Here is a 55,967-nt window from a genome sequence, read left to right as displayed (position 1 = left end):
GGGCAGGTGCTGTCGCTGCACACGCAGTTCCGGGAGAGCGCCAACATGGTGCGCGACCTGGACCGGGCGCTGGTGGTCGGCTCCCTCGCCGTCGTGATCGGCGGCTCGGCCCTGGGCGTGCTCATCGGCGGGCAGATCTCGCGCCGGCTGCGCAAGGCCGCCGCGGCCGCGCAGCGGGTGGCGCACGGGGATCCCGAGGTGCGGGTACGGGACGCGGTCGGTGGCGTCGTACGGGACGAGACGGACGACCTCGCGCGGGCCGTGGACGCCATGGCCGACGCCCTCCAGCAGCGGCTGGAGGCCGAGCGGCGGGTCACCGCGGACATCGCGCACGAGCTGCGGACGCCCGTGACGGGCCTGCTGACGGCGGCGGAACTGCTGCCTCCGGGGCGGCCGACCGAGCTGGTGCGGGACCGGGCGCAGGCGATGCGCGCGCTGGTCGAGGACGTGCTGGAGGTGGCCCGGCTGGACAGCGCGTCCGAGCGGGCGGAGCTCCAGGAGGTGGCGCTGGGCGAGTTCGTGAGCCGGCGCGTGACGGCGCTGATGCCGGAGGCCTCCGTACGGATCGTCGCGGACGAGATCGTCAGCACCGACCCGCGCCGCCTGGAGCGGATCCTGGGGAACCTGCTGGCCAATGCCGCGCGGTACGGGCGGCCGCCGGTCCAGGTCGACGTCGAGGGCCGGGTCGTACGGATCCGGGACCACGGGCCGGGCTTCCCGGAGGCGCTGCTGCGCGAGGGGCCGAGCCGGTTCCGGACCGGGTCGACGGACCGCGCGGGCGTGGGGCACGGGCTGGGGCTGACCATCGCGGAGGGGCAGGCGCGGGTGCTGGGCGCCCGGCTGACCTTCCGCAACGTGGCCGCCCCGGGCGGATCGGAGCGCGAGGGCGCGGCGGCGGGCGCGGTGGCGGTGCTGTGGCTGCCGGAGCACGCGCCGACGGCGACGGGAAGCTTCCCGGTGATCAAGCTGCCGCAGGGTTAGCCCCCTAGAGGACCCTCTGGGTCACGGTCGAGTCAGTACCGGGCGGTACGGGCCGGGGGGTCGTGACTTAGCATCCGTGGCATGACCGACGGCACGAATCCTCAGAGCAACCCGCAGCCCGAGCCCGCCCCGGGGAGTGGTGGCTACGGGTTCCCGCCGGGACCGCCCGCCCAGGGCGGCTACGGCTTCCCGCCCGGCCCGCCGGCGCAGGGCGGCTACGGCTTCCCGCCCGGGGCGCCCGCGCAGGGCGGCGGTGGCTACGGCTACCCGCAGCAGCCCGGGCAGCCGAACCCGTACCAGCAGGGCCCGCACCAGCCGGACCCGTACGCGCAGGACCCGGCGGCGCAGCAGGCCCCGTGGTCCCCGGCCCAGTCGGCGGTGCCCGGCATACCGGGCGGCGATCAGCCGGACTGGGAGGCCATGGCCGACCGCTCCGCGGCCGAGCGGCGCAAGAAGCGGATGTGGATGCTGGGCGGCGGGGTGACCGTACTGGCGCTGCTGGCCGGTGGCGGAACGTTCTTCCTGCTCAGCGGCGACAACGGGAAGCAGGGCGGAGGGGACGACAACCCGTCCGCGTCCGCCTCACCGTCCGGGCCGTCCGGCTCGAAGTCGCCGGCGCCGTACTCCCCCACCGTGGAGGGCGACGCGACGCTGCTGCGCGACAGCAACGGCAAGATCGGCATCCGGCTGGGCCCCGACACGCAGATCGCGCCGGTGGGCAAGCGGTTCCAGATCATCTCGAAGGGGACGGCGAACGCGTACGCGCAGGCCTCCGAGCAGGCGGTGGACGTGTCGAAGAGCTTCACCGTCACGGCCCGCGTCTACAACTCCGCCACCAAGGGCGGGCGGATCGCCGTGAGCCAGGGTGACGGGGAGTCGTTCTCGTTCGAGCTGGGTCTCGACGAGGTGAACGGCAAGCAGGCCTGGATCTTCCGGGTGCAGACGGGCGACAAGGGCGCCGCGGCGACCGCGCGGACCGTCGCCGCCGAGGGGCTGCCCATGGTCAAGACCCCCACGACACTGATGGCCACGTACGACGCGGAGAAGAAGACGATCGCCCTCTACGTGGAGGGCAAGAAGGCCGGCGAGATGGTGGTGCCGGGCATCTGGCAGGCCCCCGGACCGCTCCAGCTGGGTCGGTCCAAGCACCACAACATCTGGGTCAACGCGTGGCAGGGGGCCATGCACAACATCCGGATCTACGACTCGGCGTTCTCGCAGGAGCAGGTCACCGCCTACGAGGAGGGCAAGCTCGGCGCGGCGACGAAGCCGTCGCACTCGTGGCTGCTGACCTGAGGGGCCGGCCGGCCGGACGGGTCAGATGGTGACGCCGGCGTTGCGCAGGAAGGCCACCGGGTTGACGGCCGAGCCGTAGTTCGGGGTCGTCCGGATCTCGAAGTGCAGGTGCGGGCCGCTGGAGTTTCCGGTGTTGCCGGACAGGGCCACGTTCTGGTTCACGGCGACCTTCTGGCCGATCCGGACCTTGATCTTCGAGAGGTGCGCGTACTGCGAGTACGTGTTGTTCGCGTGCTTGATCACGATGGCGTTGCCGTACGCGGGGCCGTCGCCGCCGCCGTTGGGGCCCGCCTTGACGACGGTGCCGGCGGCCGCGGCCTTGACCGGGGTGCCGACCGGGACGGCGAAGTCCTGGCCGGAGTGCTTGTGGGACCACATGCTGCCGCCCTTGCCGAAGGTCGCGGACAGCGTGTACTTCGCGAGCGGCTTGCCCCAGAGGCCGGTCTTCGCGGCGGCCTTGGCGCCGGTGGTCTGCGTCGTGTCGGCGAACGCGGCGGTCGTCCCGGCCCCGAGAGCCAGCACCGCACCGAGAGCGGTGGCGCCGACGGCGATACGGGTACGACGGGTGCTGACGCGCTTCGCGGACATGAATGAGACCTCCGGGGCCGGGAACAAGGACGGGATCGGGCATCAAGCGACCCGGCACGCTCTGAGCGGTGTGCCGGGCTTGCCCACCCTTGGTAACCCGCGCCCCCCGACATCCCCAAACCTCCCGATTACTACCGGAGGCCGTAGGTACGGCCGGGACTGTCCGTCCTGTTGACCCCGCCACTACTGGGCCGGCGGTAGGGCAAATCGGACCTTTGGATCTACGAAAGTTCCTAGTAGGTCCGATTTGCCCTGTGCGGCTTGTCACCGGCCCGGGACCATTGGATCTCCCCTTCGGGACCGAAGACCTGCAACCGACGACCGCCCGCAACTACGCTCCAGCGTCGTGGACGCATCGGTTGCGGGAATCCGGCTGGCCTCGGGGGTCCTGACGCCCCTCCTCAAGAAGCTCTTCCAGGGGGAGGGCGCGGGCGCGGGCCTGGTGGACCGGCCGGTCCGGCTCTCGTCCTACGTGGCGTGGCGCGAGAAACGCGGCCTCGGCGCCGCCGACCTGCGGGTCCTCGCCGACCACCTGGTGCGCGAGGCCTTACGGGCCCCGGGCGAGCGCCCGCTCCCGCCCGGCGAGGAGGCGGGCGTGGCGGCCGCCCTCGCCGCCACCCTGCACGCGCTGGGCGACCTCGCCCTCTCGGACGTGGAGGCGGTGCGCCTCGGGCCACGGGCCTTCGCCCGGGAGCTCCTGGCCGCCGGCCCGCACCCCGGGCTCTCACGGGACGCCGGACTGTTCCACGCACGCCTGGTCGACCTGGCCTGCCTGCACATCCTGAACTTCTTCACCCAGCGCTCCACCTTCGTGGCCGCGACCCTCGTGGAGCAGAGCCGGCTGCACGCCGAGACCATCGCCAAGGTGGACGAGCTCCTCACCCGGATCCCCCGCCAGGACGGCCGGGACGCGGCCTTCGAGGACCGCTACCTGGCCTACGTGGCCCGGCGCCACAGCGCCCTGACCATCTTCGGCCTGGACCTGGCCCCGGGCTCCTCCCGCTGGCCGCTGGACGCGGCGTACGTATCGCTGGAGGCCGACCGGGCCGCGCCGGACGAGCCGGGCGCGAGCATCGCCCGCCGCACCCTGCCCGCCGACGCACTCCTCACCGAGCACCACCGGATCCTGCTGCGCGGCGAAGCCGGATCCGGGAAGACCACCCTCATCCAGTGGCTGGCCGTCTCCACCGCGCGCGGCCCCGGGAAGGGCCTCGTCCCGTACGTCCTGCCCCTGCGCGCCCTCACCCGCCACGGCGAGCGGCTGCCCTCCCCGCGCGAGTTCCTGGCCGGCTCCCCGCTGGCCGGGGAGGCCCCCGAAGGCTGGGAGGCCCGCGTCCTGCGCGACGGCCGCGCCCTGCTCCTGGTCGACGGCATCGACGAGATCCCGGCGGCCGAGCGGGACCGGGCCCGCGACTGGCTGGCCGACCTGATCACCGCCTACCCGGACAACCGCTGGCTGGTCACCTCCCGGCCCTCGGCGGTCCGGCAGGACTGGCTGGGTACGGAGGGCTTCGAGGAGGTGCTCCTCACCCCCATGACCCGGGACCATGTCCGCGCTTTCGTCACCCGCTGGCACGCGGCCGCCGGACCGCTCGACCCGGCCCTGGAGACCCGGCTGCTGGACTCCGTACGCACCAAGCCGGACCTGGCCCGGCTGGCCACCAATCCGCTGCTGTGCGGGCTCATCTGCGCCCTGCACCGCGAACGGCGCGGGTTCCTGCCCTCGGGCCGCAAGGAGCTCTACACGGCCGCCCTGTCGATGCTGCTGCACCGCCGGGACCGCGAGCGGGGCCTGCGCCTGCCGGAGCTGGCCGAGGAACCGCAGCTCCAGCTGCTCCAGCGGCTCGCGTACTGGCTGATCCGCAACGGCCGCACCGAGCTGGACCGGACCCGGGCCGAGGCCCTGATCGCGCACGCGCTGCCCGCCGTACCCGCCGTCCACGTCCTGGGCGGGGCCCCGGCGGTGTTCCGGCACTTCCTGGAGCGCACCGGGCTGCTGCGGGCGCCCACGGCGGACACCGTCGAGTTCGTCCACCGCACCTTCCAGGACTTCCTGGGCGCCCGGGCCGCCCTGGACGAGGGCGGCCTCGGCGAGCTGGCCGCCCACGCGGACGAAGACCAATGGGAGGACGTCATCCGCATGGCGGTGGCCCAGGGCCGCCCCCGCGACCGCGCCGAGATCATCCGGGAGCTGCTGGCCCGCGGCTCGCACCGGTCGGTCCTGCTCGCCCTGGCCTCCCTGGAGTACGCGGCCGAGCTGGACCCCGTACTGCGCGCCGAGGTGGAGCGGCGGGCGGGCGGGCTGATCCCGCCCACCAGCGTGGGCACGGCGCGCGAGCTGGGGCGGATCGGGCCGCTGGTCCTGGAACTGCTCCCGCCGCCCGAGGAGGCCCCCGACGGCGCTGCGGCCCTCTACACCGTCCAGGCCGCGGGCGGGGTGCTGTCGGAGCGCGCGATCCCCTTCCTCGCCCGCTACTGCGACCACCCCTCCTACGAGGTCCGCGCGGAGCTGGCCAGGCTCTGGCCGCGCTTCGAGACCCGCCGGTACGCCGCGGAGGTCATCTCCCTGCTCCCCGCCGGCCAGAACGTCACCGTCGTCTCGGACGCCGAGCTGGCCGCCCTGGCCGACTTCTCGCCCCGGCGGGACCTGAACGTGGTCGGCGAGGTGACGGGCGAGGCCCTCACCGCGTACCTCCGGGCGGTCAGGGCCGAGTACCTGACCGTGCGCGGCAACGGTCTGCTCACCGACCTCGACTTCCTGAAGGGCCAGGACGCCCTGGTCTCCATCGAGATCTCGCACTGCTCCGGGCTCCGGGATCTGGGCGGGCTGAGAGGACTGCCGGTCCGGTCGGCCGTGCTCGACCTGCGCGGCGACGCCCTGCCCATCGCCCCCGTCCTCGCCGGCTGGACCTCCCTGCGGCATCTCGTGCTCCGCGGCAGGCACGCCGGCTGGTCGCTGGACGGTTTCGCTCCCCGCGTGAAGCTGAACAGCGTCAATCTCTACTCGGTGACGCCCGAGAACGCCGGACCCGTCGGCCTGTCCCGCCACCGCGGGCTGCGGTCCGTCTCCCTCGGGGAGTGCTGGGCCCCGCGCCACCCGGGCGAGTGGCAGGAGCTCGCCCTGCTGACGGAGCTGGCCGAACTGGCCGTACCGGGCTCGGCCCTCGATTGCGCCCCCGACGGCCTGAGCATGCCTTCGGTGGAGGAGCTGCACGTGCCCCGGAGCATGATCGGTGGCCTGGACATCGCCCGCCGGTTGCCCGCGATCTTCCCCAACCTGCGCACCCTGAGCCTGGCCGGGGAGTACGACGAGCGAGCCGTCCGCGCCGTGCTGCCCTCGCACGTCAGCGTGTCCCATACGTGAAAGGGGGCGGTCCCGTACGTGAAAAAGGGGCGGCCCCGGGACTTCTCGGTCCCGGGGCCGCCCCTTCGTACTGCTGCCTACCCGAAGGGCTAGGCGCCCTTCGACAGGTCCGGGCCGGAGCCCGTGGCCTCGATCGGGGGGAGGTCCGGCAGAGCCGACTTCTCCTCGCCGCGGAAGGTGAACTTGGCGTCGTCGCCCTCACCCTCCTTGCCGACGACCACGATCTGACCGGGACGCAGCTCGCCGAAGAGGATCTTCTCCGACAGCAGGTCCTCGATCTCGCGCTGGATGGTCCGGCGCAGCGGCCGGGCACCCATGATCGGGTCGTAGCCGCGCTTGGCGAGCAGGAGCTTCGCGTCGCCGCTCAGCTCGATGCCCATGTCGCGGTCCTTCAGGCGCTCGTCGACCTTCGCGATCATCAGGTCGACGATCTGGATGATGTCTTCCTCGGTGAGCTGGTGGAAGACGACCGTGTCGTCGACACGGTTGAGGAACTCGGGCCGGAAGTGCTGCTTGAGCTCTTCGTTGACCTTCGCCTTCATCCGCTCGTAGCCGGTCTTGGTGTCGCCCTGGGCCGCGAAGCCCAGGTTGAAGCCCTTCGAGATGTCCCGGGTACCCAGGTTGGTCGTCATGATGATGACCGTGTTCTTGAAGTCCACGACCCGGCCCTGGGAGTCGGTCAGGCGACCGTCCTCCAGGATCTGGAGAAGGGAATTGAAGATATCCGGGTGGGCCTTCTCGACCTCGTCGAAGAGGACGACGGAGAACGGCTTCCGGCGCACCTTCTCGGTGAGCTGGCCGCCCTCTTCGTAGCCCACGTAGCCGGGGGGCGAACCGAAGAGACGGGAAACCGTGTGCTTCTCGCTGAACTCCGACATGTCGAGGGAGATCAGCGCGTCCTCGTCGCCGAAGAGGAATTCGGCGAGGGTCTTGGAGAGCTCGGTCTTACCGACACCGGACGGACCGGCGAAGATGAACGAGCCACCCGGGCGCTTCGGGTCCTTCAGACCCGCACGGGTACGGCGGATCGCCTGCGAGAGCGCCTTGATGGCGTCCTTCTGGCCGATGACCCGACGGTGGAGCTCGTCCTCCATGCGGAGCAGTCGCGAGGACTCCTCCTCGGTGAGCTTGAAGACGGGAATGCCGGTCGCGGTCGCGAGGACCTCGGCGATGAGCTCGCCGTCGACCTCGGCGACGACGTCCATGTCGCCGGCCTTCCATTCCTTCTCGCGCTTGGACTTCGCCGCCAGCAGCTGCTTCTCCTTGTCACGGAGAGACGCCGCCTTCTCGAAGTCCTGGGAGTCGATGGCCGACTCCTTGTCGCGGCGCACGCCCGCGATCTTCTCGTCGAACTCGCGGAGGTCCGGCGGCGCGGTCATCCGGCGGATGCGCATCCGGGAGCCGGCCTCGTCGATCAGGTCGATCGCCTTGTCCGGGAGGAAGCGGTCCGAGATGTACCGGTCGGCCAGCGTCGCCGCCTGGACGAGGGCCTCGTCCGTGATGGAGACGCGGTGGTGGGCCTCGTAACGGTCGCGCAGGCCCTTGAGGATCTCGATCGTGTGGGGGAGGGAAGGCTCCGCCACCTGGATCGGCTGGAAGCGGCGCTCGAGGGCCGCGTCCTTCTCGAGGTGCTTGCGGTACTCGTCCAGCGTCGTGGCACCGATGGTCTGGAGCTCACCACGGGCCAGCATGGGCTTGAGGATGCTGGCGGCGTCGATCGCGCCCTCGGCGGCGCCCGCACCCACGAGGGTGTGGAGCTCGTCGATGAACAGGATGATGTCGCCGCGGGTGCGGATCTCCTTGAGCACCTTCTTCAGGCGCTCCTCGAAGTCACCGCGGTAGCGGGAACCGGCGACCAGGGCGCCGAGGTCAAGCGTGTAGAGGTGCTTGTCCTTGAGGGTCTCGGGGACCTCGCCCTTGACGATCGCCTGGGCCAGGCCCTCGACGACGGCGGTCTTGCCGACGCCGGGCTCGCCGATGAGGACCGGGTTGTTCTTGGTACGGCGGGACAGCACCTGCATGACCCGCTCGATCTCCTTCTCGCGCCCGATGACCGGGTCGAGCTTGGATTCGCGGGCCGCCTGGGTGAGGTTGCGGCCGAACTGGTCCAGGACGAGCGAGGTCGAGGGCGTGCCCTCGGCCGGGCCGCCGGCCGTGGCCGACTCCTTGCCTCCGCCGGTGTAGCCGGAGAGCAGCTGGATGACCTGCTGCCGGACTCGGTTGAGATCGGCGCCCAGCTTCACGAGGACCTGGGCGGCGACGCCCTCGCCCTCGCGGATCAGGCCGAGCAGGATGTGCTCGGTGCCGATGTAGTTGTGGCCGAGCTGGAGGGCCTCTCGGAGCGAAAGCTCCAGGACCTTCTTCGCCCGCGGGGTGAAGGGGATGTGGCCGGACGGGGCCTGCTGCCCCTGACCGATGATCTCCTCAACCTGCTGGCGAACAGCCTCGAGCGAAATCCCGAGGCTCTCCAGGGCCTTAGCGGCGACACCCTCACCCTCGTGGATCAAGCCCAGGAGGATGTGCTCGGTGCCGATGTAGTTGTGGTTGAGCATCCGGGCTTCTTCCTGAGCCAGGACGACAACCCGCCGCGCGCGGTCGGTGAACCTCTCGAACATCGTTTATCGCTCCTCAGAGCGGTCGGGCAGTTCGGGGTCGGTCCCCGCCCTGTCCTTCCGCATGCTAGTCCCGCGGGGCGGGACAGCTCATTCCAACTGCCGACATCCGTCCACGGCTCACCCCCACATCTGCGAGGAAAACCGGCTTGAAGAGCCGACTACTGCTCCAACCCGATGGTGCGAGACGATGTTCCCGCAGGCCAGGCAGATACCCGTCATGCGTGTACGCCGATGGCGAACGGAAGCCGGTCAAATCAGCGTGTCGCCCCGATCCACTAGGAATGTCTTACCCGTAAGGACGGACACTCCATGCCGGTGACGCCGGTTCCCTCCGCTAAGGGCGAACACAGTTCCGTCCCGAATGTGGGACTGCACCCCTGCGGATGTTTACGTTCCGCATTGATGCGGGTGCCGTGTGTCACGTAGACCGTAACCCGGAGCCGTTCGGGGAGTTGCTCCGGACATGGTCCTCAGCACCGTCGGCGCGCCCACCGTCCCGCTGCCCCGCGTCCCGGCCGAGGAGGCCGCGTACGCCTCCTGGTACCAGCGGGTGCTCGGCTGGACCGTCACCGGAGGCCCGCCCGGCCAGCTCGCCACGGGGTCCCGGTTCGACGTACTGGAGCTGCCGTCCGACGCGGGTGCGGCGCTGCTGGACCGGCCCGTCGCCACCGGGCCGGTGGCCCTCATGGGGCGCCGGATGCGGTTCCTGGTGGCCGCGGGGAGCGCGGAGGAGCTGGACGGGCTGCTCGACTGGCTGGAGTGGGGCGGGGTCGCCCTGGATCTCGCCGCCTTGGGTGCGGGTGGCCGGATCACCGCTCCCACGCCCCCTGGACAGGCCCCGGACCCTCGGGGAGCCGCCGTGTGGCTGCGACCCCCCGAGCAGGGGTGTGAGGCACTGCTGCCCGCCCTGCCGGGCCTCGGGGAGGGCACCGGGCCCGCCCGTCGACCCGATCTCGTACGACTGGTGGCCGCCGCGGCGACGGAATGCCACCGCGCCCGCCTTCGGCGCCGTACGGTCCGGTCCGGTCAGCCCTTGGCCTTCTCGTAGGCCTCGCGGATCTCGGCCGGGACGCGGCCGCGGTCGTTCACGTTGTAACCGTTCTCCTTCGCCCACGCGCGGATCTCCGCGGTGTCCGGGTTACCGGCCGTCGCGGCGGCGCGGCCCTTGGCGCGGGCCGCGGTGGCGCGCCCACCGGTGCGGCGGCCGCCCTTGGTGTACGGGTCGAGCAGACCGCGGAGCTTTTCAGCGTTGGCGGTGGTGAGGTCGATCTCGTAGGTCTTGCCGTCCAGAGCGAACGTCACCGTCTCGTCCGCCTCGACGCCGTCGAGGTCGTCGACAAGAAGGACCTGAACCTTCTGTGCCACCGGGATTTCCTTTCATCGAAAAGCAGTACGCGGAAAGGAAACCGCTTTTGCCTGGAAAACACAAACCCCCCGGGGAGAGGTTCGAGACCGCAACAGGGCGGGAAACGTGCGCGATTCGGACATAGGCCACAGGCGGGCGGAGCGCCGGGAAAGCCGCGGTGATCGTTCAGAGGTGCAGAAGCATCCGACTGTTACCCAAGGTGTTCGGCTTCACTCGTTCGAGACCGAGGAACTCGGCGACACCCTCGTCATAGGAACGCAGGAGCTCCATGTAGACATCGGTCTCCACCGGGGTCTCGCCGATCTCGACGAAGCCGTGCTTCGCGAAGAAGTCCACTTCGAAGGTGAGGCAGAAAACCCGGCTCACCCCGAGCTCGCGGGCGGTCCGCAACAACTGCTCCAGCACCTGATGGCCGACGCCCGCGCCCTTCAAGTCGCGGTCGACGGCGAGAGTGCGCACTTCGGCGAGGTCTTCCCACATCACGTGGAGAGCTCCGCAGCCGACGACCTGGCCGTCGGAGTCGCGTTCCGCGACCCAGAACTCCTGGATGTCCTCGTAAAGGACGACCGGGGCTTTGTCGAGCAGGATCCGCTGCTGCACGTACTGGTCGAGCAGGCGCCGCAGCGCGGGAACATCACCTGTGCGGGCACGGCGGATCGTCACTGTTTCTGCATGCGCAGCGGAAAACTCTCCCATGGCCCCGGACGTTATCGCCCCGGTACGTCCGGACGCTCGGCGGAGTCCCCTTCGGCCTCGGCCGGCGCGGGGGCTTCGGCCGCGGCCCCGGCGGCCGACTCGGCGGCGGACTCGGCGGCCTCGTCGTCGTGCTGGACGATCCGAACGGCGTCCCGGAGGGCTTCCCGCTGTTCCGCCGACATCATGCCGAAGAAGGCGACGAGGGCGGCCGCGGGGTTGTCGCTCGTCGACCAGGCATCGTTCATCAGTGCGGCCGAGTAGGCGGCGCGGGTGGAGACCGCCGTATATCGATAGGCGCGGCCTTCCGCTTCCCGGCGGACCCAGCCCTTCTGATGAAGATTGTCCATAACGGTCATGACCGTGGTGTACGCGATGGACCGTTCCTGCTGGAGGTCTTCCAGCACTTCTCGAACGGTGACCGGGCGGTTCCACTGCCACACCCGCGTCATGACTGCGTCTTCGAGTTCTCCCAAGGGGCGAGGCACAACAGCACGATAGTGCGGCTTGTGGGTAATTGCCCGACTATTCGCTCGCCAACGCACAAAAAATCGGACGCGGGGCCCGAAGCCCTGCGCCCGATACCCGAAGAGTTCTACTTCTGAGGCTGGCGGGTGGCCTCGGCCCGGGCGATCACGGCGTCGACCGCCGCGTCCTCCTTGGCCTTGTTGGCGCCGCCCTGGCTCTTCACGATCGTCACGACGAGAGCGATGAAGAACGCGGCCATCACGACGGGGGGCACGAGCGCGGAGACGTAGTCCATGCCCTCAGCGTAGCTACATGGCGGCGCGCTCGGCCGCCGGGGGCGGGGTGGGCTTGCGGCGCGGCGGGAACACCTCGCCGGGCGTCGGGATGGGCCGCCCGGGCTGTTCGGGGCGCGGCGGCTCCTTGGGCTGCTTGGGCTGGGGCGTCGGGCGGCCCGGCTGCTCGTCCCGTCCGCCGGCCAGGGCCAGCAGCCGGGTCCGGGGCGCGGGGGTGGTCGACAGCCTCCTGCGTACGGAGCGCTCCGCGACGGCCTGGGCGCGGTCCAGCAGCGCGGCCGCGACCGGGTTGGCGCGCAGGGCGCGGAGTGCGGCGAGGTCGTCGGGTACGGGCTCGTACCCGGCGGCCAGGGCGTCCTGCAGCAGCTCCAGGTAGCCGGAGAGGCTGCCGGGCAGGGCGCCCCGATAGCGGGCGAGATCCTCGACGAGGAAGGCTCTGAGCCGGGCCGCCTCCTGGACCACGTCGTCCACCGACTGCGCGAGGCGCAGGCAGTCCTGGACCTCCTCGGCCGCGAGGGGGGCCGAGGAGGACTGAAGGGCGTGGGCGAGCGAGCGCCTGAGCACGTGCAGCTCAGCGGCACTGAACGCCATGCCGCCGCGGGATCCGTAGGGCGTGGGCATGGGCCGAAGATACGCGCTAATCGGACAAAATCCCCTGAGGGTGGGCGGTCTCGGCGCGGCGGACCCCTCAGCCGGTCTCTTTGACCGCGCGGAGGAATTCGGCCCAGGCGGCCTGGGTCGTGGCGAGCACGAGGTGCGCGGGGTCGGCGTGGTCGGCGACGCGCACCAGCGTGCCGGGCGCGGCGGAGACGTAGACGCAGGCGTCTCCCTCTCCGCAGAACGAGGACTTCTGCCACGTGGGCTGAGCGGTCATGGTGTCTCCTCCGGGCACGGTCGCCGGTCATTCCGTGGAGGACGGTATCGCCGCAACCGGCCAGGACCGCTGACTTCCGGGTAATTCGGAGTTTCGCACCACTGCCGTCCGGGGTGCGGGGGTGCCGCTGCGCGGAGCCTTTCCCCCACCCCGCCCCTTCCCGAAACTGTGGGCTCCGCCCCCAGTCCCCCCGGCGCCTCGAACTCCCCCAGACTCCGTCCGGGGGGACCCCCAGGCGGGGCTGGATGGTGCCGGGCCGGGCTGGGCTGGGCCGGGCCGGGCTGGGCTGGGCTGGGCTGTAGCGCCTTACAAGCGGGCCGTGAATTCCGATACCGCCGAGATCACGTCCGACGCGGTCCAGGACAGGCCCGGTGTCGTGACCTCGACCTCCGTCATCGACACACCGGGTGCGGGCGTCGGGGACCAGCGGCGGAACAGGACCCGTCCCGTCTCCTCCGCCGTGCGGAGCCCCGCCTCCGTCAGGTGGTCCGCCCCGTACGGCAGCCACACCTGGAACTGGTGCGTGTGCGGCTCCTCCGGGTTGATCCGGAACCAGGGGATCCCGGCCGCGGTGAGCGCCGGGCCCAGCGCGGCCGCCACCCTCCGCGCCTGCGCGACGTACGACGGCAGGCACGGAAGCTCCCGCTCCAGCCCGGCCAGCGCGGCGAGGGCCTGCGGGAACTGGCGGAAGATCTGGCCCCCGTACCGGTGCCGCCAGACCCTGGTCTCCTCCACGAAGTCCCGCGGCCCGGCCAGGGCCGCCCCGCTCAGCCCGCCGAGCGACTTGTAGAGCGAGACGTAGACCGAGTCGGCCAGCGCCGCGATCTCCGTCAGCGGGCGCCCGAAGTGGACCGTGGACTCCCACAGCCGGGCTCCGTCGAAGTGCACCACCGCGTCCCGTTCCCGGGCCGCGTCGACCAGCGCCTCCAGTTCCTCCCACGTGGGCAGCAGGAAGCCCGCGTCCCGAAGGGGCAGCTCCAGCATCAGCGTGCCGAACGGCTCCGCGAGTCCGGAGACCTCCGCGGCCGTCGGCTGGCGGGCCTCCGTCGTCGGGTGGGCCACCCGGAGACCGGAGACCGTCGAGAGCGCGTCCCCCTCCCACCGCTCCGGATGGCTCATCGGGTGCAGCGCCACCACCGGGTTCCCGGTGTGCCCCGCCCAGCACCTCAGCGCGACCTGCTGCGCCATCGTCCCGGTCGGGAAGAACGCCGCGTCCTCGGTGCCCAGCAGCTCCGCGACGCGCCGCTCCAGCACGTCGACGATCCCGTCGCCGTACACGTCGGCGGGCTGGTCCATGTCGTACGGGGCTTCGGCGAGCGGGGCCAGCAGCTCCGCCATCGTCGGTTCGCGCAGGGAGCCGGAGAGTTTCCGCTCCGCCGCCCGCCAGGCCGCCACCTGCCGCTTCTCCCGCTCGGTGTCCTCATTCATGGCCCGAATCATCGCCGACCGGCCAAAGGGCCCAGGGGCTAGCATGGCGGCGTATCGTCCGGTACCCCCCGCGGACTGGAACGGAAGGCCCTCCCCGCGTGAACCCAACACAGCAGCCACGCCCTGCCCGGCTGGCGGTCGGCGTCGTCGGAGCCGGCCGGGTCGGCCCCGCGCTGGCGCGCGCGCTCCAGCAGGCAGGGCACCGGCCCGTCGCCGTCTCCGGCGTCTCCGACGCCTCCGTGCGCCGTGCCGCGCGGATGCTGCCCGACGTGCCCCTCGTCCCGCCGGCGCAGGTGTTCGAACTCGCCGACCTGGTCCTCCTCACGGTGCCGGACGACGCGCTGCCGTCCCTCGTCGAGGGCCTCGCCGAGACGGGTGCGATCCGGCCCGGGCAGCTGCTCGTCCACACCTCCGGGCGGTACGGGACCTCCGTGCTCGACCCGGCGCGCCGCGCGGGCGCGCTGCCGCTGGCCCTGCACCCCGCGATGACCTTCACCGGTACCGAGGTCGACGTGCAGCGCCTGGCCGGCTGCTCCTTCGGCGTCACCGCCCCCCAGGAGCTGCGGCTCGCCGCCGAGGCCCTGGTCATCGAGATGGGCGGGGAGCCCGAGTGGATCGCGGAGCAGAACCGCCCGCTCTACCACGCGGCCCTCGCCCTCAGCGCGAACCACCTGGTCACCCTGGTCGCCCAGTCGATGGAGCTGCTGCAGATGGCCGGGGTCGAGCACCCCGACCGAATGCTCGGCCCCCTGCTCGGCGCCGCCCTCGACAACGCGCTGCGCTCCGGTGACGCCGCCCTGACCGGTCCGGTGGCGCGCGGCGACGCCGGCACGGTCGCCGTGCACGTCTCGGAACTGCGCAAGCACGCGCCCGGCACGGTCGCCGGATACCTGGCCATGGCCCGCACCACCGCCGACCGGGCCCTCGCGCACGGTCTGCTCAAGCCCGAGCTCGCCGAGGACCTGCTCGGCGTCCTCGCGGACAAGGACGGCGACGCCCGATGAGCGAACCCTTGCTGCTGCACACCTCCGAGGAGCTCCACAAGCTCCCGCGGACCGGCTGCCGGGCCGTGGTGATGACCATGGGCGCCCTGCACGAGGGCCACGCCACCCTCATCCGCGCCGCCCGCGAACAGGCCGGCCCCGACGGCCAGGTCGTCGTCACCGTCTTCGTCAACCCCCTGCAGTTCGGGGCGAACGAGGACCTCGACCGCTACCCGCGCACCCTCGACGCCGACCGGCGGATCGCCGAAGAGGCGGGCGCCGACGCGGTGTTCGCCCCCGCCGTCGACGAGGTCTACCCGGGCGGCGACCCGCAGGTGCGGATCAGCGCCGGCCCCATGGGCGGGCGCCTCGAAGGGGCGACCCGCCCCGGCCACTTCGACGGAATGCTGACCGTCGTCGCCAAGCTGCTCCACCTCACCCGCCCCGACCTGGCCCTCTTCGGCCAGAAGGACGCGCAGCAACTGGCCCTGATCCGGCGGATGGTGACCGACCTGAACTTCCCCGTCGAGGTGGTCGGCGTACCGACCGTCCGCGAGGAGGACGGGCTCGCGCTGTCGTCCCGCAACCGCTACCTCTCCCCCGCGGAGCGGCGCACCGCCCTGGCCCTGTCCCGCGCCCTGTTCGCCGGACGCGACCGGCTCGCCGCGCAGGCGGCGCTGCGGGCCCGCGCCGAGGCCAACCCGGCCAGCGACGAGCGCGCCAGCGCGCTGGCGAAGCTCGGCGAGATCCGCGCCTCGGCGGACGCGCACGCCGTGTCGGCGGCCGGGTCCGGGCTGCCGGACGCCGTACGGGCCGCCGCGCAGCACGTCCTGGAGGAGGCGGGCCGGCACGAGCCGCCGCTCCTGCTGGACTATGTGGCGCTGGTGGACCCGCAGGACTTCACCGAGGCCGGCCCCGGGTTCACCGGGCAGGCCGTCCTGGCCGTCGCCGCGAAGGTGGGCACGACCCGGCTGATCGACAACATCCCACTGGAATTCGGAGCACATTCGTGAGCACCCCAGGCAGAGACCCCCGGTCGGGCGGCGCAGGCACCGGCATACGGTTGCACGCACCGGCCCCCGGCTGGTCCGTCGACGCCGACGTCGTGGTCGTCGGCTCCGGCGTCGCCGGGCTGACCGCCGCGCTGCGCTGCGCCGCCGCCGGCCGCCGTACGGTCGTGGTCACCAAGGCACGGCTCGACGACGGCTCCACCCGCTGGGCCCAGGGCGGGATCGCCGCGGCCCTCGGCGAGGGCGACACGCCCGAGCAGCACCTGGAGGACACCCTGGTCGCGGGTGCGGGCCTGTGCGACGAGGAGGCCGTACGGCTGCTCGTCACCGAAGGCCCGGACGCGGTGCGGCGGCTGATGGCCACCGGCGCCGTCTTCGACACCTCCGCGGAGACCGGGGAGATAGAACTGACCCGCGAGGGCGGCCACCACCGGCGCCGGATCGCGCACGCGGGCGGCGACGCCACCGGCGCCGAGATCTCGCGGGCGCTGGTCGAGGCCGTGCATGCCGCGGGCATCGAGACCGTGGAAAACGCGCTCGTACTGGACCTGCTGCAGGACGCGCGGGGGCGGACGGCCGGTGTCACGCTGCACGTCATGGGCGAGGGCCAGCACGACGGCGTCGGCGCCGTCCACGCGCCCGCCGTGATCCTCGCGACCGGCGGTATGGGCCAGGTCTTCTCCGCGACCACCAACCCGTCGGTGTCGACGGGCGACGGGGTGGCGCTCGCACTGCGCGCCGGGGCCGAGGTCTCCGACCTGGAGTTCGTCCAGTTCCACCCGACGGTGCTGTTCCTCGGCCCGGACGCCGAGGGCCAGCAGCCCCTGGTGTCGGAGGCGGTGCGCGGCGAGGGCGCGTACCTCGTCGACGCGGACGGCGTCCGCTTCATGGTGGGCCAGCACGAGCTCGCGGAGCTGGCGCCGCGCGACATCGTCGCCAAGGGCATCATGCGCCGCATGCAGGAGCAGGACGCGCGGCACATGTACCTGGACGCCCGGCACTTCGGCGCCGAGATGTGGGAGCAGCGCTTCCCGACCATCCTGGCCGCCTGCCGCGCGCACGGCATCGACCCGGTGACCGAGCCGATCCCGGTCGCGCCCGCCGCGCACTACGCGTCCGGCGGCGTACGGACCGACCTGCACGGGCGCACCACCGTCCCGGGCCTGTACGCGTGCGGCGAGGTCGCCTGCACCGGTGTGCACGGCGCGAACCGGCTGGCCTCCAACTCCCTGCTGGAGGGCCTGGTCTTCGCCGAGCGGATCGCCGACGACATCACCGCGCAGGCGCGCACCGGCAACGGCCCGGGCATACCCGTCCCCGCGACCGGCCCGCTGCAGCCCGCCGGGGCGCGGTACGAGGTCCAGCGGATCATGACGAACGGCGCGGGCGTGCTGCGCTCGGCCGAGTCGCTGCGTACGGCAGCCGAGGCCCTCGAAGCCCTGTACGCCACCGCCCTGAACAACCTCGAAGCGCACGGCAAGACCGCCGAACCGGGGGTGGACACCTGGGAGGCCACGAATCTGCTGTGCGTGGCCCGGGTGCTGGTCGCGGCCGCGCAGCGGCGCGTGGAGACCCGCGGCTGCCACTGGCGCGAGGACCATCCGGACCGGGACGATGCCGCCTGGCGCCGCCATCTCGTCGTCCGGCTCTCGGCGACCGAGAAGCGCGCCCTGGTCGTCGTCCCCACCGACTCCGCGGACTTCCCGTCCGTGCACGTCCCCCTGAGTACCCAGAGCCTGGAGCAGTGACCGTGAGCACCCCCGAACTTCCCCTGATCGACCAGAACGACGGCGGCTGCGGCGACGACTGCGCCTGCGGCGACGGCGAGGAGAGCGGCCTCGACCCGGCGCTGGCCCAGCTGCTGGCGGACGCGGGTCTGGACCCCGTCGAGGTCGAGGACATCGCCCACATGGCGCTCTCCGAGGACCTGGACGGCGGCGTCGACGTCACCACCGTCGCGACCGTGCCCGAGGACGCGGAGGCGGTGGCCGACTTCGTCGCGCGCGAGGACGGCGTCGTGTCCGGTCTGCGCATCGCCGAGGCCGTGTTCTCCGTGGTCTGCACGGAGGCCTTCGAGGTGGAGCGGCACGCGGAGGACGGCGACACCGTCACGGCCGGGCAGCTGCTGCTGTCCGTACGGTCGCGCACCCGCGACCTGCTCACGGCGGAGCGCAGCGCGCTGAACATCCTGTGCCGCCTGTCGGGCATCGCCACCGCCACCCGCCGCTGGGCGGACGTGCTGGAGGGCACCGGGGCGAAGGTCCGCGACACCCGCAAGACCACCCCGGGCCTGCGCGCGCTGGAGAAGTACGCGGTGCGCTGCGGCGGCGGCGTCAACCACCGCATGTCGCTGTCGGACGCGGCGCTGGTCAAGGACAACCACGTGGTGGCGGCGGGCGGGGTCGCGCAGGCCTTCAAGGCCGTACGGGAGTCCTTCCCGGACGTGCCGATCGAGGTCGAGGTCGACACGATGGAGCAGATCGGCGAGGTGCTGGAGGCCGGCGCCGACCTGATCCTGCTGGACAACTTCTCGGTCGCGCAGACCGCCGAGGCCGTGGCGCTGGTGGCCGGCCGCGCGGTGCTGGAGTCCTCGGGCCGCCTGACCCTGGACACCGCCCGGGCGTACGCGGAGACCGGGGTGGACTACCTGGCCGTCGGCGGGCTGACCCACTCCTCGCCGATCCTGGACATCGGCCTCGATCTGCGCGAGGCGGTGTAACCCGTGCTCCTCACCATCGACGTAGGCAACACCCAGACGGTCCTGGGCCTGTTCGACGGTGACGAGATCGTCGAGCACTGGCGCATCTCGACCGACCCGCGGCGCACGGCGGACGAGCTGGCCGTGCTCATGCAGGGCCTGATGGGCATGCACCCGATGCTCGGCAGCGAGCTGGGCGACGGCATCCACGGCATCGGCATCTGTTCGACGGTGCCGTCGGTGCTGCACGAGCTGCGGGAGGTCACGCGGCGCTACTACGGGGACGTCCCGGCGGTGCTGGTGGAGCCCGGCATCAAGACGGGCGTGCCGATCCTCATGGACAACCCCAAGGAGGTCGGCGCGGACCGCATCATCAACGCGGTCGCGGCGGTCGAGCTCTACGGGGGCCCGGCGATCGTGGTCGACTTCGGTACGGCGACCACCTTCGACGCGGTGTCCGCGAAGGGCGAGTACGTGGGCGGGGTGATCGCCCCGGGCATCGAGATCTCGATGGAGGCCCTCGGCGTACGGGGTGCCCAGCTACGGAAGATCGAGCTGGCCCGCCCGCGCAACGTGATCGGGAAGTCGACGGTCGAGGCGATGCAGTCGGGCGTGCTGTACGGCTTCGCGGGCCAGGTCGACGGGGTCGTCACCCGCATGGCCAAGGAGCTGGCCGGTCCGAACGGCGATCCGGACGACGTCCGCGTGATCGCCACCGGCGGCCTGGCCCCGATGGTCCTCGGCGAGTCCTCGGTGATCGACGACCACGAGCCGTGGCTGACGCTGATCGGCCTGCGGCTGGTGTACGAGCGCAACGCGCCCAACTTCGAGTAGCGGGCGGCGGCTGCGTGCCCCCGGCTCCCCCGCGCACGGGTGGGCGGGCCGGGGGCACGCGCGAGTGCGCGTGCCCCCGGCCGGCGCGCGGACGTCCCGTACCGGGTCAGCTCCGGGCCGTGAGCCTCCGCAGGGCGGCGCGCCACGGGTGACGGCCGGGGCGGCCGTCCAGGACGGCCCGGAACTGCTCGTACGCCCGGGCCGCGCGCACCACGGCGAGATCGTCCCGCCCCGGCGGCGGGGGCATCGGGTCGCCGTGCTGGGACGCCCGGTAGGTGTCGATGAGGTACTGCTCGATCGCACTCATACGTCCACCCTCACCCCGTGACCGCCGAGCCGCACCCTCCAGAATGGGCCTGATGAGCGTCACCATCGACATCGCCGGGCTCCCCGCCGAGCGGATCTCCTTCACGCCCTCGCCGCTCGCGGAGCTCTGCATGGCGCTGCACGCGCTCTCGCAGCCCGCCCACCACCCCGCGCTCACCTCCTGGACCACCGCCACCGCCGCCGCCCTCGACCCGTGCCTCGCGGACCGGCTGCTGGAGGGCGACTTCATGTGGCGGAGCTCCTTCGCCGACATCTTCATGCCCTTCGCGGGGATCTCCGGCGGGACCGGGCTGCCCGGCGCGACCCTGGCCGAGGAGCTCGACGTACTCGACCGGCTGGACGACGAGCGGTTCGTGATGGCCGCCCTGGAGCACTGCTGGCTGGCCCTGTACAACGAGGGCGGCTGGCCCTCCCCGCTCACCGATCCGTCGGCGCGGGCCAAGGCGCTGGAGACGGCCGCCGCCCGCGGCCCGCGCCAGCTGAACTTCTCGCTGCGCCTGCTGGACGACACCGCCGCCGTCCGGGTGTGGATGCGGCGGCTCCTGGAGGACTGCGACGAGGCCTTCTTCGCCGAGACCTGGAAGCGCGTCGAGCCCGGGCAGAGCGCCGACGCCCGGCACAAGACCGAGCTGCTGCGCCGCAAGGGGCTGCCGGCCGCGCTGAAGGAGGTCTCGGGCGCGCTCAGCGTCGACGAGGCCCGCACCACCATCACCGCCGACAAGATGGTCGACGGCTCGACCACCGCCACCGACCCCCGCGTCGGCCCCGGCCTGGTCTTCATACCGACCAGCTTCGGCTGGCCGCACCTGCTGGTGCTGCACGCGCCGGGCTGGCGGCCGGTGGTCCACTATCCGCTCGGCACCCCCGAACTGGCCTCCGCGCCCGGGTCGGTGGAGCTGCTCCAGCGGCGGATGGAGGCCCTCGCCCATCCCATGCGGATGATGCTGTGCCGGAGTCTGGCCAGGGCCCCGTACACGACGAGCGAGCTGGCGACCGTGTACGGGATCACCGCGCCGGAGGTGTCCCGGCATCTGGCCGTACTCAAAAAGGCCGGCCTGATCCATACGCGGCGCCAAGGGCGGTATGCCCAGCATCAGTTGGATCTGTCCGCGGTCGCCCGCATCGGCTCGGACTTCATCGAGGGCATCCTCCGTTAGGCGCAAGGTCGCCGCTATGCGGATTTCATGAACCGGAATCAGTTAAAACTCTGGCCAGAGTGGCTCCTCGCTGCTTAACGTGCGTCCACCGTTCCGCCTGCTCGCACCGTGACGTGGAAGGACCTACATGCCCTCTCGCCGTATAGCCGCAGCAACCGCCGCCCTGGCGGCCGCGGCCCTCGTCTCCCCGCTGCTCCTCGCCGGGCCCGCCGGTGCGACCGGAAGCCCGCAGAGCGACGCCGCACGAGGTGACGCGCTGGCCAGGAAGCTGGTCAAGGACGCGACCGGCAAGGGCGCCTACAACCATCTGAAGGTCTTCCAGTCGATCGCCGACTACAACAACGGCACGCGCGTGGCCGGTTCCAAGGGCCACGAGCAGTCCGCCAAGTACGTCGAGGCCGTGATGCGGGCAGCCGGCTACAAGGTCACGAAGAACGAGTTCGACTTCGTCTACGTCGAGAACATCGCCGAGAAGCTGACGGTGAAAGGCTCGAACGCGCACGACGTCCCGATCCACCTGATGACGTACACGGCGAACTCCCCGGAGGGGGGCGTGACGGCCCAGGTCGCCGTCGCGCCGGTCGACGCGGACGGCACGAACGGCTGCGAGCCCGGCGACTTCGCCGCCGGCGCCTTCACCGGCAAGATCGCCCTGGTCAAGCGCGGCGGCTGCACCTTCGCCGTCAAGCAGGCCAACGCGGCGGCGGCCGGCGCGGTCGGCGCGGTCATCTACAACAACACCGCGGGCGCCCTGAACGGCACCCTCGGCGACCCGAACGCGGGCAAGGTCCCGACCGGCGGCATCACCCAGGCGGACGGCGAGAAGCTCGCCGCCGACGCCGCGGCCGGCCCGGTCGAGGTCACCCTCGACATCCGCCAGTTCCGCGAGAACCGCACGTCGTACAACGTCGTCGCGGAGACCCGCGGCGGGGACGAGAACAACACCGTCTTCCTCGGCGCGCACCTCGACTCGGTCGCGGCGGGCCCGGGCATCAACGACAACGGCTCCGGCTCGGCCGGCATCCTCCAGGTCGCGCAGCGCCTCGCGAGCAGCCAGACGAAGATCAAGAACAAGGTCAAGTTCGCCTGGTGGTCGGCGGAGGAGTTCGGCCTGCTCGGCTCCGAGGCGTATGTCGCCGGGCTGACCGACGCCCAGAAGAAGCAGATCAAGCTCTACCTGAACTTCGACATGATCGCCTCGCCGAACTCCGCGTACTTCGTCTACGACGGCGACGACTCGGACGCGGTGGGCGCGGGCCCCGGCCCGGAGGGCTCCGCCCAGCTGGAGAAGGGGATCAACGACTTCCTCGACTCCAAGAAGATCCCGCACGCGGGCACGGACTTCTCCGGCCGCTCGGACTACGGCCCGTTCATCGAGGTCGGCATCCCGTCCGGCGGTACGTTCACGGGTGCCGAGGGCATCAAGACGCCGGAGGAGGCCGCGAAGTTCGGCGGGCAGGCGGGCGTCGCCTACGACGTGAACTACCACGCCAAGGGTGACGACATCACGAACATCGACCAGAAGGCGCTCGACATCAACGTCGACGTCATCGCGGACGCGGTCGGCCACTACGCCTTCGACCTGGCCCCGCTCTCGAAGCCGGTCGTCTCCGTGCCGACGCCGGGCGGCGGCAGCGGAGGCGGCCTGCACGAGGGCCACGACGAGGTCCTGCGGTAGTCACGCGCAGGCAGCCGAAGGGGCCGGCATCCCGCTCACGGGGTGCCGGCCCCTTCACCGTCTCCCGCTCCCGCGGGCTACGGGGCGCCCCGCGACCACCTCGTGGTGACGTACGCGATCGCCTGGGCGGTCTTGTCCAGCCGGCGGGAGCCGGAGCGGGTGGTCCTGCTCAGTTCCACGTGCAGGAAGCGGGTGCCCTGCTCGGCGGCGAGCCGGCCCTGCTCGTTGGTCCGGCCCGACAGCTTGCAGGTGGCGGACCACGCCCGGCACACCTCGAAGCCCTGCCCGTCCAGCTTTCCGGCGAGCCGTTCGGCGTCCTCGGCCGCCCGGCTCCCCGCGCCGGTGGAGACGACGGAGTCGGTGCCGGGGACGGAGTCGTCGGCGAAGCCGTGCAGTTGGATGCCCGGCAGGCCGCGCCGGGCGAGTTCCGCGATCACGGCGTGGAAGACCGAGTCCGTGCGGTGCGCCATGTCGGCCGGGGCCCCCTCGCCCCCGTCGTCCGCCTCGCCCCCGTCGTCCGCCTCGTCACCGGCTTCGCCCGCGCCGGTGCCCGTGCCCGTCCCCGCCGTACGGTGGGCGCCCGCCATGACCATGACCCCACCGGGGGCGCCGCGCAGCACCCTGGCCCCGAGCCGCTCGGTGCCCTGGTCGGCGACGGGGTGCGGAACCTGGACCGACCAGCGCGGGGGCCCGTCGAGGGCGACGTAGACGCGGCCCCAGCCCCGGGTGGCGGAGCCGGACCGGCCCGCCGCGTCGGAGACCTCCGCGAAGCGGCGTCCTCCGGCCGTGTCGGTGAAGACGTCGAGCCTGTAGTCCACCTCGGCCAGCCGAGTGCGCGCCGTATCGACGTTCCCCTCGAAAAGGGCGGAAACACCCTCGACAATGATCGTTTTCTCGGTCTGCGTGGGCGCACGATAGCCGCCCGTCGTGCCGAGTTCCGCGGCGAAACGGGTGACCCGGCCGAGTAGATCTATGTCCTCCACCACAGGCGACGGAGAGGGAGCGGCTGGAACAGCTCCCTTTTCGACCGAATTGATTGGACCAAAAGCGACGTAAGCCGCCAGCGCCATGATCACGCCGCAAATGATCACACCGGCCGTCACATCTTTTGTGAACTTCACAGTTTTCACTGGCTGAAAATAGCTGAGTGAAAATCGCCCCCGCCCGTCCGGTCTCCGCCGCCCTGACCCGCGCCGTGCTCCTCGTCCTCCCGCTGAGCCTCTCGCTCGCGGGGTGCGGCCTGCTCGGCGGCCCGCAGGAGAAGCCGGGGCCGGCTGCGGGCGACGCGGCGGACGGAAGCGCAAAGAGCGCGGGCCGGTCCTTCACCGTCGCCGCCGCGGGCGACATCCTCATCCACCCGCAGCTGACCGACCAGGCCGCCCGGGACGCCAAGGCGGCCGGACACACGGGGTACGACTTCGACCGGATCATGGCGGGGGTCAAGCCGGTCATCAGCAAGGCCGACCTCGGCATCTGCCACATGGAGCCGGTCCTGGGCCGGCCGGACGGCCCCTTCCAGACCTACCCCGACTTCCTCGTCCCGCCGCAGATCGCCAAAACGATCAAGAACATCGGGTACGACACCTGCTCGACGGCCTCGAACCACACCCTCGACCACGGCCCGGAGGGCGTCTTCCGCACCCTGGACACCCTGGACCGGGAGGGCCTCAAGCACACCGGCTCCGCCCGGAGCAAGGAAGAGGACGACAAGCCCCTGATCCTGGACGTCAACGGCGTCAAGGTCGCCCAGATCTCCTTCGCCTTCGGCTTCAACGGGCGCGAGGTCCCCAAGGACAAGCCCTGGCTGGCCAACCTCATCAGCTTCAAGGCCATCGCCGCGGCCGAGAAGAAGGCCCGCGCGGCCGGCGCCGAAGTCGTGATCCTCTCCATCCACTGGGGCCGCGAGCACCAGCCGAACCCGAGCAACCCGCAGCTGGAACTGGCCCGCCGGATCGCCGAGGAGACCGGGATCAACCTGGTCATCGGCCACCACGCCCACGTCGTACAGCCGATGGAGAAGGTCGACGGCACCTGGGTCGCCTACGGCCTCGGCAACCAGCTCGCCCGCCACGACGTGCCCAGCGGTCTGACCGAGGAGGGCGCCATCGGCTGGTTCGAGTTCAGCGAGAAGAACGGCGCGTGGGACGTCCAGGCCCGCTTCGTGCCCACCTTCACCGACATCCCGCCGGACCCCGAGAGCACCCCGGGGTCGGACCTGCCCGGCACGAACACCCAGCAGGTACGCGACCACCGCCTGGTCGACGTCGTGGAAGCCCTGCAGAACGACAAGAACCTGCTGCCGGAGCAGCGCGCCCGCTACCGCCTGGCCTTCGAGCGCACCCAGGGCACCATGCTCAACCGCGGCGCCGGCAAGGACGGACTGCGACCCCTGCGGGGACTGCCCGGGTGACCCACCGGGCGCACCCGCCCGCGTACGTACGACCTCCCGCTCTCCCGTTCAGCCCAGGAAGGACCCCTCTCCGTGGCCGCATCCCGCAACACGCGGCGACGCAAGGCCGGCCGCAGGGCCGACATGTCACTGCTCGGCGGCATCAGGCCGCCGATCACCGTGCTGTCGGTGCTGCTGCTCGCCCTGGCCGGGTTCACCGCGCTGAGCCTGGGCAGCGTCCGCGAGGACCGGCTGCCCGCCGCCGTGCTCACCTCCCAGCAGCACTTCGCCGAGGACGGCGCGATCGCCCTGCGCGCCTCGCTGGACGAGAGCGTCACCGACCTCGGCCGGGCCGCGGCCCTGTTCTCCACCGGGAAGCCCGTCGCCCCGGACGCCGTGCTCGACAAGATCGGCAGCGTCTACCAGAAGTGGCGCGGCACCGCGGTCGTCGAGATCGGCTCGGGCCGGCTGCTGGCCGCCCGCGGCGAGAACCTCCCCCTGACCGCGATCGACCGCACCCGGCTCTCCGGCGAGGGCGGCCTGGCCCCGCGCATGGTCAAACTGGCCAACGGCGAGACCCGGCTGCTCACCCTCTCCCTGCTGTCCTGGAAGGACCAGCCCCAGCAGTTGCTGGTCGCCTCCAGCAGCCTGCGCTTCCCCGGCATCAGCCTCGGCAACTTCCGGGCCATCGCCGTCGTCGGCTCCGACGGCACGGTGCTCAGCAACGACGGCATCCCCGAGCCCGAGATGGTCCTCACCGACCTCCAGCGCGCCGACGTCAAGCGCGACACCGCGCAGCTCGCCTCCTTCGCCAAGACCGCGGCCCACCGGACCGAGGCCAACCCGCTGACCGCGAAGGAGCCCGGCTCCGGCGGCTTCCTCGGGGTCAGCGGCAGCCTGATGGGAGGCGAATGGGGCGGTGAACGCGCCGCCGCGGGCTACGCGCGCCTCGCCGGACCCGAAGCGGGCGTCGGCACCAGCGCCACCAGCCTGGAGCTGACCGTCGTCGCCATGGTCAACATCGCGCAGAACCCCGCGCGCACCTCCGACGCGTTCGCCGGACTGGTCCTGGCCGGCGCCCTGCTGCTGGTCGGCGCCCTGGTCGTCGCCCTGCTCGTCGGCACCGTGCAGCGCCCGCTGATCACCCTGTTCCTGGAGAGCCGGCGGATGACCCGCGGTGACCTCACCCGCCCGGTGTCCGTCCCCCGCGGGGCCGAGGCGGCCCGGATCGGCAACGCCCTGGAGCGGCTGCGCGGCCAGCTGCTGGACGACGCGGTCCCCGCGCCCGCCACCCCCGGCAGGCGAAAGCGCCGCACGGGCGCCCGTGTACTCCTCGCCCTGTGCGGGGTCCTGCTCCTGGCCTGGTGCGTACCGCTCGGCCTGCTGGTCAACCGGGCCGGCGAGGACGTCGTCGTACCGCAGCAGCTGGTCAACGACCAGCGGGAGCGCACCGACACCCTCAACGACCGGATCCGGCGCGCCCTCAACGAAGGCCAGGCCGACCTGCTGTCCGTCGCCTCGCTGATGGGCGACGACACGACCCCGCAGCACATGACCACCGTCCTGGAGCGCACCGCGCGCGAGCACCTGCGCTACGCGTCCCTGTACGTGCTCGACGGCACCGGCAAGGTACTCGCCCAGGCGGGCGGCACACCGCAGACCGCCGGCGGCAAGGGGCCCCGCAAGGAGCCGATCGCCCTCCACGACGGCGGCAAGGAGCCGGTCGTCGTCGCGACCGCCCAGATCCCGGGCCGGGGCGGCACGGCGATCGTCGGCGAGTTCCGCATCGACTTCCTCAACTCGCTGCTCAAGCGGCCGGGTCTGGGGGAGATCCGGGTGGTCGACTCCCAGCACCGGATCATCGCCTCCAACAGCGGCTACCGCGCCTTCGAGAAGCTCGACGACGAGCGGCTCGACGCCCTCGTCGAGGGCTCCGCCCTCAAGGTCGGCATGTCCCCGCGGCCCGGCAGCATCCTCTACCGCAGCGGCGGCGACCACGTCATCGCGGCCGCGGCCCCGTTCGTGGGCGGCGGCGCCGCCAGGCCCATGGACTGGACCGTGGTCAGCTGGCAGTCCGCCAAGGGCCTGGCCATCCACGAGTACAGCCTGCAGAACCGCACCGTCCTCGCCGGCCTGCTCGGCTTCGCGGTCGGCGCGGCCTGCCTCGGCTGGCTCCAGATCATCGTGGTCGCCCCGCTGCGCGACCTCGCCCGGCGCGCCGAGGCCCTCGCCGACGGCGACCGGCGCACGGTGCTGTACCCGCGCCACCACGACGAGGTGGGTGCCGTGACCCGCAGCCTGGAGATCATCCGCCAGCAGCTCCAGCAGCGGCAGCAGCAGCGCAAGCAGGCCGGCGGACGGCCGTCCGCCCCGGCCGGAAGGAACTGATCCCCCGTGCTCTTCCTCTACTGCGTGCTGCTCGTCTGCTGCGCGATCATGCTCGTCGCGGGCATCGTGGAGCAGCGGCGGCACTTCGCCGGCCTGCACCGGATACCGAACCGGGTGCTGGTCAACGGCATCCGCGGCAAGAGCTCCATCACCCGGCTGTGCGCGGGGGCGCTGCGCGGCGGCGGTCTGACCACGGTCGCCAAGACCACCGGCACGGCGGCCCGGTTCATCCACCCGGACGCCACCGAGGAACCCGTCCACCGCAAGTTCGGCATCGCCAACGTCGTGGAGCAGATCGGCATCGTGCGGCGCGCCGCCGCCTACCGTCCGGACGCGCTCGTCATGGAGTGCATGGCGGTCATGCCCGCGCTCCAGGAGATCAACCAGTCCAAGCTGATCCAGTCGACCATCGGCGTCCTGTGCAACGTCCGCGAGGACCACGTCGCCGAGATGGGCCCGACCCTCGACGACATCGCGCGCTCCCTGTCCCGCTCGATGCCGCACGGCGGGATCTGCGTCACCGCCGAGAAGGAGCGCTTCGACGTCCTCCAGGAGGAGGCCGACGCCCGCGACTGCCGGCTGCTGTACGCCGACCCCGACACGGTCAGCGACGAGGAGCTGCGCGGTTTCAGCTGGTTCACCTTCAAGGAGAACGTCGCCATCGCGCTCACCGTCGCCGAGCTCCTCGGCGTCGACCGGGACACCGCCCTGCGGGGGATGTACGAGGCCCCGCCGGACCCGGGTGTGCTCTCGGTCGAGCGGTACCTGGCCCCCGGCGGGAAGCGGCTGCGGTTCGCCAACGTCTTCGCGGCGAACGACCCCGAGTCGACGCTGATGAACATCAACCAGCTGCTGGACCTGGGTGCGGTGGAACGCCCGCTGAACGTGGTGATCAACTGTCGGCCCGACCGGGTCGAGCGCAACGGCCAGATGGGCTCGATCGTCCCCGATCTGCGGCCGGACAAGGTCTTCGTGATCGGCCACCCGGCCAAGAGCGCCATCGACGCGATCCCGGCCGAATGGCGCGACCGCGCCGTCGACCTGGGCGGCGACCACCGCGACGGCGAGGAGTTCATGCGGGAGCTGCTGGGGCACCTCGGCCCGAGCTCCTCGCTCGTCGCCATCGGCAACATCCACGGGCAGGGCGAGGTGCTGCTGGAGCACCTCGCGGAGCTGCCGACGGACGAGGCGGACGACTCCGAGGACGGGGACCCCGTACGGCAGGAGGAGCCGGCGGGGCAGTTCGCCCGCGCCTTCGACCCGTACGCCGACGCCCCGTACGGCCGCGACCCGTACGCACAGCTCCCGTACGGCGGGGACCCGTACGGTCAGAGCCCCGACGGCCGGACCCCGAACGCGCAGGCCGCGTACGGCCGGGTCCCGTACGGTCAGAGCCCCGACGGCCGGACCCCGAACGCGCAGGCCCCGAACGTCCAGGTCCCGTACGCGCAGGGCCCCAACGGCCGGACCCCGAACGCGCAGGCCCCGTACATCCAGGCCCCGTACGCGCAGGGCCCCGACGGCCAGGTGCCGTACGCGCAGGCCCTGAACGGCGGCGACCCGTACGCGCAGGCCCCGAACGGCCGGGTCCCGTACCCGCAGGGCCCCGACGGCCAGGTGCCGTACGTGCAGGCCCTGAACGGCGGCGACCCGTACGCGCAGGTCCCGACCGGCCGGCTCCCGTACCCGCAGGGCCCCAACGGCGGGGGCCCCCACGGCCACGTCCCGAACGGCCACGTCGCCCACGCTCCGGCCCCGCAGGGGCCGGGTGCGTACGCACAGGCGCCGCGGGCGGCCGCCCCCGACCCGTACGGCATCCGCGCCGCCACACCCGTACCGGCCTGGCCGCAGCCGAAGCCGCAGATCCCCCCGAGCCCCCCGCAGGGGCAATGGCAGAAGCCAGGAGAAACCCGTTGATCCCCGCCGTCCTCACCCCCGAGATCGCCGCGATCGGCATTGCCCTGGGTCTGCTGTTCTCGCTCGTCTGCTACCTCACGACCAACCTCTCCCCCGGCGGAATGATCACCCCCGGCTGGCTGGCGCTGACCCTCCTGGAGGACCTCCAGCGAGCCGCCCTCGTGGTCGGCGTGACCGTCGCCACGTACGTGCTGACGCTGCTCGTGCAGCGCTTCGTGATCCTCTACGGCAAGCGGCTGTTCGCGGCCGTCGTGCTGCTCGGCGTCCTGCTCCAGGCCACCGTGGTGATCGTGCTCCAGATGGAGTTCCCGCTCCTCTACACGAACCAGACCCTCGGCTTCATCGTGCCGGGCCTGATCGGCTACCAGCTGGTGCGCCAGCCGAAGGGGCCCACCCTGCTCGCCACCGGCAGCACCACGCTCATGACGTACGTCGTACTGACCGCCGGCATCCTGCTCGGCGTCATGCCGGCCGCGTAGCCCCGAAGAACCCCGCGCCCGCCCCCAACCGCTCCGGAGCCCCCCGCATGACCGCCAAGTCGAAGAGCCGCACACGTTCCGCGCTGCACGCGGTCACCGTGCTCGCGCTGCTGGCCGGCAGCGCGTACCTCACGTACGCGCTGCGCGTCCAGGAGCAGGCCAAGGCGCCCGCCGTCCAGGTCGTCGCCGACCAGAACATCGCGGCCGGCGCGGGCGAGGCGGGCGCCCAGAAGTGGGAACGCCTCCGGAGCCCCGACCGGTCGGTGCTGCGCGACGGCACCGGGCAGGTGCTGGCCACCTTCACCGACGGCGCCCGCACGGCCACCCTCACCGGGCCGAGCCGCACCTTCACCGAGCCGGCCAACACCACGACCCGGGTCGTCACCGAGAACTGGGTCCGCCTCATGCCGGAGCCGTGGAAGCCGGGCGCGGAGAACGAGCAGTGGTTCAAGGAATGGTTCAAGAAGTACTTCGGGAGCCAGGAGGACGACATCTTCGCGATGGCCTTCCAGTACGGCGACCAGGCCCCGGTGAAGAAGGACGCGCAGGGCGCCTCGTACGCGGGTGACGCCTCCTTCGGCCCGCTCAACCCCGCCGGCTCGGCCGGCAACGACCTGCGCCTGGAGCAGTCGGACTTCTACGACTACCTCGGCACCGCGTACACCTTCCGCGACGGCACCAGGAAGCAGCCCCAGGCCGCCCGGTACCGGTCCATGGACTGCTCCGGTTTCGTCCGCACCGTCTTCGGCTACCGGGCCCGCTACCCGCTCCTGTCCGACGACAAGCCCGGCTCCGGCCTGCCGCGGACCGCGAACGGCATGGCCCGCGCCGCCGTGGGCGCGGACGTCCTGCCCCTCAAGGGGGTCGGCCCGCAGGACCGGCCCGTCTCGATCGACGTGATCCAGCCGGGCGACCTGCTGTTCTTCAAGCTCGACGCGCGCACCAAGGACCGCCTCGACCACACGGGCATCTACCTGGGCACGGACACCGACGGCCACAAGATCTTCATCTCCAGCCGGGAGGAGGCCAACGGCCCGACGATCGGCGACAAGGGCGGTACCTCGCGCCTCGACGGCAACGGCTACTACGCGACGACCCTGCGCAGCGCGAAGCGGCTCTAGGGGGCGGGGGCCAGTCAGCTCCCGCCGTCCCCGGCCCGCGGCCACGGTGGGATGCCGACCGGCTGGACCAGCCAGCCGAAGTCGCCGAGCCCGCCGCGGGCCGTCAGCTCCGCCGCTTCGCCCGCCGAGGCCAGGGCGCGGACGTAGGCCGCCGGGTCGGTCGAGGCCAGGACCAGCGGCGGGCGGGCGCCCGAGACGCCGAGGGCGGTCAGGGCCTCGCGCTGCGTCAGCAGCACCGACCCCGGGCCCGCGCACGCGTCCAGTGCCACGTGGGCGGTGACATCGCAGCTGCCGTCCGGGACCGGCGGAACCTCCCGGCCCGCCCGGAAACCCGTCAGGGTGCCGTACGGGGGCCGCGCCTCCCGGGTATGGGCGTAGTCCACCGCCACCGCCAGACCCCGCTCCAGGCTCGCCACCGCGGCCGCCCAGGCCTCGTCGCGCGCCCGGCCGATCTCCGCGCGGCCGCCGCCCGGCCACCACCGCTCCAGCCAGGCCAGGTCCGCGCCGTCCACCGGGCCGCCGGGGCTCTCCGTACCGTCCGGGGCGACCAGCACGTAACGCCCGTCCTCCGCGACCTCCAGCGGCACGTTGTCCAGCCATTCGTTGGCGAAGAGGAGCCCCGTCGTCCGTTCGGGTGGCGCCGCGACCCAGCGGATCCGCGGGTCGAGCCCCGGGGGCCGCTCCGCCCGCTCCACGGCGTACGGACGCACCCGCGCGGCCACCTCCGCCGGAAGCGCGGCGAGCACCCCGGCCAGCAGTTCCCCGCGCCCGGCACCCACGTCGACCAGGTCCAGCCCCGCCGGGTGCCCGAGCTCGGCGTCCACCCACCGCAGCAGCCGCGCCACGGCTCCCGCGTACAGCCCGGACGCGTGCACCGAGGTGCGGAAGTGCCCGGCGGGACCCGGGCCGCCCGGCCGCACGTAGAACCCGCCGGGCCCGTACAGCGCGGCCTCCATCGCCGCCCGCCACCGCACCGGATTCACGCCTTCCCCCTGAGCTTCACCCTGAGCACCCATCACACAAAGGTTATGGTCACCGTCCACCTTGGGGAGTACGCACCCGGTGCGAGGTTCGCACCTCTGGTTGACTCCAGCACCTATCAGCGTTCCCTACTCTGGGTTACGTGCAGCGCCTCTACGATTTCCTCCGCAGACACCCGACGGGCGTCGACAGCTTCTGGGCTGTCCTCTTCTTCGGGGTCTCGATGGTCAACGTGGTGGCCGAGACCAGCCTCAGCACCACCCTGCGGCTCGCGGCCGTCCCCGCGGTGATCGCCCTGAGCGTCGCCGTGGCACTGCGCCGCAAGTGGACCCAGGCGATGTTCTGGCTCACCCTCGGCGCGGGGCTCTACCAGCTGGCCCTGGGCGTCGTCGCCGGGTTCTACGACTTCGCGATGCTCGTCATCCTGTTCACGGTCGCCGCGAGCGAGGTCCCGCGCTGGGTCTCCCGCACCGCCCTGGGCTGGGGGCTGGCCGCCGCGCCGCTCTACTTCCTGCGGTACGGCGTCGACAAGGGCACCAACGACGTCGACAACGTCCTCTTCACCCTCTTCATGATCGTCCCGTTCGTCCTCGCCTGGGTGATGGGCGACTCCCTGCGCACCCGCCGGGCCTACTACGCCCAGCTCATCGAGCGCAACCAGCGGCTGGAGAAGGAGCGCGAGGCCCAGGCCAAGGTGGCCGTGGCCGCCGAGCGCGCCCGGATCGCCCGCGAGCTGCACGACGTCGTCGCGCACAACGTCTCGGTGATGGTGGTCCAGGCGGACGGGGCGGCGTACGTCATGGACGTGGCCCCCGATCAGGCCAAGGAGGCCCTCCAGACCATCTCGGGCACCGGCCGCCAGGCCCTCGCCGAGATGCGCCGGCTGCTGGGCGTACTGCGCACCGGCGAGCCGCAGGAGTCCGAGGACTACGTGCCGCAGCCGGACGTCGAGCAGATCGAGGTGCTGGTCGAGCAGGTACGGGCGGCCGGGCTCGCGGTGGACTTCGAGGTCGAGGGCGCGCCGCGGCGGCTGCCCAGCGGCGTCGAGCTGACCGCGTACCGGATCGTGCAGGAGGCGCTGACCAATACGCGCAAGCACGGGGGCCCCGACGCGAAGGCGAGCGTCCGGCTGGTCTACTTCGACGACGGGCTGGGCCTGCTGGTCGAGGACGACGGGCGGGGCGCGGCACACGAGCTGTACGAGGACGGCGGCGCCGACGGCGCCGGGCACGGCCTGATCGGCATGCGCGAGCGGATCGGTATGGTCGGCGGAACCCTGGACACCGGGCCGCGGCCGGGCGGCGGCTTCCGGATCAGCGCATTGCTTCCGTTGAAGAAGAGTTGAAGAGGACGAGGTAACCGATGTCCATCCGAGTGATGCTGGTCGACGACCAAGTGCTGCTGCGCACCGGCTTCCGGATGGTGCTCGCCGCCCAGCCGGACATGGAGGTCGTCGCCGAGGCGGGCGACGGCCTGGAGGCTCTGGAGGTGCTGCGGGCCACCAAGGTGGACGTGGTGCTGATGGACGTGCGCATGCCGAGGCTCGACGGGGTCGAGGCGACGCGGCGGATCTGTGAGCCGGCGGAGCACCCGAAGGTGATCATCCTGACCACCTTCGACCTGGACGAGTACGCCTTCTCCGGGCTGAAGGCGGGCGCGAGCGGCTTCATGCTGAAGGACGTGCCGCCGGCCGAGCTGCTGGCGGCGATCCGTTCGGTGCACAGCGGCGACGCGGTGGTCGCGCCGTCGACGACGCGGCGGCTGCTGGACCGGTTCGCCCCGATGCTGCCGACAACCACCGAGGAGCCGCGGAACAAGGAGGTCGAGCGGCTGACGGAGCGCGAGCGCGAGGTCATGCTGCTGGTGGCGCAGGGCCTGTCGAACGGTGAGATCGCGGCCCGGCTGGTCCTGTCTGAGGCGACGGTGAAGACCCACGTGGGCCGCATCCTGACGAAGCTGAGCCTGCGCGACCGGGTCCAGGTCGTGGTGCTGGCGTACGAGACGGGCCTCGTCCGGGCGGGCGGCGGGGCCGGATAGCCCGCTTCACGGCCGGATAACCCGCTTCAGACCGTTCCCCCTTGGGCCGACCCGACCCGAGGCGGAACGCCGAACGCGGCCTGAGCGGATGACGAACTCGCAGCCGTGGGGCGGCGTGACCTGGAGGGCGTCGAGGCCGGCCTGGTCGGCCACGACGATGTCGAAGCCGGCGCCGCAGGCGATCCGGTCGAAGCCGCCGTTGCGGCTGACGATGGTGTCGTTGCCGCCCCGCCCGTCGAAGGTGAGGGTGGTGCCGGGCGAGGCGTTCCAGCCGTCCGGGTCGGTGAGCCGTACCCAACCCCTCGTCCGGCCCTGCTGCGCGGCCTACGTCATCCAGCGGTCCGGACGGGCCGAGGCGCGCGAGGTGCGGGAACGGGCCGCCTGGGCGCGCAGCAGCTCGGCGGCCTCGGCGGCTACGTCATCCAGCGGTCCGGACGGGCCGAGGCGCGCGAGGTGCGGGAACGGGCCGCCTGGGCGCGCAGCAGCTCGGCGGCCTCGGCGGCCGCCCGCAGCCGGGCGGTGACCGTGCCGTTCGCGCCGGTGTCCACATGGACGTCGGCCACGCCCCGGGCCCGCTCCCAGGGGCCCTGGGTGAGGCGGACGCTCTGCACCTTGGCGTGCGGGACGATCTCCGTACGGCGGCACAGGCGGCCGTGCCGGGCGGCGAACGCCTCCGGGGAGACGGCCAGGGCGTAGCCCTTCCACCACACCGGGACCACCCAGCGCGAACCGGCCCCCGGGGAGCCGGTGAAGGACAGGGCCGCCAGGTCCACCCCCGGCAGGACCCGGGCGATCACCGCGTACGCGGCGGCCCGCGAGGCCACCGGGACCAGGACACCGTTCTTCGAGCCCGCCACGGCCAGCTCCACCCGGACCCAGCCGCGCCGCCGCCACAGCAGCGGCTCCACGATCCGTACGGTCTGCACGCGCCCCGGCGGCACCGTCTCGTGGGCCCGGTCCAGGAGTCCGTGGTCCAGGCGCAGCCCGTCCGGGGACTCGGCGACCGTCCAGTCGTACTCGGCGAGGAAGCGGCCCGCGGTGCCGGACCAGACGCCGCCGAGCATCGGGAGCAGGGTGACGACGGTCGCCCACGGGCTGGAGCTGATCCACCACACGACCACGGGCGCGGTGATCCCGCCGGCCAGCGCCGCCCACACGCCGAGGCTCAGCAGCAGCGACACGGCGAGGTCGCGCGGGCGTACGCGCAGCAGCTCCCGTTCGGGGGCCTCGCCCAGGCTCACCGCCTCCTCGGGGGCGAAGCCCGCCGCCCGCGCGAGGAGCTCGGCACGCAGGGCCACGGCCTCCTTCTCGCCCAGGAAGGCCAGCTCGTCCTTCTCCTCGGTGCCGATGACGTCCAGCCGCAGGCTGGCGACCCCGGTCAGCCGGGCCAGCAACGGCCGGGTGACGTCGACCGCCTGGATCCGGTCGAGGCGGATGTGCGCGGCCCGCCGGAAGAACAGCCCGCTGCGGATGCGCAGCTCGGTGTCGGTGACGGCGTAGTGCGTGAACCACCAGCTCAGGAATCCGTACGCGCCGAACACCAGGAGCAGGCCCACGAGCGCCGCCACCCGCAGGAGGGTGGACAGGTCCGCTATCCAGTGCCCCGCCCGGTCGCCCTGCTGGGCGACCACGCCGACGGTCGCGGCGATGGGCACCCAGGCGCGGCGCAGCGGGGTGAAGGGGTGCAGCCGCCGCTCGCCGGCCGCGGCCTCGGCGGCCGTCGGCTCGCCGGTCGTCGCCTCGCCGCTCACAGACCCGCCGACCTTGCCTCGCCGAGCTCGGTGAGACGGTCGCGCAGGCGCTGCGCCTCGGCCGGCGCCAGGCCCGGGATCTTGGCGTCGGTCGCCGCGGCCGCCGTGTGCAGCTGTACGGAGGCCAGCCCGAAGCGCCGCTCCAGCGGCCCCGAGGTCACCTCGACCAGCTGCATCCGCCCGTACGGAACCACGGTCTCCTCCCGCCACAGCACGCCCCGGCTGATCAGCAGGTCGTCCGCGCGCTCGGCGTAGCGCCAGGACCGCCAGTTCCGCCCGAGCAGCACCCAGCCCCAGGCCAGGGCCACCAGCCAGCACCCCGCGAGGGCCGCCCACACGGGCCCGGCGAGCAGGCCCAGTACGACGCCGGTCGCCACCGCGAGAACCGTCGCCCAGATCACCAGCAGCATCCGCCGCAGAGCGAGCAGCCCACCCGGCAGCCCCACCCACTCGGGCCGATCCGTCTCACCCGTCGTCCCCGTATCCATCCCCCCACCCTAGGACTGAGACAATGCCCGCATGACGGAGACCACGGTCGGCATCGGCGGCGCGGCGGAGAGCACCGACATGGTGCTCAACATCGGCCCCCAGCACCCTTCCACGCACGGCGTCCTGCGCCTGCGCCTCGTCCTGGACGGCGAGCGGATCGTCAGCGCCGAGCCGGTGGTCGGCTATATGCACCGCGGCGCCGAGAAGCTCTTCGAGGCCCGTGACTACCGGCAGATCGTGATGCTCGCGAACCGCCACGACTGGCTGTCCGCGTTCTCCAACGAGCTGGGCGTGGTCATGGCCGTCGAGCGGATGCTCGGCATGGAGGTCCCCGAGCGGGCCGTGTGGATGCGGACCCTGCTGGCCGAGCTGAACCGGGTGCTGAACCACCTGATGTTCCTCGGCTCGTACCCCCTCGAACTGGGCGGGATCACCCCGATCTTCCACGCGTTCCGCGAGCGCGAGGAGCTCCAGGCCGTCATGGAGGAGATCTCCGGCGGCCGCATGCACTACATGTTCAACCGCGTCGGCGGCCTCAAGGAGGACCTGCCGGCCGGCTGGCTCGGCCGGGCCCGCGCCGCGATCGCCGACGTCAACACCCGCATGAACGTCTACGACGACCTCGTCCGCGGCAACGAGATCTTCCGCGGCCGCACCCGCGGCGTCGGCGTCCTGTCCGCCGAGGCCGTGCACGCGTACGGGGTCTCCGGCCCCATCGCCCGCGCCTCCGGCGTCGACTTCGACCTGCGCCGCGACGAGCCGTACCTCGCGTACGGCGAACTCCAGGACGTCCTCAAGGTGGTCACCCGCTCCGAGGGCGACTGCCTGGCCCGCTTCGAGGTCCTGCTGGACCAGACGCACAACGCGCTCGACCTCGCCGTGGCCTGCCTGGACCGGATGGCCGAACTCCCGCCGGGGCCGGTCAACCAGCGCCTGCCCAAGGTCCTGAAGGCCCCCGAGGGCCACACGTACGCCTGGACCGAGAACCCCCTCGGCATCAACGGCTACTACCTCGTCTCGAAGGGCGAGAAGACCCCGTACCGGCTGAAGCTGCGCAGCGCCTCGTACAACAACATCCAGGCCCTCGCCGTGCTCCTGCCGGGGCAGCTGGTCGCGGACATGGTGGCGATCCTGGGCTCGCTGTTCTTCGTCGTGGGGGACATCGACAAGTAACGCGATCTAGGGTGGCCGGATGACCTCTGGCATACCCGCCGGCTATCTGCGCCGGCTCGGCATCACCGACCCCGGTGCCCCTTCCGCCCCAGGGCTGTTCGCCCTTCAGCGGGCGCACCTGGAGCGCATCGCGTACGACAACATCGACATCCAGCTCGGCCGGCCGCCCGGCATCGACCCCGAGCTGTCCGCCCGGCGCTTCGCCGCCGGGCGCGGGGGCTACTGCTTCCACCTCAACGGCGGCTTCGCGCTGCTCCTCGAATCCCTGGGCTACGAGGTGACGCGCCACGCCGGCGGCGTCAACGCCGACCCCGCGGACCGCGGGGTCAGCGGCGGGCACCTCACGCTGACCGTCCGCGTCGACGGGACGACGTACTGGGTGGACGCCGGGGTGGGTGACGGCCCGTACGAACCGCTGCCGCTGCGCGAGGGCACGTACGAGCAGGGCGGGTTCCGGTACGCGCTGGAGCGGCTGGAGCCGCTGGAGGGCGAGGCCCCGGGCTGGACGATCCGCAAGTTCGCCGGCCCCATGCCCCGCGTGAACTTCCGTGACGCCCCGGCCGTGACGGCCGACTTCGAAGGCATGCACGCGTGGCTCTCGACGTCAGAGGAGTCGCCGTTCGTACGGACCTTCGCGGTGCTGCGGCGTGACGCGGAGGGCGCGGACGCGCTGCGCGGCCGGATCCTGACCCGCATCGACGGCGCGAAGGGCACGAGCGAGCGCGAACTGACCGACGCGGAGGAGTTCTTCGAGGTCATCGGGACGGTGTTCCGGAGGGACCTGGGTGACCTCACCCCCGTCGACCGGGCCGCGCTCTGGGCTCGCGTGAGCCGGGCGCACGAGGCGTGGCTCGCCTCCCGGCAGAGCTGATGTCGGTGGCGCAGGGCAGACTTGGGGCATGTCCCACTCCCCCCGTCGCGCCTGTCCCGCCTGCGGCCGCGACTGCGCCGTGACCGCCGGCCGGATCGCCCGCCACGATCCCCCGGCCGGGCGGGGCCGCGGCGACCTCGTGTCCTGCCCCGGCTCCCGGGCCCGGGTGGTGCTGGGCGCCTCGGCGCCGACGCTCGACGGTTTCACCTTGGCTCCGCATCCGGGCCAGCTGCCGCTGTTCTGAGTACGGGGACCGCGCGGGCCGAGTACCCGTTCACCCGGGGGCTGTCCCCCCCTCAACTCGCGGGGGCCGAACGGATGTTGAGGGCCGGAAGGCGTCCGTAGCGTTTCCGTCATGACGATCACGACGATCACGGCGTTCACGCAGAACAGCAAGCACCGGCGTCGGCAGTGGCTGCGGCGCGGTGCCGCCGCCGTGGCGCTCGCGGCCGTACTGGGCGGGTCGCCGCCCCGGCGGCCCTGGCGGCGCCCGTCGCGTACGTCGCGTCCGCCTCCACGGTCGGCGCGCCCGCGTCCGCCACCGCCCGCGGCGCCCTGATCTCCGTCACCCCGCTCGACACGCTCGGCCGCGACCAGGTCGTCGCCGCACTCGGCACGCTCGGATTCGACCCCGGGACCGTCCGGTACGGCGTGACCGCGTACCGGCTGGACTACGCCACCGTGGACCCCCAGGGCCGTCCCACCACCGCCCCCGGGCTCCTCGTCCTCCCGCGCGGCGGCCCGCACCGCCTCGACCTGGCCTCCGACACCCACGGCACGCTCGCCACCCGCGACGACGCCCCTTCCGGGGGCGCCGGTTACAACCGGCTCACCCCGTACCTGCACGCCTCCGCCGGCCGCGCCGTCGCCGCCCCGGACTACCCGGGCCTGGGCGGCGGCCCGGGCAGCCACCCGTACATGGACACGCGTTCCGCGGTCACCGCCTCCGTCGACATGCTCAAGGCCGCCCGCACCGCCGCCGGCCGGCTGGGCCGCCCCGTCACCCGGGACGTGTACGCCACCGGCTTCTCGCAGGGCGGCCAGGTGGCGATGGCCGTGGGCCGCGAGCTCTCCCGGGGCCGCGACGGCCTGCGGCTGCGGGCGCTCGCTCCGATCGCCGGCCCGCACACCCTGTCCGGCGACGATCCCCGACCCGCCGTCACCGCCGCCCGGAACGACCTGACCGCCTACGCCCGCGCAGACTCCCGGCCCGTCGCCGTCGCCCTGCGCCGCCCCTTCTACCGGATCCTCGACGACCTCGACCGGACACCGGCCTAGGGGATGCGCCGTACGTCAGGCCTTCGCGCCCAGCAGCTGGATCAGGCGCGAGCTGCTGTCGGCGCCGAAGCCCGCCTCCACCCCGCGCCGGTAGAGCTCGGCGTGCGCGGTAAGAATCCCGGTGTCCACGCCGGAGTCGGCGGCGGTGTGCAGGACGTGCTCGACGCTCGCCGCGCACATGGCGAGGCGCTCGTACGCGCCGTCGTGTTCGCCCGCGTCGATGCGCGGGGCGCCGTGCTCGTAGAAACCGCGCATCGTGTCGGCCGTGTACCCGGCGTAGGGCAGGACGTCCGCCGCCGTCAGGCCGTTGGCCCGCGCGACGGCGAGCGCCTGGTACCAGCCGGTGTACGCCGTCCAGAAGAGGATCATGTTGAGCTGGTAGTAGAGCTGCGCGTAGCCGGGGTCGGCGCCCCGGTAGTCGGTGGCGGCGAGAACGTCGAGCGCGGCGCGGTGCTCCTCGTAGACCTCCTCGGGACCGCTGACGAACGCGGACGAACCCTCCTGGCCGATGCCGGTCGGCGGCACGTTGACGCCGCCGGTGAGGTACGAGGCCCCGCGCGCCTCGGCCCACCGCGCGGCCTTGCGGGCCTTGTCCGGGACGTCCGAGGACAGGTTGGCCAGCACCCGGCCGCCGAGGTCGGTGTCCCCGAGGGCCGTGTACATGGCGTCCACGTCGATGAGGCTGAGCACGGTCAGCCTGCTCGCGGCGACGGCTTCGGCGATGCTGCCCGCCCGGCGCGCCCCGCGCGCCACGAGGGCGGTGTCCTTGCCGGCGCTGCGGTTCCACACGGTGACCGCGTAGCCGGCGTCGAGATAGGCCGCGGCCATGGCCCGGCCCATGGGGCCGAGGCCGACGACGGTGACCGTGGTGTCCTGGGTGGTCGAAACCTGGTTCATGACGGAGCTCCCCCAACGAATCGGCTAGAACGAACGCTCTATCCAGCGTTCTGGGCGACCGTAGCATGGACTGGAACGAACGCTCTATCCAGAATCGGCGGTAGGATCTCGCCCATGGCAGCAGCGACGAAGACAGCACTGGGGACGCGCGACCGGCTGGTCCGCACCGCCTCCCGCCTCATGCAGCACGGCGGTTACGAGAACACCCCGGTCAAACAGCTCGTCCGCGAGGCCGAAGCGACCCTGGGCTCGCTGTACCACTTCTTCCCGGGGGGCAAGCAGGAACTGGCGGTGGCCGCCATCCACTTCGGCGACGAGGAGTTCGCCGGACTGCTCCGCGCCGGGCTCACCGCATACCCGGATCCGGCGGAGGCGGTCGAGGCCGTCGCCGCGCTGCTCGCGCGGGAACTGGAGGCCTCCGACTGGCGGGACGGCTGCCCGGTCACGGCCACGGCCCTGGAGACGGTCGGCCGCCTGCCCGAACTCCAGGCGGCCTGTGCGCAGGCCTTCGCCAACTGGCAGCACCTGGTGGCTGCGAAGCTCCTGGCCTCGGGCTACCCGGAGCCGGAGGCCCGCGACCTGGCGATCACCGTGGTCAACACCCTGGAGGGCGCCGAGATGACCTCCCAGGTCACCCGCAGCCGCACCCCGCTCCTGGTGGCGGGCCGGCACCTGGCCCGCCTGGTGGCCTCGTACAGGGACTGACGGCTAGGAGATCGCGGTGCGGAGCCGGACCACGTCGATCGGCTCGGTCTCGTCATGGGCCGTCAGGTCGATGACCTGGCCCGCCTCGGGCGCCTCGGGCGCCTCGGGCGCCTCGGGCGCCTCGGATGCCTCGGGAGCGGCCTGCTCGGCCGACTCGGCCAGGTCGGCCGGGGGCTGCGCCGAGGTCTGCCCAGGGGTCCGCGCCGTCTCCGCCTCGTGCACCGCGAGGGCCTCGGCGCCGACCACATCGGCCAGGTCCTCGTTCTGGACCGCCTCGATGGCCGCGCGGGCCTGCGCCGCGTTCTTGGCACCGAAGAAGTCGAAGCCGCCCTCGACCCGGGACGCCGTCCGCCGCTGCGCCGCGTACGGGGCCACCGCCGCGGCCGGCCGACGCGCCGGGACCGCGGACGTGGGGGCCGACGGCGCCGCGGGCAGCTCCCGGGTCTGCGCCTTGCGGACCAGCGCGCCCAGAGCCGCGTGGGCCCGGGCGTAGCCGACCGAGGTGGGCGCGCCCGCCGAGGTGCGCTCCTCGGAGACCACCGGGAGTTCCTTCGGCGCGGCGGCCGGGGCCGCGGAGGCCTCGATGGCCAGCAGCCGGCGGCCCTCCAGGGCGCTCGCCCGCTCGGTCTCTGCGGTCGCGTACCGGCGCAGCAGCGCCGCGTGCTCGCCGCGCAGCCCCGCCAGTTCGACCCGCTTGGCGCGCAGCTTGGCGTCCAGCCTGGCGCGCAGCGCCCGGGCCTCTTCGAGATCGGATTCGAGCTCGGCTATCCGCTCGTCCGTCTTCCACTCGTCCTTGACGCGCTCGCGCGCGAGCTCCGCGACGCGGCGGCCCGCCGAGCGGTCCCAGGCGCGCATCACGACGCCGCCGGCGACCCCGGCGGCCGCTGTGGCGGCCACGAGCAGCCTCAACGCCACAGGTTCCGCGAGCAGCCAAGCCGCGCCGGCGCTGATGAGGGACACACCGGCGACGGCCGTCGGCGTGAGCAGCCGGTGCAGAGGTTCGGGATTGCGGTGGCGTCCACGGGGCATGGCCTGAAATTTACAGGGCGTGGAGGCCATGTGGGGTACCCGCCCGGCAATCTCTTTCCGAGCGGTCGCCCCACATTTCTCCGTCAACCGCGTCACCACTACTTCTGGAGAAGGCCCTTCGACTCCAGGTAGGCCTTCGCCACGTCCGCCGGCTTGGCGCGCTCCGCGTCCACCTTGCGGTTCAGGTCGACCAGGTCGGCCGTCGTGAGCGCCTTGGTGAGCTTGTCGAGCGCGGCCGCGACCTCGGGGGTGCCCGCGTCCTTGGCGTTGACCACGGGCAGCACGTTGTCCGCGTTCTGGAGCTTCTTGTCGTCCTCCAGCAGGACCAGGCCGTAGCTGTCGAGGGTGGCGTCCGTGGTGGTGGTCAGGACCAGCTGGTCCGCGCCGTCCTTCACCGCCTGCTTGGCCTGCGGGGTGCCGACACCCTTCGGGTCGATACCGGAGACTTCAATTCCGTATGTCTTCGTCAACCCGGGTGCGCAGAAGGGGCGGACGGCGCATTCGTCGCCCGCCGCGATCTTCACCTTCAGTCCGGACTTCCCAAGATCCGAAAGCGTCTTCAGGTTGTTCTTCTGGGCGAATTCCCTGCTCACCGCGAATGCGTTCTGGTCGACCGCCGCACCCGCGGGCAGCGCCTTCAGCCCGAGCGGGGCCGCGAGCTTCTCCAGGCCCGCCACCGTCGCCGCGACGTCGCTCGACGCGACCGGCTTCTCCTCCGGCGCCTTGGGGCCGTTCACCTTGGCGTTGAGGAACTCCGCGAGGGTGGCCGCGTACTCCGGGACGACGTCGATCTCGCCCTTCTCCAGCGACGGCTCGTACAGCTCGCGGTTGTTGACCGTCTTGATGGAGGTGCTGTAGCCCGCGTCCTTGAGGACCTGTGCGTACAGCTCGGCCAGCACGTTGGACTCGGTGAACCCGGCCGCGCCGATGACCAGAGCGCCCTTGCCCCCGCCCGAGGAGGACCCGGAGGAGGCCGAGCCGCCGTCCTTGCTCTTCTCCAGGCTGTCGCCGCCGCACGCGGCCAGCGACACCGTCAGGGCGAGGGTGCCCAGGGACGCGCCGAGGACGCGGGTGGTCTTGCTCATGGGGGTACTCCGTTCGAGGCGGGGAAAAGGGATCAGCGGGACGCCGCCGCCGGCCGGGGCAGCAGCCGGTCGGCCGCCACCAGTACGCCCTCCACCAGCAGGGCCAGCGCCGCCACCAGCAGGGCGCCCGCGACGACCTGCGCGGTGTTGTACGTGTTGAATCCGGCGGTGATGATCCGGCCGAGACCGCCCTGGCCGACCATCGCCGCGATCGTGGCCGTGGCGATGACCTGTACGGCGCCCGAGCGCAGCCCGGTCATCACCAGCGGACGCGCGAGCGGCAGTTCGACCCGGAGGAACAGCTGGCTCCCGGACATGCCCATGCCCCGGGCGGCCTCCACCACCGAGCGGTCCACCTCGCGCATGCCGACGTACGCGTTCGTCAGGATCGGCGGTATCGCGAACAGCACGAGCGCGGCGATGGTGGGCAGGTAGCCCGCGTTGCGCAGCGGGGAGACCATGAACAGGGCCAGCACGGCGAAGACGGGCACGGCCCGGCCGATGTTGGAGACGTTGACGGCGAGGGCGCCGCCCTTTCCGAGGTGGCCGAGGAACAGGCCGACGGGCAGGGCCACCGCACAGGCGATCGCGAGAGCGATCCCGCTGACGTAGACGTGCTCGCCGAGCCGGTGCCAGACGCCGCTCTCGCCCGACCAGTTGGCGCCGTTCGCCAGCCAGTCCCAGGCATCCCCCGCCACGCCCATCACCTCAGGCCTCCTTGGCCGCGGGCCGACGGCCGGCCCTGGTCCACGGTGTGAGCAGCCGCTGCACGCCGAGCAGCAGCAGGTCGGCCACGAGCGCGAGCAGCACGCACAGCACCGAGGCGGTGAGCACCTGGGCCTTGAAGGAGCTGTTCACGGCCGGGGCGATGAGATTGCCGAGGCCGCCCTTGCCGACGATGGAGCCGACCGTGGTCAGCGCGACGGTGGAGACGGTGGCGATCCGCACCCCGGCGAGCAGCGCGGGCAGCGCCAGCGGCAGTTCGACCTGCCACAGCAGCCGCCCGGGGCCGTATCCCATGCCGCGCGCGGCCTCCCGCACGTCCGCGGGGACGGCTTCCAGGCCGGCCAGCACGTTGCGGACGAGGATGGTCAGCGAATACAGCACCAGGCCGGTCACCACCAGCGCCGCCGAGAGCCCGAACAACGGCAGCAGGAGGGAGAACATGGCGAGCGAGGGGACCGTGTAGAGCAGGGTGGTGAAGGCGAGCACGGGCGCCGCCCAGCGCCGGCCGCGGCGGGCCAGCAGGGCGAGCGGGACGGACACGGCGATGCCGATGAGCACCGACACGCCCGTGATCCAGATGTGTTCGAGGGTGGCGTCGGTGAGTTCCTGGGAGCGGGAGGAGACGTACTCCCAGCAGATCCAGTCGTTCGCCACCAGGCAGCTCTGCCCGGCCATGCTCCTCACCTCCCCCGTCACCGAACGCACGTTCTTCAACAGCGCAGTCTTTCAACAGCGCAGCCACAAGTGACCCTAACCCCCGGCACCGACAACGGCCGGAATCCTTCGCAGTGGGGCAACACTCCCTTTACAAACGGGGCACGCGGGTAAGGAAGGATGGCGATGTGATCCGATTCGAGCATGTGACCAAGCGCTACCCCGACGGGACGACAGCCGTCGAGGACCTGTCCTTCGAGGTGGCGGAGGGCGAGCTGGTCACGCTCGTGGGACCGTCCGGCTGCGGCAAGACGACCACGATGAAGATGGTCAACCGGCTGATCGAGCCGACCTCCGGCCGGATCCTGCTCGGCGGCGAGGACATCGCCGCCGCCGACCCGGTCGAGCTGCGCCGGCGGATCGGGTACGTCATCCAGCAGGTCGGGCTCTTCCCGCACAAGACGGTGCTGGAGAACACGGCGACCGTGCCGCAGCTGATCGGCACCCCGAAGGCGAAGGCCCGCGCGCGGGCGGCGGAGCTGCTCGAACTGGTGGGGCTGGATCCGGCCGTCTACGGGGGCCGGTACCCGGAGCAGCTGTCGGGCGGGCAGCGCCAGCGCGTCGGCGTGGCCCGCGCGCTCGCCGCCGATCCGCCGGTGCTGCTGATGGACGAGCCGTTCGGCGCGGTCGATCCGGTGGTGCGCGAGCGGCTCCAGAACGAGTTCCTGGCGCTGCAGAAGACGGTGCGTAAAACGATTCTGCTGGTCACGCACGACCTGGAGGAGGCGATCCGGCTCGGCGACCGCATGGCGGTCTACGGGGCGGGCACCATCGAGCAGTTCGCGCGCCCGGCGGCGGTGCTCGGGGCTCCGGCCACCGCGTACGTGGCCTCCTTCGTCGGCGCGGACCGGGGGCTCAAGCGGCTCGCGGTCACCCCGGTCGAGGCGGCCGACCTCGCCGCGGCGGACGCCGGGGCCCCGGCCCCGGCCGGGGCGGTGGAGCTGGGGGCGACGCTGCGCGAGGCCCTCTCCGCCCTGCTCCAGGAGGACTCGGGCCGGATCGGCGTCACGGACCCGGCCTCCGGCGAACTGGTCGGCGTACTCACCCCGGAGGGCGTCCACCGGGCGCTGCGCCGGGCCCAGTTGCAGGAGGCATGAAGCAGGAGGCAGGGGCCGGCGCACAGCGAAAAGGGCCCGACCGGAGTCGGGCCCTTCACCGGCGGAACCGGGCACTCAGGCCTGGATGCGGCCGCTCATCCACACCAGCATCGGCGGGATCTCGCGCCGCCACGTGTTGAAGTTGTGGCCGCCGCTGTCGAGGATGATCGAGGAGACCCGGTCCGGGCCCTTGACCAGCTTGATGAACTTCTTGGTGTCACCGAGGTTCGGCTCGCCCGTCTCGCTGCTCGTGACGAGGAAGGACGTACCGGTCGGCTTCTTGTGCTCGATGCTGTGCAGGACGTCGGCGCGCTTCTTCAGCGCGTCGTCCCCGTGGAACAGGTCGCCGGTCGTCGGGTCGTCGGGAGCCTCGTAGTACGCGGACAGACCCGCGGCGGCGCCGAAGGTCTGCGGGTAGTGCGCGGCGATCTTCAGGGCGCAGTAGCCACCCGTTGAATTCCCGATGAAGCCCATGTTCTCGGGGCCCTTGCCGACCCGGAAGGTGTCCGTGATGGCCTGCGGAAGGTCCTGCCCGAAGAAGGTCTCGGTCTGCGGGCCACCGGGTATGTCAACGCACTCGGTGTCACGCGGGGGTGCCACCGTCGGACGCAGCATGACCAGGATCATCGGCTTCATCTTGCCCGCCTTGGACAGACTGAAGGCCTTCATGGGGTAGTCGAGCCCTTTGATCAGGTTCTCGGCGGTGCCCGGGTAGCCGGTCAGCACGATGGACGCCGGGAAGTTCTGGTCCTTGTGCTGCGGCTGGAAGTACTCCGGCGGGAGCCACACGTAGCCGGGGCTCGTTATCTTCGACTTCTGCCCGGTTATGGCAACCTTCAGGATCTGACCGCCCACCTGGGGCTTGGCACCACCGGGGACGTCCAGCTTCTGCTTGTCGACGACCTTGATGTCCTTGCTGCTCATCGAGTGGTCGACGACCTTGCCCATCGACGTCTCCTGGCCGAACAGGTCTGCCCAGGAACCGTAGAAGAGGAACGACTTGTTGGCCGCGAGCCCCACAGCCGAGAACAGCGCCAGCTGGGTCGCCAGCAGGAGGCCGATCCGGCCGGTGTACGCGCGCCAGGTGCGGCCCGAGAGCTTCGGCCAGAACCAGACGGTGGCCGCGAAGAGCAGCACACCGGCGATGATGGCCAGCGCCAGGACCGTATTACTGGTGAGACCCATGAGCAGTCAGTCGACTTTCTGATGGCAGGACTGGAAATTTCCGACGGAAGAGTGAACCCGCTCCTCGTCGATGTCGTCCTAATGGACGCACCACACACCGGAGGCTGTCGCGGCCTTCGGCCACATGATCTCTCGCGGAGCAACGGGAAGCGATGTCTAGCAGGATAGATGGCGATAAGTCGGGACAGGTTCCGAGCGGAGTCCGCCGAATCCTCCGTGGACCACGGCCGGAGTCGGTGCCCGGCCTGGTAGGTACGGCCGTCATGATCGTCGGCCTTCTGGACGTCGCGGCGGGAGTCTTCCCGCGGTTCCGGCACAGCCGGATCCACGCGGTGGCCGAAGTGCTGCCGGTGTTCGGCCCCTTCGCGGCGGCCCTGGCCATCAGCGCGGGCGTACTGCTCCTGCTGCTCGCGCACGGCCTCAAGCGCCGCAAGCGCCGGGCCTGGCGGGCGGCGGTCGTGCTGCTGCCGGCCGGCGCCGCAGCGCAGTTCGCGTACCGGCACTCGATCATCGGTGTGGTCATCGCGGCGCTGCTCTTCGCGCTGCTGCTGCGCCACCAGAGTGAATTCAAGGCGCTGCCGGACCCGCGCAGCCGCTGGAAGGCGCTCGCGAACTTCGTGCTGATGAGCGCCGGTTCCATCGGGCTCGGCCTGGTCATCGTCAACGTGCACCCGGGCAGGGTCGTCGGCAACCCGGGCCTGTACGAGCAGATCACGCACGTCGTGTACGGGCTCTTCGGCTTCGAGGGCCCCGTCGACTACGCCGGCCAGGTGTCCTGGACCGTCGGGTACTCCCTGGGCGCGCTCGGCATGCTGACCGCCCTCACCACCATGTACCTGGCCTTCCGCCCCGAGCACCCGGCCGCGCGGCTCACCGCCGACGACGAGGGCAAGCTGCGCGAACTCCTCGCCAAGCACGGCGGCCGCGACTCCCTCGGCCACTTCGCGCTCCGCCGCGACAAGGCCGTCGTCTTCTCCCCCAGCGGCAAGGCCGCCGTCACCTACCGCGTCGTGTCCGGCGTGATGCTCGCCTCCGGCGACCCCATCGGCGACGTCGAGGCCTGGCCCGGCGCCATCGAGCGGTTCATGGAGGAGGCCAAGGCCCACTCCTGGACCCCGGCCGTCATGGGCTGCAGCGAGACGGGCGGCGAGGTCTGGACCCGCGAGACCGGCCTGGACGCGCTGGAACTGGGTGACGAGGCGATTGTCGATGTCAAAGACTTCTCCCTCTCGGGTCGCGCCATGCGCAATGTCCGCCAGATGGTGAAGCGCATCGAGCGCAACGGCTACACCACCAAGGTCCGCCGGGTCAGCGAGCTCACCGAGGCCGAGCTGGAGCAGGTGCGCGGCGCCGCCGAGGCCTGGCGCGGCACCGACACCGAGCGCGGTTTCTCCATGGCGCTGGGCCGGGTCGGCGACCCGGGCGACGGCGACTGCTTCATCGCCACCGCCCACCGGGTGGAGGAGGGCGACACCAGCCCGTTCGGCGACCTGAAGGCCGTCCTGCACTTCGTCCCGTGGGGCGCCGACGGCATGTCGCTGGAGCTGATGCGCCGCGACCGCGCCGCCGACCCCGGCATGAACGAACTTCTGATCGTGGCCTCCCTGGAGGCCGCCCCCTCGCTGAAGATCGAGAAGGTCTCGCTGAACTTCGCGATGTTCCGCTCGGCCCTCGCCCGCGGCGAGAAGATCGGCGCCGGCCCCGTGCTGCGGATGTGGCGGAACCTGCTGGTCTTCCTCTCCCGCTGGTTCCAGATCGAGTCGCTCTACAAGTTCAACGCGAAGTTCCGCCCCCGCTGGGAGCCCCGCTTCGTGGTCTTCCGCACCACCCGCGACCTGCCCCGCATCGGCTTCGCCGCGATGCAGGCCGAGGGCTTCGTGACGCTGGCGCTGCCGCGCCTGTTCGCCAGCCGCCGCCGCCCCAAGCCGGTCCGCACGTGCGCCCACAACCACACCCCCGCCAAGGTCCCGGCCCAGGCGGAGCGCGAGGTCCAGGCCGCGTAGCGGTCCGTACGCCCGTGCCGCGTAGCAGTCCGGACGCCCGTACGGGCCCCAGGGCCCCGGCAGCCGACAGGCGCCGGGGCCCTGCCGTATCCAGGTCAGCCCTACCCTTGGACCTATGAACACGAAGCGCGGAGCCACCGGCAGGGGCCGGGTCGCAGGTCTGCCCGAGTGGGACCGCTGCGCGGTCATGGGCGTCGTCAACGTCACCCCCGACTCCTTCTCCGACGGCGGCCGCTGGTTCGACACCACCGCGGCCGTCAAGCGCGGCCTCGACCTCGTCGCCCAGGGCGCCGACCTCGTCGACGTCGGCGGCGAGTCCACCCGGCCCGGCGCCTCCCGCGTCGACGAGGAGGAAGAGCTGCGCCGGGTCGTCCCCGTGGTGCGCGGCCTCGCCTCCGAGGGGATCACCGTCTCCGTCGACACCATGCGCGCGACCGTCGCCGAGCAGGCCGTCGCCGCCGGCGCGGTCCTGGTCAACGACGTCAGCGGCGGGCTCGCCGACCCGGGGATGATCCCGGCCGTCGCGGCCGCCGAAGTGCCGTTCGTGGTGATGCACTGGCGCGGCTTCAGCGACGGCATGAACAGCCTCGCCGTCTACGAGGACGTGCTCGCCGAGGTCACCGCCGAGCTCCGGGCCCGGATCGACGCGGTCGTGGCCGGCGGGATCGCCCCCGAGCGGCTCCTCGTCGACCCCGGCCTCGGTTTCGCGAAGAACGCCGAACACGACCTCGCCCTCGTCGCCCACCTGCCCGAGCTGCGCGCCCTCGGCTTCCCGCTGCTGGTCGCCGCCTCGCGGAAGCGTTTCCTCGGCCGGGTCCTGGCCGGCGCCGCCGACGCCGCGCCGCCGCCCGCCCGCGAGCGCGACGCCGCCACGGCCGCCGTCTCCGCCATCGCCGCCCACCAGGGCGCCTGGGCCGTACGGGTCCACGAGGTACGGGCGACCGCGGACGCGGTTCGGGTGGCCCGGGCCGTGGAAGGAGCGCTGTGACCACCGACCGAGAAGGAGCCCTGTGAGCAGAACCGACATCGAAGCGGTCGAAGAGGTCAACACGGCCTTCTACGAGGCCATGGAGCGGGGGGACTTCGACGCACTGTCGGCGCTCTGGCTCGATGACGAGATCTCCTGCGTGCACCCGGGCTGGCCGGTGCTCTCCGGCCGCGGCGAGGTGCTGCGCTCGTACGCGCTGATCATGTCCCACACGGACTACATCCAGTTCTTCCTCACCGACACCAAGGTCTCCGTCATCGGGGACACCGCACTGGTGACCTGTACGGAGAACATCCTCAGCGGCGGCCCCGCCGAGGACGGCGGGGAACTCGGCCCACTGGTCGGCCAGCTGGTCGTCGCCACAAATGTGTTCCGACGCACATCCGAGGGCTGGCGGCTCTGGTCCCACCACGGTTCTCCGGTCCTCGCGGACTCCGATGAGGAGGAGGAAGAGGGCACCGACTGACCCCAAGGGCGGGGGCGAACGGCCATCGCAGGTAAATTCGAAGGCGGACGACGCCGACCGCACTCGGCGTAGGCCCATGGCCCCGGGCGGTCCCGGGACCGGAAGCACCTACGAAACAGGAGTGATTCGCGTGGATCGTGTCGCGCTGCGCGGCCTCAAGGCTCGCGGGCACCACGGCGTCTTCCCCCGGGAACGCGAAGAAGGCCAGACCTTCATCGTCGACCTGGTGCTGCATCTCGACACCCGCCCCGCGGCGGCCGGAGACGACCTGGCGAAGACCGTGCACTACGGGGTCGTCGCCGAGGAGGTCGTCGACGTGGTCCAGGGAGAGCCCGTCGACCTGATCGAGACCCTCGCCGAGCGGATCGCCCAGCAGTGCCTCAAGCACGAAGCGGTGGCGCAGGTGGAGGTCGTCGTCCACAAGCCGGACGCGCCCATCACCGTCCCCTTCGACGACGTGACCATCACGATCACCCGGAGCCGCGCATGAACAACGGACTGAACACACAGAGCGACCCCACCGTGCAGCCGGTACCCGCCTCCGTCGTGGAGACGGTCGACGCGGCGGACACCACCCTGTCCAACCCGAAATGGGCCGTCATCGCGCTCGGCGCGAACCTCGGCAACCGGCTGGAGACCCTCCAGGGCGCCATCGACGCCCTCGGCGACACCCCGGGCCTGCGGGTCAAGGCCGTCTCCCCCGTGTACGAGACCGAGCCGTGGGGCGTCGAGCCCGGCTCGCAGCCTGCGTACTTCAACGCGGTCGTCAAGGTGCGGACCACGCTGCCGCCGTCCTCGCTCCTGGAGCGCGGTCAGGCCATCGAGGAGGCCTTCGACCGCGTCCGCGAGGAGCGCTGGGGCCCGCGCACGATCGACGTCGACATCATCTCGTACGCCGAGGTGGTCTCCGACGACCCCGTCCTCACCCTGCCGCACCCGCGCGCCCACCAGCGCGCCTTCGTGCTGGCCCCCTGGAACGACATCGACGCGGAGGCGCGGATCCCGGGCCACGGCGCCGTCGGCGCCCTCCTGGCCGGAATCGGCCTGACCGGAGTCACGCCGCGCCCCGACCTGGAACTCCGCCTCCCGGAGTAGTCGTTCGCGTCTCTGATCGGCTGGCTGATCCTGTGGCGAGACCTGTGTCTGGGAACGGGATCTCCCACCGTGGAGGGCTGGCATGGGCGTGCAGGTGGAATCCCGCGCCCAGTGCTGCTCCTCGTGGCCGGTGTCGGCCGGTGGTGGGTGTGCTGATCGTCGTCACGCCCTGGTGCCGGTCGGCTGCGCGGCGCAGCCGCCTCCGGTCCGTGTGAGCGTGTCCCTCCGGACGCTTTCCCGCCGGCCCCGAGGGTCTGGCGGGGGAGGGTGCCCTGCGTCGCCTGGGCGCGGGGCGTGCTGCCTGCTGGTGGGGCAGATGGCCCATTTCCAGCCGGGTGTGGTGGGCCGGTCGGGGGCCTTGCGGTGCCGTAGCGGGGTGAGGCACCGGGGGCAGTGCCGGGAGGTGTTCCTGGCCGGGACGGTGACGACGGCCACGCCGGCCTCGGCCGCCAGGTGCCGCATGCGGTCGACGATCTGCCCGCGCACCTGCTGAGACAGGCGCGTGTTGATGGTGCGGCCCATGCCACGGGCTTCCAGGGAGCGTAGGTCTTCGACGTAGATGACGCTCGCACCGGCGGCGACGGCCTGATCGACCGCCCACCGGGCGGCGGCCCACGCCAATGCGCCGTTGAGGCTCGACCGGCGCGCGGACACGTACGCGATCTCGTCGCTCAGAACGGTGTGTTTGGCGGCCAAGGCATGCTGCTCGTCTCCGGCGGTGAGTCGCCGGTACTGGTCGGCCTTGGCACGCAAGAACTCGGACAGTCGGCGCAGCCGGTGCTGTTTGGCGAGGACACCGGCGGCCCGGAACATGCCCCCGGCTCCGAGGGCGTTGATCCGCCCGTCGTCGTGGAGCCGGACCGCGCCCGCGGTGAGCAGGGTGTTCAGGCCCCAGTCCACACCGAGTGCGACCGTGTGCCCGGTGCGGGCGGTCTTCGGCACCGGGTGGGTGTGAGGGAGATCGGCTCGGACACTGCCCTGGTGCGGGCGGAGGGTGGGCAGGTGCAGCGCCGCGTCCGCCGGGACCGTCGGAGGCAGGGTGATGGGGCAGGCCACCCACGTCCAGTCCCGGTACGACTGCGGATCGGGACGGGTGGGCAGCTGCAAGCGCAGCAGCACACGGCCCGGCCCGTCCGCCCGCTCGATGGTGGCCTGCTGCCTGTCACAGGTGGAGAGCAGCAGCATCCTCGCCACCCGGGGCACGCTCTCCACCTCGAAGAGATCCGCTGGCATCCGCCCGTGCTTCCGGAGGAAGGCGGTGATCTGTCGGGTGCGGGCTTTGATGACGCTGGACGGCAGATGCTGACCGCCCGGCACTGCCGCTCGCACCGCATCCCACTCCTGCGCATCGCGCTTCGCAGGGTCGGCCGGCCACGCCTTGAGGACTCCCGCGGTCAGGTCGGCACGCCACTCCGTCGAGCGCAGGACGCGCCCGGCCTGCTCCCGTGCCATGCGAACGATCCGGTCATTGACGCGCACACCCTCCGGCGGCTCGGCGGTCCAGCCCAGGCGGCGGAGCGCCACGCACGCGTTCGACGGCAGCCTCCTGCCGCCGTAGTCCTCTCCGGACGCGAGAACGTCCACATCGGTGGCGTTCCAGTGTGTGGCCAGCAGCTCCGCGACCATGCCGGCCACCAGATCTGCACACCAGCCGACCCGTTCCGCCAGCACGGATGAGGACAGCAACTGACCGCTCTCCTCATCCACACCCCTCCGCAACAGACCACGGGCACAAGCGGTCCGAGCGGTCTCGCCCCGGGCAAGCGGCACCCTCCGACTCACTCTTCCCCCCTGCCGACCGGTGCTGTCATCCGATCAACGACGACCCCGACGGAACGTCACGCATTCGACCAACGAACTCACGTACCGCACCCACGCAGGACGGACATCACGGCGAGAACCCGACACGATCGCTGCGGATGCACAGCGAACTGTGCGAGCCTGTGGACTGCCTGACGGATCAGCGCGGAAAGCGGGGAACGGGCACGTGAAGCAACTGAGGCCTGCGGTCCTGGCGGGGATCTTCGTCGTCGCCGGGGTCCTGTCCTGGGCGGGCGCCCGCCTGTGGAACGCGTACGGCACGCTGCCGGGCGTTCCGCTGGCCGCGCCGATCGTCCTGGGCGTCATCGCCGCGGTGCTGCTGGCGACGGCCCTGTCGCTGCGGTCCCGCCTCAAGGCGCAGCGCGAGCGGCGGCCGGGGGCCAAGGGCGTGGAGCCGCTGATGGCGGCCCGTGCGGTCGTCTTCGGCCAGGCCAGCGCGCTGGTGGCGGCCCTGGTCGCGGGCGCGTACGGCGGTGTCGGCGTCTTCCTGCTGACCGACTCCCTCGACATCCCCGCCCGCCGCGACCAGGCCTGGTACGCCGGCTTCTCGGTCCTGGCGGGCGCGGCGGTCGTCGCCGCCGCCCTCTTCCTGGAACACGTCCTGAAGCTCCCCGAGGACGACGACCAGACCCCCGAGGCCCCGGCCCGCGCCTAGGCCCCCCACGGCGTAGACCCCAAAGCATCGGTCCCCCTCCGTGAAGTCACGGAGGGGGACCGTAGCGGACCCGGCTAGCGCGCCAAGATGAGGCTCATCGCCTCGGCTCGGGTGGCCGTGGCACGGAGCTGGCCGCGGACTGCGGACGTGGTGGTCTTGGCACCCGGCTTGCGGATGCCGCGGACCGACATGCACATGTGCTCGGCCTCGATCACCACGATGGCGCCGCGCGCGTCGAGGATCTCCATCAGGGAGTCCGCTATCTGCGTAGTAAGACGTTCCTGCACCTGCGGGCGGCGGGCGTATACGTCCACGAGGCGGGCCAGCTTCGACAGGCCCGTGATCTTGCCACTCTCCGCCGGGATGTAGCCGACGTGAGCGACGCCGTGGAACGGCAGCAGGTGATGTTCGCACAGAGATACGATTTCGATGTCCTTCACCAGGACCAGCTCATCGTGTCCCAGGTCGAACACCGTCGTCAGGACGTCCTCGGGCTTCTGCCACAGACCGGCCAGGATCTCCTTGTACGCCCGCGCCACGCGTGCCGGGGTCTCCAGCAGGCCCTCGCGGTCCGGGTCCTCGCCGACCGCGATCAGGAGCTCACGGACCGCCGCCTCGGCGCGCTTCTCGTCGAACACACCGATCGTGCCCTTGTCGCCGGTCAGGGTCACTGGGTCCGTCATTGCTTCCTCGTTCCTGTGAAAAGTGCCGCGCCCCCCAGGCTAGAACCTGGGGGGCGCGGCTTCCATTCCGGGTGGATCAGGCCTCCGGGCGGTCCTCAGGGGCCACCTCGATGCCCTTCTCCGTGGAGACCGGCGTGACGGCGGTGGCCGCCGAGGTGCCGTTCGCCGAGTTCGTCAGCTGGAGCTCCTTGGGAGAGAGCACCGGCGGACGGGTGGAGGGGGTGCGGCGGGAGGAGCCGGTCCACGCGGGGCGGGCCGGGCGCTTCACGATCGTGGAGAAGATCTCGGCGATCTGCTCCTTGTTCAGCGTTTCCTTCTCCAGCAGCGCGAGGACCAGGTTGTCGAGGACGTCGCGGTTCTCGACGAGGATCTCCCAGGCCTCGTTGTGCGCGGTCTCGATGAGCTTCTTGACCTCTTCGTCGACCAGCGCCGCGACCTCTTCCGAGTAGTCCCGGGGGTGCGACATCTCGCGCCCCAGGAACGGCTCGGTGTTGTCGCCGCCGAACTTGATCGCACCGAGACGCTCGGTCATGCCGTACTGCGTGACCATGGCCCGCGCCGTGGCGGTGGCCTTCTCGATGTCGTTCGCCGCGCCCGTCGTCGGGTCGTGGAAGACCAGCTCCTCGGCCGCGCGCCCGCCCAGCATGTACGCCAGCTGGTCGAGCATCTCGTTGCGCGTGGTCGAGTACTTGTCCTCGTCGGGCAGGACCATGGTGTAACCCAGGGCCCGGCCGCGGGACAGGATCGTGATCTTGTGGACCGGGTCGGAGTTCGGGGAGGCCGCCGCGACCAGGGCGTGTCCGCCCTCGTGGTACGCGGTGATCTTCTTTTCCCGGTCCGACATGATCCGGGTCCGCTTCTGCGGGCCCGCCACGACGCGGTCGATCGCCTCGTCCAGCGAGTGGTTGTCGATCAGCTTCTTGTCCGTACGGGCGGTCAGCAGGGCCGCCTCGTTCAGGACGTTGGAGAGATCGGCACCGGTGAAACCGGGCGTACGACGGGCAACCGCGCCCAGGTCGACGTCCGGAGCGACCGGCTTGCCCTTCTGGTGGACCTTGAGGATCTCCAGCCGGCCCTGCATGTCGGGACGGTCGACCGCGATCTGCCGGTCGAAGCGGCCCGGGCGCAGGAGCGCCGGGTCGAGGATGTCCGGACGGTTCGTGGCGGCGATCAGGATGACCCCGCCCTTCACGTCGAAGCCGTCCATCTCGACCAGCAGCTGGTTGAGGGTCTGCTCGCGCTCGTCGTGACCGCCGCCGAGACCGGCACCGCGGTGCCGGCCGACTGCGTC

At 72.0% G+C, this 55,967-nt stretch carries 53 protein-coding genes (2 of these 53 running past the window's edge); 30 read left to right on the top strand and 23 right to left on the bottom strand.

Annotated features, from left to right (window positions below; genetic code table 11):
- On the top strand, positions 1 to 981 hold the 3' portion of the coding sequence (cseC, locus tag ACGFYQ_RS19200; protein ID WP_393745283.1) for a two-component system sensor histidine kinase CseC. Its footprint begins 336 nt before the window's first position; the window shows 981 of its 1,317 coding nt (coding positions 337-1,317); its start codon lies beyond the left edge, outside the window; the stop codon is at positions 979 to 981.
- A gap of 81 nt (positions 982 to 1,062) precedes the next feature.
- Positions 1,063 to 2,277 (top strand): LamG-like jellyroll fold domain-containing protein, encoded by a 1,215-nt coding sequence (locus ACGFYQ_RS19195; RefSeq protein WP_393745281.1) that lies wholly within the window; start codon positions 1,063 to 1,065, stop codon positions 2,275 to 2,277.
- A 21-nt stretch (positions 2,278 to 2,298) separates the two neighbouring features.
- Here the strand turns inward: ACGFYQ_RS19195 and ACGFYQ_RS19190 are convergent, their stop codons facing one another.
- Complete coding sequence (locus ACGFYQ_RS19190) at positions 2,299 to 2,865, bottom strand: M23 family metallopeptidase (protein WP_393745279.1); 567 nt, start codon at positions 2,863 to 2,865, stop codon at positions 2,299 to 2,301.
- Positions 2,866 to 3,211: 346 nt separating this feature from the next.
- On the opposite strand from ACGFYQ_RS19190, the gene ACGFYQ_RS19185 reads away from it, so the two are divergent.
- Positions 3,212 to 6,229, top strand: a complete 3,018-nt coding sequence (locus tag ACGFYQ_RS19185) for an NACHT domain-containing protein (protein ID WP_393745277.1) — start codon at positions 3,212 to 3,214, stop codon at positions 6,227 to 6,229.
- Positions 6,230 to 6,318: 89 nt separating this feature from the next.
- On the opposite strand, the gene ACGFYQ_RS19180 is transcribed toward ACGFYQ_RS19185, so the two are convergent.
- A complete protein-coding gene (locus tag ACGFYQ_RS19180; protein WP_393745275.1) occupies positions 6,319 to 8,844 on the bottom strand; it encodes an ATP-dependent Clp protease ATP-binding subunit in 2,526 nt (841 codons plus the stop codon).
- A 463-nt stretch (positions 8,845 to 9,307) separates the two neighbouring features.
- Here ACGFYQ_RS19180 and ACGFYQ_RS19175 point away from each other — a divergent pair, with 463 nt between their 5' ends.
- Positions 9,308 to 9,892, top strand: a complete 585-nt coding sequence (locus ACGFYQ_RS19175) for an SCO3374 family protein (RefSeq protein ID WP_393745273.1) — start codon at positions 9,308 to 9,310, stop codon at positions 9,890 to 9,892.
- Here ACGFYQ_RS19175 and ACGFYQ_RS19170 read toward each other — a convergent pair.
- From ACGFYQ_RS19170 to ACGFYQ_RS19140, 7 genes are all read right to left on the bottom strand, one after another.
- Positions 9,871 to 10,209, bottom strand: a complete 339-nt coding sequence (locus ACGFYQ_RS19170; RefSeq protein ID WP_393745271.1) for an Lsr2 family protein — start codon at positions 10,207 to 10,209, stop codon at positions 9,871 to 9,873. The two genes, ACGFYQ_RS19175 and ACGFYQ_RS19170, sit on opposite strands and share 22 nt — an antisense overlap.
- Before the next feature lie 166 nt (positions 10,210 to 10,375).
- Positions 10,376 to 10,906 carry an amino-acid N-acetyltransferase gene (locus ACGFYQ_RS19165; protein WP_393745269.1) on the bottom strand — a complete coding sequence of 177 codons (531 nt, stop codon included), beginning with the start codon at positions 10,904 to 10,906 and terminating at the stop codon, positions 10,376 to 10,378.
- Between the two features lie 11 nt (positions 10,907 to 10,917).
- Entirely contained in the window at positions 10,918 to 11,391 is a 474-nt protein-coding gene (locus ACGFYQ_RS19160; protein WP_393745267.1) for a BlaI/MecI/CopY family transcriptional regulator, read from the bottom strand.
- A 107-nt stretch (positions 11,392 to 11,498) separates the two neighbouring features.
- Positions 11,499 to 11,666: a hypothetical protein gene (locus ACGFYQ_RS19155; RefSeq protein ID WP_362394855.1), complete on the bottom strand. Its 168-nt coding sequence runs from the start codon at positions 11,664 to 11,666 to the stop codon at positions 11,499 to 11,501.
- A gap of 13 nt (positions 11,667 to 11,679) precedes the next feature.
- On the bottom strand, positions 11,680 to 12,255 hold the full coding sequence (locus ACGFYQ_RS19150) for a hypothetical protein (RefSeq protein ID WP_393745341.1): 576 nt from the start codon (positions 12,253 to 12,255) through the stop codon (positions 11,680 to 11,682).
- 97 nt (positions 12,256 to 12,352) lie between these two features.
- Positions 12,353 to 12,538, bottom strand: a complete 186-nt coding sequence (locus ACGFYQ_RS19145; RefSeq protein WP_328926956.1) for a DUF397 domain-containing protein — start codon at positions 12,536 to 12,538, stop codon at positions 12,353 to 12,355.
- Between the two features lie 306 nt (positions 12,539 to 12,844).
- Positions 12,845 to 13,966, bottom strand: a complete 1,122-nt coding sequence (locus ACGFYQ_RS19140) for a threonine aldolase family protein (protein ID WP_393745264.1) — start codon at positions 13,964 to 13,966, stop codon at positions 12,845 to 12,847.
- 98 nt (positions 13,967 to 14,064) lie between these two features.
- Here ACGFYQ_RS19140 and ACGFYQ_RS19135 point away from each other — a divergent pair, with 98 nt between their 5' ends.
- The 5 genes from ACGFYQ_RS19135 to ACGFYQ_RS19115 are packed head-to-tail and all read left to right on the top strand — an operon-like array spanning position 14,065 to position 19,491.
- Positions 14,065 to 14,970, top strand: coding sequence for a Rossmann-like and DUF2520 domain-containing protein (locus ACGFYQ_RS19135; RefSeq protein WP_393745262.1), 906 nt, complete (start codon positions 14,065 to 14,067; stop codon positions 14,968 to 14,970).
- Positions 14,967 to 15,962 carry a pantoate--beta-alanine ligase gene (gene panC, locus ACGFYQ_RS19130; RefSeq protein ID WP_393745260.1) on the top strand — a complete coding sequence of 332 codons (996 nt, stop codon included), beginning with the start codon at positions 14,967 to 14,969 and terminating at the stop codon, positions 15,960 to 15,962. Before ACGFYQ_RS19135 ends, panC begins: the two co-directional genes overlap by 4 nt.
- Positions 15,959 to 17,707 (top strand): L-aspartate oxidase, encoded by a 1,749-nt coding sequence (locus tag ACGFYQ_RS19125; protein WP_393745258.1) that lies wholly within the window; start codon positions 15,959 to 15,961, stop codon positions 17,705 to 17,707. The genes panC and ACGFYQ_RS19125 overlap by 4 nt, the downstream gene beginning before the upstream one ends.
- 2 nt (positions 17,708 to 17,709) lie before the next feature.
- Positions 17,710 to 18,678 carry a carboxylating nicotinate-nucleotide diphosphorylase gene (nadC, locus tag ACGFYQ_RS19120; RefSeq protein ID WP_393745256.1) on the top strand — a complete coding sequence of 323 codons (969 nt, stop codon included), beginning with the start codon at positions 17,710 to 17,712 and terminating at the stop codon, positions 18,676 to 18,678.
- A 3-nt stretch (positions 18,679 to 18,681) separates the two neighbouring features.
- Complete coding sequence (locus tag ACGFYQ_RS19115) at positions 18,682 to 19,491, top strand: type III pantothenate kinase (protein ID WP_362394836.1); 810 nt, start codon at positions 18,682 to 18,684, stop codon at positions 19,489 to 19,491.
- Positions 19,492 to 19,597: 106 nt separating this feature from the next.
- Here ACGFYQ_RS19115 and ACGFYQ_RS19110 read toward each other — a convergent pair whose 3' ends face one another.
- Positions 19,598 to 19,798, bottom strand: a complete 201-nt coding sequence (locus tag ACGFYQ_RS19110) for a hypothetical protein (RefSeq protein ID WP_393745253.1) — start codon at positions 19,796 to 19,798, stop codon at positions 19,598 to 19,600.
- Between the two features lie 52 nt (positions 19,799 to 19,850).
- Here ACGFYQ_RS19110 and ACGFYQ_RS19105 point away from each other — a divergent pair, with 52 nt between their 5' ends.
- A complete protein-coding gene (locus ACGFYQ_RS19105; RefSeq protein ID WP_393745251.1) occupies positions 19,851 to 20,975 on the top strand; it encodes a DUF5937 family protein in 1,125 nt (374 codons plus the stop codon).
- Between the two features lie 127 nt (positions 20,976 to 21,102).
- Positions 21,103 to 22,653: a M28 family metallopeptidase gene (locus tag ACGFYQ_RS19100; RefSeq protein WP_393745249.1), complete on the top strand. Its 1,551-nt coding sequence runs from the start codon at positions 21,103 to 21,105 to the stop codon at positions 22,651 to 22,653.
- Between the two features lie 77 nt (positions 22,654 to 22,730).
- Here the strand turns inward: ACGFYQ_RS19100 and ACGFYQ_RS19095 are convergent, their stop codons facing one another.
- Complete coding sequence (locus ACGFYQ_RS19095) at positions 22,731 to 23,639, bottom strand: hypothetical protein (protein ID WP_393745247.1); 909 nt, start codon at positions 23,637 to 23,639, stop codon at positions 22,731 to 22,733.
- Positions 23,640 to 23,866: 227 nt separating this feature from the next.
- Between ACGFYQ_RS19095 and ACGFYQ_RS19090 the strand changes: the two genes are divergently transcribed.
- From ACGFYQ_RS19090 to ACGFYQ_RS19070, 5 genes are all read left to right on the top strand, one after another.
- Positions 23,867 to 25,063, top strand: coding sequence for a CapA family protein (locus tag ACGFYQ_RS19090; RefSeq protein ID WP_393745339.1), 1,197 nt, complete (start codon positions 23,867 to 23,869; stop codon positions 25,061 to 25,063).
- Between the two features lie 123 nt (positions 25,064 to 25,186).
- On the top strand, positions 25,187 to 27,430 hold the full coding sequence (locus ACGFYQ_RS19085) for a cache and HAMP domain-containing protein (protein WP_393745337.1): 2,244 nt from the start codon (positions 25,187 to 25,189) through the stop codon (positions 27,428 to 27,430).
- Between the two features lie 6 nt (positions 27,431 to 27,436).
- Entirely contained in the window at positions 27,437 to 29,347 is a 1,911-nt protein-coding gene (gene pgsB, locus ACGFYQ_RS19080) for a poly-gamma-glutamate synthase PgsB (protein ID WP_393745245.1), read from the top strand.
- Complete coding sequence (locus ACGFYQ_RS19075) at positions 29,344 to 29,826, top strand: poly-gamma-glutamate biosynthesis protein PgsC/CapC (protein WP_393745243.1); 483 nt, start codon at positions 29,344 to 29,346, stop codon at positions 29,824 to 29,826. The genes pgsB and ACGFYQ_RS19075 overlap by 4 nt, the downstream gene beginning before the upstream one ends.
- A 47-nt stretch (positions 29,827 to 29,873) precedes the next feature.
- The gene (locus ACGFYQ_RS19070; protein WP_393745241.1) at positions 29,874 to 30,947 is read left to right on the top strand and encodes an NlpC/P60 family protein; all 1,074 of its coding nucleotides are present in this window, start codon (positions 29,874 to 29,876) and stop codon (positions 30,945 to 30,947) included.
- A 14-nt stretch (positions 30,948 to 30,961) separates the two neighbouring features.
- Here ACGFYQ_RS19070 and ACGFYQ_RS19065 read toward each other — a convergent pair whose 3' ends face one another.
- Complete coding sequence (locus ACGFYQ_RS19065) at positions 30,962 to 31,963, bottom strand: SAM-dependent methyltransferase (protein WP_393745239.1); 1,002 nt, start codon at positions 31,961 to 31,963, stop codon at positions 30,962 to 30,964.
- A gap of 107 nt (positions 31,964 to 32,070) precedes the next feature.
- Between ACGFYQ_RS19065 and ACGFYQ_RS19060 the strand changes: the two genes are divergently transcribed.
- Positions 32,071 to 33,273, top strand: coding sequence for a sensor histidine kinase (locus ACGFYQ_RS19060; protein WP_393745237.1), 1,203 nt, complete (start codon positions 32,071 to 32,073; stop codon positions 33,271 to 33,273).
- A gap of 17 nt (positions 33,274 to 33,290) precedes the next feature.
- Entirely contained in the window at positions 33,291 to 33,965 is a 675-nt protein-coding gene (locus ACGFYQ_RS19055) for a response regulator (protein ID WP_393745235.1), read from the top strand.
- Between the two features lie 413 nt (positions 33,966 to 34,378).
- Here ACGFYQ_RS19055 and ACGFYQ_RS19050 read toward each other — a convergent pair whose 3' ends face one another.
- The gene (locus tag ACGFYQ_RS19050; protein WP_393745233.1) at positions 34,379 to 35,716 is read right to left on the bottom strand and encodes a PH domain-containing protein; all 1,338 of its coding nucleotides are present in this window, start codon (positions 35,714 to 35,716) and stop codon (positions 34,379 to 34,381) included.
- A complete protein-coding gene (locus tag ACGFYQ_RS19045; RefSeq protein ID WP_393745231.1) occupies positions 35,713 to 36,204 on the bottom strand; it encodes a PH domain-containing protein in 492 nt (163 codons plus the stop codon). Before ACGFYQ_RS19045 ends, ACGFYQ_RS19050 begins: the two co-directional genes overlap by 4 nt.
- A gap of 31 nt (positions 36,205 to 36,235) precedes the next feature.
- On the opposite strand from ACGFYQ_RS19045, the gene ACGFYQ_RS19040 reads away from it, so the two are divergent.
- From ACGFYQ_RS19040 to ACGFYQ_RS19025, 4 genes are all read left to right on the top strand, one after another.
- Positions 36,236 to 37,378 (top strand): NADH-quinone oxidoreductase subunit D, encoded by a 1,143-nt coding sequence (locus tag ACGFYQ_RS19040; RefSeq protein ID WP_393745229.1) that lies wholly within the window; start codon positions 36,236 to 36,238, stop codon positions 37,376 to 37,378.
- Positions 37,379 to 37,397: 19 nt separating this feature from the next.
- Entirely contained in the window at positions 37,398 to 38,249 is an 852-nt protein-coding gene (locus ACGFYQ_RS19035; protein WP_393745227.1) for an arylamine N-acetyltransferase, read from the top strand.
- A gap of 28 nt (positions 38,250 to 38,277) precedes the next feature.
- Positions 38,278 to 38,493 carry a hypothetical protein gene (locus ACGFYQ_RS19030; protein ID WP_393745225.1) on the top strand — a complete coding sequence of 72 codons (216 nt, stop codon included), beginning with the start codon at positions 38,278 to 38,280 and terminating at the stop codon, positions 38,491 to 38,493.
- 167 nt (positions 38,494 to 38,660) lie between these two features.
- Complete coding sequence (locus tag ACGFYQ_RS19025; protein ID WP_393745223.1) at positions 38,661 to 39,527, top strand: alpha/beta hydrolase family protein; 867 nt, start codon at positions 38,661 to 38,663, stop codon at positions 39,525 to 39,527.
- Between the two features lie 15 nt (positions 39,528 to 39,542).
- On the opposite strand, the gene ACGFYQ_RS19020 is transcribed toward ACGFYQ_RS19025, so the two are convergent.
- On the bottom strand, positions 39,543 to 40,424 hold the full coding sequence (locus ACGFYQ_RS19020; protein WP_393745221.1) for an NAD(P)-dependent oxidoreductase: 882 nt from the start codon (positions 40,422 to 40,424) through the stop codon (positions 39,543 to 39,545).
- 114 nt (positions 40,425 to 40,538) lie between these two features.
- Here ACGFYQ_RS19020 and ACGFYQ_RS19015 point away from each other — a divergent pair, with 114 nt between their 5' ends.
- Entirely contained in the window at positions 40,539 to 41,129 is a 591-nt protein-coding gene (locus ACGFYQ_RS19015; RefSeq protein WP_393745219.1) for a TetR/AcrR family transcriptional regulator, read from the top strand.
- A gap of 3 nt (positions 41,130 to 41,132) precedes the next feature.
- Here the strand turns inward: ACGFYQ_RS19015 and ACGFYQ_RS19010 are convergent, their stop codons facing one another.
- From ACGFYQ_RS19010 to ACGFYQ_RS18995, 4 genes are all read right to left on the bottom strand, one after another.
- Positions 41,133 to 42,158 (bottom strand): hypothetical protein, encoded by a 1,026-nt coding sequence (locus ACGFYQ_RS19010; protein ID WP_393745217.1) that lies wholly within the window; start codon positions 42,156 to 42,158, stop codon positions 41,133 to 41,135.
- A 98-nt stretch (positions 42,159 to 42,256) separates the two neighbouring features.
- Entirely contained in the window at positions 42,257 to 43,243 is a 987-nt protein-coding gene (locus tag ACGFYQ_RS19005; RefSeq protein ID WP_393745215.1) for an ABC transporter substrate-binding protein, read from the bottom strand.
- Positions 43,244 to 43,275: 32 nt separating this feature from the next.
- Positions 43,276 to 43,947, bottom strand: a complete 672-nt coding sequence (locus ACGFYQ_RS19000) for an ABC transporter permease (protein ID WP_393745213.1) — start codon at positions 43,945 to 43,947, stop codon at positions 43,276 to 43,278.
- A gap of 4 nt (positions 43,948 to 43,951) precedes the next feature.
- On the bottom strand, positions 43,952 to 44,644 hold the full coding sequence (locus tag ACGFYQ_RS18995) for an ABC transporter permease (RefSeq protein WP_393745211.1): 693 nt from the start codon (positions 44,642 to 44,644) through the stop codon (positions 43,952 to 43,954).
- A 167-nt stretch (positions 44,645 to 44,811) separates the two neighbouring features.
- Between ACGFYQ_RS18995 and ACGFYQ_RS18990 the strand changes: the two genes are divergently transcribed.
- Positions 44,812 to 45,780: an ABC transporter ATP-binding protein gene (locus tag ACGFYQ_RS18990; protein ID WP_393745209.1), complete on the top strand. Its 969-nt coding sequence runs from the start codon at positions 44,812 to 44,814 to the stop codon at positions 45,778 to 45,780.
- Positions 45,781 to 45,855: 75 nt separating this feature from the next.
- Here ACGFYQ_RS18990 and ACGFYQ_RS18985 read toward each other — a convergent pair whose 3' ends face one another.
- Positions 45,856 to 46,965, bottom strand: coding sequence for an alpha/beta hydrolase (locus tag ACGFYQ_RS18985; RefSeq protein WP_393745207.1), 1,110 nt, complete (start codon positions 46,963 to 46,965; stop codon positions 45,856 to 45,858).
- Positions 46,966 to 47,117: 152 nt separating this feature from the next.
- Here ACGFYQ_RS18985 and ACGFYQ_RS18980 point away from each other — a divergent pair, with 152 nt between their 5' ends.
- From ACGFYQ_RS18980 to folK, 5 genes are all read left to right on the top strand, one after another.
- On the top strand, positions 47,118 to 48,968 hold the full coding sequence (locus tag ACGFYQ_RS18980) for a phosphatidylglycerol lysyltransferase domain-containing protein (RefSeq protein ID WP_393745205.1): 1,851 nt from the start codon (positions 47,118 to 47,120) through the stop codon (positions 48,966 to 48,968).
- A 115-nt stretch (positions 48,969 to 49,083) separates the two neighbouring features.
- Positions 49,084 to 49,956, top strand: coding sequence for a dihydropteroate synthase (gene folP / locus ACGFYQ_RS18975; RefSeq protein WP_393745203.1), 873 nt, complete (start codon positions 49,084 to 49,086; stop codon positions 49,954 to 49,956).
- Between the two features lie 79 nt (positions 49,957 to 50,035).
- A complete protein-coding gene (locus tag ACGFYQ_RS18970) occupies positions 50,036 to 50,422 on the top strand; it encodes a nuclear transport factor 2 family protein (protein ID WP_393745335.1) in 387 nt (128 codons plus the stop codon).
- Positions 50,423 to 50,552: 130 nt separating this feature from the next.
- Positions 50,553 to 50,912 carry a dihydroneopterin aldolase gene (folB, locus tag ACGFYQ_RS18965; protein WP_030010912.1) on the top strand — a complete coding sequence of 120 codons (360 nt, stop codon included), beginning with the start codon at positions 50,553 to 50,555 and terminating at the stop codon, positions 50,910 to 50,912.
- Positions 50,909 to 51,517, top strand: coding sequence for a 2-amino-4-hydroxy-6-hydroxymethyldihydropteridine diphosphokinase (gene folK / locus ACGFYQ_RS18960; protein WP_393745201.1), 609 nt, complete (start codon positions 50,909 to 50,911; stop codon positions 51,515 to 51,517). Before folB ends, folK begins: the two co-directional genes overlap by 4 nt.
- Before the next feature lie 162 nt (positions 51,518 to 51,679).
- Here the strand turns inward: folK and ACGFYQ_RS18955 are convergent, their stop codons facing one another.
- The gene (locus ACGFYQ_RS18955; RefSeq protein ID WP_393745199.1) at positions 51,680 to 53,203 is read right to left on the bottom strand and encodes a transposase; all 1,524 of its coding nucleotides are present in this window, start codon (positions 53,201 to 53,203) and stop codon (positions 51,680 to 51,682) included.
- 301 nt (positions 53,204 to 53,504) lie between these two features.
- Here ACGFYQ_RS18955 and ACGFYQ_RS18950 point away from each other — a divergent pair, with 301 nt between their 5' ends.
- Positions 53,505 to 53,993, top strand: coding sequence for a DUF3180 domain-containing protein (locus ACGFYQ_RS18950; protein ID WP_393745197.1), 489 nt, complete (start codon positions 53,505 to 53,507; stop codon positions 53,991 to 53,993).
- 74 nt (positions 53,994 to 54,067) lie between these two features.
- On the opposite strand, the gene folE is transcribed toward ACGFYQ_RS18950, so the two are convergent.
- Complete coding sequence (gene folE, locus ACGFYQ_RS18945; RefSeq protein WP_393745195.1) at positions 54,068 to 54,676, bottom strand: GTP cyclohydrolase I FolE; 609 nt, start codon at positions 54,674 to 54,676, stop codon at positions 54,068 to 54,070.
- A gap of 76 nt (positions 54,677 to 54,752) precedes the next feature.
- A protein-coding gene (gene ftsH / locus ACGFYQ_RS18940; protein ID WP_393745193.1) for an ATP-dependent zinc metalloprotease FtsH crosses the window boundary here: on the bottom strand, positions 54,753 to 55,967 show its 3' portion. 822 nt of this gene lie beyond the right edge of the window; 1,215 of the gene's 2,037 nt are visible here — the last part of the coding sequence; its start codon lies off the right edge, out of view; it ends in the stop codon at positions 54,753 to 54,755.

The organism is Streptomyces sp. NPDC048258, from assembly GCF_043201995.1.
Lineage (GTDB): Bacteria > Actinomycetota > Actinomycetes > Streptomycetales > Streptomycetaceae > Streptomyces.
This window is presented reverse-complemented; position numbering and strand designations above follow the sequence as displayed.

Bases quoted from the DNA above. Each gene is read 5' to 3' on its own strand.
- ACGFYQ_RS19010 (WP_393745217.1), bottom strand. From the start codon at position 42,158: ATGCCCCGTGGACGCCACCGCAATCCCGAACCTCTGCACCGGCTGCTC.
- ACGFYQ_RS18980 (WP_393745205.1), top strand. From the start codon at position 47,118: ATGTCTAGCAGGATAGATGGCGATAAGTCGGGACAGGTTCCGAGCGGA.
- ACGFYQ_RS19065 (WP_393745239.1), bottom strand. From the start codon at position 31,963: ATGGGTGCTCAGGGTGAAGCTCAGGGGGAAGGCGTGAATCCGGTGCGG.
- folK (WP_393745201.1), top strand. From the start codon at position 50,909: ATGAACAACGGACTGAACACACAGAGCGACCCCACCGTGCAGCCGGTA.
- ACGFYQ_RS19150 (WP_393745341.1), bottom strand. From the start codon at position 12,255: ATGGCGTTCAGTGCCGCTGAGCTGCACGTGCTCAGGCGCTCGCTCGCC.
- ACGFYQ_RS19110 (WP_393745253.1), bottom strand. From the start codon at position 19,798: ATGAGTGCGATCGAGCAGTACCTCATCGACACCTACCGGGCGTCCCAG.
- ACGFYQ_RS19085 (WP_393745337.1), top strand. From the start codon at position 25,187: ATGTCACTGCTCGGCGGCATCAGGCCGCCGATCACCGTGCTGTCGGTG.
- ACGFYQ_RS19055 (WP_393745235.1), top strand. From the start codon at position 33,291: ATGTCCATCCGAGTGATGCTGGTCGACGACCAAGTGCTGCTGCGCACC.
- ACGFYQ_RS19145 (WP_328926956.1), bottom strand. From the start codon at position 12,538: ATGACCGCTCAGCCCACGTGGCAGAAGTCCTCGTTCTGCGGAGAGGGA.
- ACGFYQ_RS19175 (WP_393745273.1), top strand. From the start codon at position 9,308: ATGGTCCTCAGCACCGTCGGCGCGCCCACCGTCCCGCTGCCCCGCGTC.
- ACGFYQ_RS19005 (WP_393745215.1), bottom strand. From the start codon at position 43,243: ATGAGCAAGACCACCCGCGTCCTCGGCGCGTCCCTGGGCACCCTCGCC.
- ACGFYQ_RS19020 (WP_393745221.1), bottom strand. From the start codon at position 40,424: ATGAACCAGGTTTCGACCACCCAGGACACCACGGTCACCGTCGTCGGC.
- ACGFYQ_RS19105 (WP_393745251.1), top strand. From the start codon at position 19,851: ATGAGCGTCACCATCGACATCGCCGGGCTCCCCGCCGAGCGGATCTCC.
- ACGFYQ_RS19040 (WP_393745229.1), top strand. From the start codon at position 36,236: ATGACGGAGACCACGGTCGGCATCGGCGGCGCGGCGGAGAGCACCGAC.
- ACGFYQ_RS19190 (WP_393745279.1), bottom strand. From the start codon at position 2,865: ATGTCCGCGAAGCGCGTCAGCACCCGTCGTACCCGTATCGCCGTCGGC.
- ACGFYQ_RS18970 (WP_393745335.1), top strand. From the start codon at position 50,036: ATGGAGCGGGGGGACTTCGACGCACTGTCGGCGCTCTGGCTCGATGAC.
- folP (WP_393745203.1), top strand. From the start codon at position 49,084: ATGAACACGAAGCGCGGAGCCACCGGCAGGGGCCGGGTCGCAGGTCTG.
- ACGFYQ_RS19045 (WP_393745231.1), bottom strand. From the start codon at position 36,204: ATGGATACGGGGACGACGGGTGAGACGGATCGGCCCGAGTGGGTGGGG.
- ACGFYQ_RS18985 (WP_393745207.1), bottom strand. From the start codon at position 46,965: ATGGGTCTCACCAGTAATACGGTCCTGGCGCTGGCCATCATCGCCGGT.
- ACGFYQ_RS19100 (WP_393745249.1), top strand. From the start codon at position 21,103: ATGCCCTCTCGCCGTATAGCCGCAGCAACCGCCGCCCTGGCGGCCGCG.
- ACGFYQ_RS19015 (WP_393745219.1), top strand. From the start codon at position 40,539: ATGGCAGCAGCGACGAAGACAGCACTGGGGACGCGCGACCGGCTGGTC.
- ACGFYQ_RS19035 (WP_393745227.1), top strand. From the start codon at position 37,398: ATGACCTCTGGCATACCCGCCGGCTATCTGCGCCGGCTCGGCATCACC.
- ACGFYQ_RS19070 (WP_393745241.1), top strand. From the start codon at position 29,874: ATGACCGCCAAGTCGAAGAGCCGCACACGTTCCGCGCTGCACGCGGTC.
- ACGFYQ_RS19155 (WP_362394855.1), bottom strand. From the start codon at position 11,666: ATGGACTACGTCTCCGCGCTCGTGCCCCCCGTCGTGATGGCCGCGTTC.
- ACGFYQ_RS19180 (WP_393745275.1), bottom strand. From the start codon at position 8,844: ATGTTCGAGAGGTTCACCGACCGCGCGCGGCGGGTTGTCGTCCTGGCT.
- ACGFYQ_RS18995 (WP_393745211.1), bottom strand. From the start codon at position 44,644: ATGGCCGGGCAGAGCTGCCTGGTGGCGAACGACTGGATCTGCTGGGAG.
- panC (WP_393745260.1), top strand. From the start codon at position 14,967: ATGAGCGAACCCTTGCTGCTGCACACCTCCGAGGAGCTCCACAAGCTC.
- ACGFYQ_RS19195 (WP_393745281.1), top strand. From the start codon at position 1,063: ATGACCGACGGCACGAATCCTCAGAGCAACCCGCAGCCCGAGCCCGCC.
- folE (WP_393745195.1), bottom strand. From the start codon at position 54,676: ATGACGGACCCAGTGACCCTGACCGGCGACAAGGGCACGATCGGTGTG.
- ACGFYQ_RS19165 (WP_393745269.1), bottom strand. From the start codon at position 10,906: ATGGGAGAGTTTTCCGCTGCGCATGCAGAAACAGTGACGATCCGCCGT.
- ACGFYQ_RS19000 (WP_393745213.1), bottom strand. From the start codon at position 43,947: ATGGGCGTGGCGGGGGATGCCTGGGACTGGCTGGCGAACGGCGCCAAC.
- ACGFYQ_RS19030 (WP_393745225.1), top strand. From the start codon at position 38,278: ATGTCCCACTCCCCCCGTCGCGCCTGTCCCGCCTGCGGCCGCGACTGC.
- ACGFYQ_RS19140 (WP_393745264.1), bottom strand. From the start codon at position 13,966: ATGAATGAGGACACCGAGCGGGAGAAGCGGCAGGTGGCGGCCTGGCGG.